Here is a 57,671-nt window from a genome sequence, read left to right as displayed (position 1 = left end):
ATTCTGCGTTGGCCGGTAGTTTGGCTACAATGGATGTGTTGGTTCGCACTATGGTAAAGAAAGCGAATATTCCTTTGGAAGATGCCGTGCGTATGGCTTCTGAAACTCCTGCCCGTTTAATTGGAGTGAGTGATCGTAAAGGGGCGTTAGCAAAGGGTAAGGATGCCGATATTGTGATTCTTGACAAAGAACTGAATGTACGTTGCGTATGGTCAATGGGAAAGATCGTTCCGGGAACTGATAATCTGTTGCATAAATAACCATTGAAAGGGAAGATGCCGTCCGGAGACTTCCTAAAAGAAAAATGCCCTTTACTAAGAACTAAACTGAATCCCAAAAGTTGGATACAAAATTTTAGGAGTTCAGTTTAGTTCTAGTAAGGGGCATTTTATAAGATCAAGGCTTTTCAGCCTCTTATTATAACAGCAAATGTTCTGTATTATATCAAAAGCTCGGTAGTTTATCAGTCTATCGTCATAAGGAACTTTCCGGACTTTCGATATTTTTCTATTCTGAAAGTAAACTGGTTTCTATTAATTCTTTCAATTGGGCTTTATTCATAGTGCCTAATTTCATTGCCGGTTTGCCGTTCAACGGGCAAAGTAACAGATTGGGAATGGTACGAATCTTAAATGCGCTTTCCAGTTCCGGTTCCTGATCGACGTCCACTTTATAAATATCTAATTTACCTTCGTATTCTTTTGCCAATTGGTCTAATATAGGCGATAATGCTTTGCAATAGACACACCAGGGTGCATGAAAATCGACCAGGCAAGGTTTATTCCCTTTGAAGTTCCAACTGTCAGGATAAGACTGATAATCTGCTACTTTTTCTACAAAACTATCTTTGGTTAAATTTATTATTTTCATATATCCTATTTTTTAATGATTCGTTTTATTTTCTCTCCTGCAAAGATAGGGGAGTTGGAATGAAAGAAGGCTGGCCATTTTTCCTGTTGTATTTACAATTCTTCCTTTATGGCTCTTTTCTAATCAAATTCTAATCTGATATGAGAGGCTTATAATCGTTTTTTTCCGTCTCTCCGGTTGCAGAATTGTAATTTTGCTGCGACAACTACGATAAGGTAATAAAGATAAATATAGTAATGAACAGAGTATTTCTAATTTCTTTTTTTCTTCTGCTGACAGGAGGAATATGTGCGCAACAGGCTACCACAGGAACATTAACGCTGAAAGAGGCGGAACAACGTTTCTTGGAACGTAACTTATCGCTGATAGCCGAACGGTATAACATCGATATGGCACAGGCACAAGTGCTGCAAGCCAGGTTATTTGAGAATCCGGTCATCTCGCTGGAACAGAATGTCTATAACCGCTTGAACGGAAAATATTTTGATTTTGGTAAGGAGGGTGAAACGGTTGTGGAGGTTGAACAGGTCATTCGCCTTGCCGGACAGCGAAATAAGCAGATAAAGCTGGAAAAAATCAATAAGGAAATAGCGGAATATCAGTTTGAAGAGGTGATGAGAACACTCCGTCAGGAGTTGAATGAGAAGTTTGTGCAAATCTATTTTCTTTCGAAATCTATATCCATCTACGAGAAAGAAGTGAACTCTCTGCAAGAACTGCTTGCCGGAATGAAGCTGCAACAGGAGAAAGGGAATATCTCATTGATGGAAATGTCTCGTTTGGAATCGATGTTATTTTCTTTGAAGAAAGAGAAGAACGAACGGGAAAATGAGTTGCTGACTCTTAGAGGAGAACTGAATGTCTTGTTAAATCTTCCGGGAGATACTGCGGTTAAGTTATCACTGGACGAAGAGGTGTTGAAGCAATTGGATTTGTCTCAATTATCGTTTGCTGATTTGAAAGCGATGGTGAATGAACGTCCCGACTTGAAGATTGCCAGGAGTACGGTAAGCGCTTCTCGTGCCAATCTGAAATTGCAGAAATCAATGGCATTTCCGGAGTTCTCGGTGAAAGGGAACTATGACCGTGCCGGAAACTTTATCAATAACTATTTTGCGGTAGGAGTGAGCTTGTCAGTACCTATTTTCAATCGCAATCAGGGAAATATAAAGGCGGCCCGTTTTAGTATTCAACAGGCAGGAGCGGAACAGGAAAATGCTGCTAATCGTGCAGATATGGAACTTTATACCGCTTATGCTTCACTGGAAAAAGCAGTTCAGCTTTACCAATCTACCAATATGGATTTGGAACGTAACTTTGAGAAACTGATAACAGGAGTGAATGAAAACTTTACCAAGCGGAATATCAGCTTGCTGGAGTTTATCGATTACTATGACAGTTATAAGGAAACCTGTATTCAGTTGCATGAAATAAAGAAAGATGTTTTCCTCGCGATGGAAAACCTGAATACAACTATCGGGCAAAATATATTGAACTACTAATATTCATAAATTATCAAAGACTATGAACTGGAATAAATTCCTTCCTTGCATATTGCTTACTACCGTATTGGGAGCATGCTCCGGTAAAGGAGAACAACCGAATGTTGAACCGACTGCTTTATGCCTGACAGATAGCTTGTTGAGAATTGTATCTGTCGATACGGTTCACGTTCAAGAAGTGATTGATGAACTGACATTGAACGGACGGGTCACTTTTAATGAAAATCAGGTAGCACATGTATATCCGATGTTTGGAGGCACGGTGACGGAACTGAAAGCAGAAATAGGAGATTATGTTCGTAAAGGAGATGTACTGGCAGTCATCCGCAGTGGAGAAGTGGCGGACTATGAAAAACAATTGAAAGAAGCGGAACAACAATTATTGCTCGCCCGTAGAAATATGGATGCTACGCAGGATATGTATAACTCCGGCATGGCTTCGGATAAAGATGTGCTTCAGGCAAAGCAGGAGTTGACGAGTGCCGAAGCCGAAGAAAGAAGGATAAAGGAAGTCTTTTCCATTTATAATTTCTCCGGAAATGCTTATTATCAGTTGAAATCACCTGTTTCGGGCTTTATTGTGGAGAAACAAATCAGCAGGGATATGCAGTTGCGTCCTGATCAGAGTGAAGAGTTGTTCACGATTTCGGGGTTGTCGGACGTATGGGTGATGGCAGATGTGTATGAAAGCGATATCAGTAAAGTTTCTGAAGGTGCTTCTGTACGCATTTCTACATTGGCCTATCCGGATAAGATGTTTGCCGGCACTATTGATAAGGTATATCATTTGCTGAATAGCGAAAGTAAAACAATGAATGTCCGTATCAAATTAAAGAATGAAGAGTATCTGTTGAAGCCGGGGATGTTTACGAATGTAAGTGTGAAGTGCAAGGCAGATGGAACCTCCATGCCTCGTATCGATTCTCATGCGTTGGTGTTTGAAGGAGGTAAAAATTATGTTGTTGTAGTAGAGCCGGATCAGCGTTTGCAGGTGAAAGAGGTAGATGTATACAAACAGTTGAGCAAGGAGTGCTATATCCGTTCCGGGCTTTCCGAGGGGGATAGGGTGCTGAATAATAATGTATTGTTGGTATATAATGCGTTGAATGCAGATTAAAAACAGAAAATAGTATGCACAAATTCATAGATAATATAGTGGCTTTCTCGCTGAAGAATAAGTTCTTTATTTTCTTCTGTACAGCGATTGCCGTTATAGCCGGAGCTGTTTCTTTTAAACATACTCCGATAGATGCTTTCCCGGATGTGACGAATACGAAAGTCACAATTATCACGCAATGGCCGGGACGTAGTGCGGAAGAGGTAGAGAAGTTTATCACCATTCCTGTTGAGATTGCCATGAATCCTGTTCAGAAGAAAACGGATATTCGTTCTACCACTCTTTTCGGACTTTCTGTAATCAATGTGATGTTCGAAGATCGTGTGGATGATTTCACCGCCCGTCAACAGGTATATAATTTATTGAATGACGCCGATCTTCCTGACGGGGTTACTCCGGAGGTGCAACCGTTATATGGCCCGACGGGAGAAATATTCCGTTATACACTCCGTAGTGATAAACGTAGTGTGCGGGAGCTGAAAACAATCCAGGATTGGGTGATCGAGCGTAACCTTCGTTCGGTATCCGGCGTAGCGGATATTGTGAGCTTCGGCGGAGAGGTGAAAACATTTGAGGTAAGCGTGAATCCTCACCAGTTGATTAACTATGGAATTACTTCTTTGGAACTTTATGACGCGATAGCCAAAAGTAACATCAATGTAGGAGGAGATGTCATAACCAAGAGTTCGCAAGCTTATGTTGTTCGTGGAATTGGTCTGATTAACGACTTGGAAGAATTGAGAAACATCGTAGTGAAAAACATCAACGGTACTCCGATTTTGGTGAAGAATCTTGCCGATGTACACGAATCCTGTTTGCCCCGTCTCGGCCAGGTAGGACGAATGGATGAAGATGATGTGGTACAAGGCATTGTAGTCATGCGGAAAGGGGAGAATCCGGGCGAGGTGATTGCAAACCTGAAAGATAAAATAGAAGACTTGAATCAGAATATACTTCCGAAAGATGTGAAAATCGTGTCATTCTATGACCGGGAGGATTTGGTGAATCTGGCGGTAAAGACGGTGACACATAATCTGATCGAAGGAATTTTATTGGTTACGTTTATTGTATTGATTTTTATGGCAGATTGGCGGACTACCGTGATTGTTGCTGTCGTTATCCCATTAGCCCTTCTATTCGCTTTTATCTGTTTACGGGCGATGGGAATGTCCGCCAATCTGCTTTCTATGGGAGCCATTGACTTCGGTATCATTATTGATGGGGCAGTGGTGATGGTGGAAGGAGTGTTTGTGGCTTTGGACAAGAAAGCAAGGCAAGTAGGAATGCCGGCATTTAATGTCATGTCCAAAATGGGATTGATCCGTAACACCGCAAAAGATAAGGCGAAAGCAGTTTTCTTCTCCAAATTGATTATCATAACCGCGTTGATTCCTATCTTCTCTTTCCAGAAGGTAGAAGGAAAGATGTTCTCTCCTTTAGCCTATACGCTGGGTTTTGCACTATTGGGAGCTTTGATCTTTACGCTGACCCTGGTGCCGGTAATGTCTTCTATGCTGTTGAAGAAGAATGTTCGTGAGAAGAATAATCGTTTTGTCCGTTTTGTCAATAGAAAATGTACGGCTTTTTTTGATTTATTCTATGCGCACAGAAAACTGACTATTGGACTGGCAACGGTCATAGCAGGTGTCGGATTATGGCTTTTCTCTTTCTTGGGTACGGAGTTTCTTCCACAGTTGAATGAGGGGTCTATCTATATTCGTGCCACCTTGCCACAAAGCATTTCGCTGGATGAATCGGTGACGCTTGCCAATAAAATGAGAAGGAAGCTATTAACGTTTTCGGAAGTACGTCAAGTCCTGTCACAGACCGGACGACCGAATGACGGAACAGATGCTACCGGATTCTATAATATCGAGTTTCACGTTGATATATACCCTGAAAAGGAATGGGAGAGTAAACTGACTAAAATGGAACTGATCGATAAAATGCAGGAGGATTTATCCATTTACCCCGGCATTGACTTCAATTTCTCACAGCCGATTACCGATAATGTGGAGGAAGCCGCTTCCGGCGTGAAAGGATCTATTGCGGTGAAGGTGTTTGGTAAAGACTTGTATGAGTCGGAGAAATATGCGGTGCAGATTGAGAAAATCCTGGGCACGGTTCAAGGAATTGAAGACTTGGGTGTGATTCGGAATATCGGTCAGCCGGAACTTCGTATAGAGTTGAATGAAGGTCAGTTGGCGCGTTATGGCGTTGCTAAAGAAGATGTGCAATCGATTATCGAGATGGCGATTGGCGGAAAATCGGCTTCATTATTGTATGAGGACGAACGGAAATTCAATATCATGGTAAGGTATAGCGAACAATTCCGCCAGAATGAAGAAGAAATAGGTAAGATACTGGTTCCGGCAATGGATGGCACAATGATGCCTATCAAGGAACTGGCGGATATAACGACCATTACGGGACCATTACTTATTTTCCGTGATAATCATGCACGATTCTGTGCAGTGAAATTCTCGGTGAGAGGCCGTGACATGGGTACGGCAGTTGCCGAGGCACAGAAAAAGGTAAATGCATCCGTACATCTGCCGGCAGGATATTCGCTGAAATGGACAGGTGATTTCGAGAACCAGCAACGTGCCACGAAACGCTTGGCACAAGTGGTTCCCATCAGTATTGCTATCATCTTTATCATCCTGTTTATTCTGTTCTCTAATGCGCGGGATGCCGGACTGGTATTGCTGAATGTGCCATTTGCCGCTGTGGGGGGTATTGTAGCCCTTCTGATAACACGATTCAACTTCTCCATTTCTGCAGGTATCGGTTTCATAGCCTTGTTCGGTATTTGTATTCAGAACGGCGTGATTATGATTTCCGACATCAAAGCGAATCTGAAACTGGGTTCTCCTTTGGAAGAGGCTACGAAAGAAGGAGTACGCTCACGCATTCGCCCTGTGATTATGACGGCGGCAATGGCGGCCATCGGTTTGTTGCCTGCTGCCATGAGTCATGGAATTGGTTCGGAATCACAGCGTCCGTTGGCGATTGTTATTATCGGCGGATTGATAGGAGCGACTTTCTTTGCCTTGTTTGTCTTTCCTCTCATCGTAGAAGTGGTATATGAACGAATGTTATATGATAAAAACGGAAAGTTATTGCAAAGACGTATTTAGTTCATTTCTATTCTGTGGAAAAAACGTTCATAGATTAAATTTGTAGTTTTCAGTAGGTAGAGTGAGAAAGGGATAAAAGAAGGGTGAATTAAAAAATCACCCGTACTTTTGTTCCTTTTTCTATTTCTGAAGATATATCTAGCTTTCCATGATAAGCAGAAATGATTTTCAAAGTCAGACTAAGTCCGATACCTTGTCCGGCATAATCCCGGGTGTTACTACCTCGATAGAAAGACTGGAAAATATGCTCTATTTCTTCTTGCGGAATACCGATTCCCTGATCTTCCACCTCAAGAATGACTTGTTGCTGTTCCCGATAGAGAGCCACATTTACTTCCTTATCGGAGTATTTACATGCGTTATCAATTATATTTTTCAATGCTATCTTTAACAGATAAGGATTAGCCTTAACAACAGCTTGTTGTTCTGTTGCTTCCAAGTGGAGACGGATTCTTTCATTAGAACCGGTCAACCCTTTCAATATATCAGATAGAATGATCTCTTCCACATTATTTTTCAGGAGTTCTTCTTCCTGTCGCGAAAGAAAAAGAAGGTGGCGGATCAGACTGGACAACCGTTTGCTTTCCGAAGAAATTCGTTGCAGGGATTCAATGTATTCTCCGGTACTTCTTTCTTTGAGCAGACTGATTTCACATTCTCCCTGAATAGCAGTAATCGGATTGTTCAACTCGTGCGAAGCATGGCTTACAAAGGATTTCTCTGCCTTGAAAGCACTATCCAGGCGATCGAGCATATTATTTAGTGTTTTTATCATGTCCTCCAGCTCGTCATTATTTCCGGTAGTCTTTAACCTACGATTCAGACTGTTGGCCCGTATTCTTTTCAACTCCTTTAATATGTGTTGCAGCGGAACCAAAATACGACCGGAATATATTTTCCCGATGAAAAAGATCAGGATGGAACTGGCTAAAACAAGGAAAATGGAAAGTAACAACAGATGTTCCTTGATTTCTGTTCCGTAGGCATTCCGGGACATGACAAGTACGATGAAATTCCCTTCATTATCCGGATAATAAAGGGCGGCTCCCAACTGATCCTTATATTTAAAAGAAAAAGGAATACTGTCTTTCCCTGCCAGTAGAAGTGTTTGCTGGTGTTGCGTGAGATACTTATTCAACGTATCACGCACTTCAGAAAGACTATCCATGTTGAGAAGAATCTCATGAGCTTCGGGCAGAAGTTCATCATATTTGCGTTGGATAATCTGGTAACTCTGTTCGTCTACTTCATCCTTTTCCCAGTGCTTCTGTGCAGTCAGGTAGGCTTTCTCACGCAGGTAGGAAGCATAGAGCTTATTGATATACTGTGTACTGAAAATATAAAATACAGCAATGATAATGACAGTCGTCAACACGCTGATTAACGTATAGAAAAGAGCTATTTTGGAACCTATTTTCATAGCCGGGATAGTTGGTGAGTTTAAGTATTCATGATATATCCTAATCCTACGACTGTGTGAATCAGCTTTTTATCAAAGTCACGGTCTATCTTTACCCGGAGATAGTTTACATAAACATCTACGATATTGGTATTGGTATCAAAATTCTTGTCCCACACATCTTTGAGTAGGGTGATACGTGAGAGCGCAACCCCTTGATGAGTCATGAAATATTCGAGCAGACGATATTCCTTGACAGTAAGATCAATATCTATATTGCCTCTTTTAGCTCTTCGGGTATTGCAATCCAATATCAGATTATCACAAGTCAGCAGATTGGAGGTTACTTCTTTATTGCGTCTTAACAAGGCTTTGATGCGTGCCTCCAGTTCTTGGAAACTGAAAGGCTTGACGAGATAATCATCTGCTCCCGCATCCAGTCCTTTGACGATATCTTCCGTTGTACCCAAGGCTGTCAGCATGATCACAGGAGACTGGTACCCAAACGTCTGCCGATAAAGCTGGCAAAGTTCCAAACCGTTTATTTTCGGCATGATAATGTCCAGTATCAAAAGGTCGAAAGGTTCGTCCTGAAGGATTTTCCAACCAGCGTTTCCGTCATGACAGACGGTTACCGTATGTCCGAACTCTTTTAACCCCCGTTCAATGAAAGAGGCGATGTTTATTTCATCTTCAACTAATAATATCTTTGCCATCATTCAGATTGTTTATGCGCAAAGATACTTTTTTCCTGGCATCTGAAGAAAGAAATTCGCCCTACATTTAAGTGTTTCTCCTTTTTGAGTTGTACTGTTTTTCTGAAATAGCAAGGATACTTATCGCGCTATCCGGGATAATTATCCCTTTGCTTCCTGATACATAAAGCGTTTGATTGACTTTTTCGCAGTCTTTTCAAATTCCTCGAAATGGATCTTTATCTTGCTTATTTGAGAATAGTTAGGAAGCTGTTGATTCAACTCGATACGGTTTTGTTCCATCACTTTCTGAATATCCGTCTGCTGCAATCCATGAGCGAAAGCGTCATCGAAATCCGGATAAATCATTGCTACCAGCTTTTCATGCTGTAAGACAATCAGTGATTCCGCAACATACGGCATATTATTCAGCTTGCTTTCAATTTCTTCCGGATAGATGTTCTGTCCGCTAGAGGTGAGAAGCAGGTTTTTGCTACGTCCGCGAACTGTTACGTAACCTTCTTCATCCAACGTGCCGAGGTCACCGGTATGCAGCCAGCCGTTAGCATCAATAATTTGCGCGGTAGCTTCCGGATTTTTGTAATATCCCAGCATCATGTTCATTCCTCTACATACGATTTCTCCGGCATGCGTTTCCGGGTCCGGCGAGTCAATACGAACTTCCATTCGGCTGGTTGCCTTTCCGCAAGAAGCAAGTTTCAGCGTTTCCCAACGACTGGAGCAAATGATAGGACCACATTCAGTCATACCGTAAGCGATTGTATAGGGGAATCCTATCTTTTTAAGGAAGGCCTCAACTTCAGCATTGAAAGGAGCGCCTCCGATAATAATCTCGTCAAAGTTTCCACCGAAGATTTCCATGGCGGCCTGCCGTGCCAGCGATTTGATTTTATCATTCACGATAGGCACTTTAAGCAATAACTTACCGATTGTGCTGTCTACTTTAGGAAGAATATCTTTTTTAATAATCTTTTCCACAATCAATGGCACACAAGAGATCACTCTTGGCTTGATTTCAGAGAAAGATTGAGAAATAATTTTCGGAGACGGCATGCGCGTCAGGAAATAGATGTGCGCACCTGCAGAAAATCCGTAAAGGAAATCATATACCATACCGAACACATGCCCCATAGGCAGCATGGAAACGATATGATCGCCCGGTTTAACAGGAAGCATCTCGAAGCAGTAAGCCACATTCGACCAAAGACTGCGATAGGGGAGCATCACTCCTTTAGAGTAACCTGTGGTGCCGGAAGTATAATTGATAATAGCCAGTTCTTCAGGATGATCCTTTCGGTAGCAAATATGTTCCGGGCGGAAGTTCTTGGGATATTGTCGACCATATATTGCATTCCGGTGTTCAAAAGCATAAGTGAGTTTCTCGTTGCGTGATACTAATGGTGAGAAATCTGTTAGTAAAGCAATACCCTCTAATAAAGGCATGGCGTCCTCATTCAAATTTTCCCAGGCTTGGTCACCGACAAAAAGTAATTTGGCTTCGGAATGGTTGACGATATTATGAATATTATCTGCCTTGAATTCATGCAAAATAGGAACAATAACGGCTCCATAAGTAATCGTTGCCAGGAAAGTAACCGCCCAATGAGCACTGTTACGTCCGCAAACGGCAATTTTATCTCCCGGCTGGATGCCGGCACTTTCCAAGACAATGTGAAATTTAGCGATTTTACGCGCTACATCCTTATATTGAAGGGTAATTCCTTTATAGTCAGTTAAGGCATCCTTGTCCCAGTTTTTGATGATGCTTTGCTCAATATAATCAATGAACTGATGTTCTTGTTCCATTCGATTTTTGCACATTTAGTTTAAAACTGCGCAAAATTAATACTTCGCTGATGTAAACCGAATTTTAAATTCAAGTTTTACGGTTAATTAACGGAGGGGAATGAACAATTTTTACGGCTTGCTAAGGCGTTTTCGTGTTTCTTCCTTAAAACTAGTCTGTTGGCCTATTTAAAACATTTCGTCTCCACGCATGAATAAGAAACGAGTGTCTTGTAGGGACAAGAGGCTTCATGCGTGGAGACGAATCAGTTATAGTGATAGAATCAATCTTTTCGGATGTTAGTCAGAATCAGTCTCTTCTTCTTTGGATTTTTCGGAGATGAGCAGCAGTTTATCTCCTTCATGCAGTTTCAGTGTTCCGTTGGGAATCAGGAACTCATCTCCGCGCTTCACAATCATTACCAGCGTGCCTTTCGGGAGATTCATATCTTTCAATGTATCTGCTTCTTCCAGCATACTTTTAGTAATAGTCATATCACTAAGATCAGAGTCTATTTCTTCCGGGAGTTCCACTCCGAAATCATTTCCTGTTTTTTCCAGTGGTTTGGAAAGATTCAAGATCCGGGCTACGAAAGAAATCGTTGTTCCCTGTACCACCAATGACACGATGGTAATAAAGAAAACAATGTTGAAGATGAGGTTCGAACCCTCTACGCCCGCCACTACCGGATAGGTGGCAAAGATAATAGGAACTGCACCGCGCAATCCTACCCAAGAGACGAAAATACGTGATTTCATCGTAATTTTCCGGAATGGAAGCAAACAAAGGAATACGCTTAACGGTCGGCCGATAATAATCATAAAGACACCAATCAACAATGCCACAGCAGCTACTTCCAACATCTCGTGCGGATTGACAAGCAATCCCAGGCAAAGGAACATGATGATTTGAAACAACCAGGTCAGTCCGTCCATAAAGGTGTAGATATCCTTACGGTGCATGATTTTATTGTTTCCCACCATGATACCAGCGATATATACGGCAAGGTATCCGTTACCTTTCAGTAAGTCGGTGATGGAGAAAGTGAAAAATACAAATGCAAGTAATAAGATAGGATATAAGGCCTGATTGTCAATATTGAGCTTATTCAACATTCGGATTGCGAGCTTTCCGAGTACATATCCGGCAGCCGCACCGACGATAAACTGGATGGCAAAAGAGCCTACGATAGCTCCGACTCCCATACCAGACGATTGAATAAACTGTATCAGGACAATGGTAAGCATATAGGCCATCGGGTCATTACTTCCGCTCTCCAGTTCCAGCATGGGACGGAGGTTGTGCTTTAAATTCATCTTCTGTGAACGGAGAATGGCGAACACCGAAGCCGAGTCCGTAGACGACATGGTAGAGGCCAAAAGCAGGGAAGTGGTGATAGGTAAATAAATATTAGACCAGCTCATACCTGATATCCACCAGATAAAGAGCCCGGTGAAAAGAGCTGTGAGCAGTACTCCGACAGTGGAAAGCACGATACCGGGACCTAAAATAGGTTTGATTTCTCTGAATTTCGTATCCATACCTCCCGAGAAAAGGATAATGCTAAGAGCGACCATACCGATAAACTGCGCGTCTTTCGCGTCGTGGAATTGCAGGCCGAGGCCGTCACTTCCAAACAACATTCCTACTACGAGGAACAATAATAAGGTAGGTACTCCAAAGCGATATCCGGTTTTTCCAACAACAATGCTGACGAAAAGTAAGATAGAACCGATAAGTAGGGTGTTTTCTGCTGTAAATATCATAGGCAATATATTATAAAGTTATAAAATTGTCGTTTTAATTCTCACCGTGCGAAGTTACACATTATTAACAACAAATAAAACCCCTTTTTAGATGTATTTTTGTGAAAAAAGGGAGTTAAATTGTCTAAAAAGACTAATTTTGCAGAGATTAATCTACATTATACTTATGGATTCAAATAATCTTACACCTTTGAGGAAAGGGGTGGTGGGGGTACAATTCTTGTTTGTGGCTTTCGGAGCTACGGTACTCGTGCCGTTATTGGTAGGGCTCGATCCTTCGACAGCTCTGTTTACAGCAGGTATTGGTACGCTTATCTTTCATGCCGTTACGCGTGGAAAGGTTCCTATCTTTTTGGGGAGTAGTTTCGCATTTATTGCGCCTATCATTAAAGCGACAGAACTTTATGGGCTGCCCGGCGCTTTATCCGGCATGGTTGGAGTTGCATTAGTTTACTTTGTGATGAGTGCGCTTGTCAAATGGCAGGGAGTGCGGGTGATTGAACGGTTGTTTCCTCCTGTTGTCATAGGACCTGTCATTATTCTGATAGGTTTATCATTGGCGGGAACAGGAGTGAATATGGCAAAAGAGAACTGGGTGCTGGCTCTCCTTTCATTGGTGACTGCGGTTGTTGTTTCGATGAAAGCTAAAGGACTTTTGAAGCTGATACCTATTTTCTGTGGAATTGTAGTGGGGTATCTGGCTGCATGGCTCTTCTATGGTTTGGATTTGTCCGGTGTCAGAGATGCCGCTTGGATTGGATTGCCGCAGTTTGTCTTTCCTAAATTCTCATGGGAGCCGGTGTTATTTATGATTCCGGTAGCTATTGCTCCGGTGATAGAGCATATTGGTGATGTCTATGTGGTGAATACGGTTACGGGAAAAGATTTCGTGAAAGACCCGGGATTGCACCGCACCTTATTGGGGGATGGTCTGGCTTGTTTCTGTGCCGGATTGCTGGGTGGGCCTCCTGTGACTACCTATTCGGAAGTGACAGGAGCCATGTCATTGACAAAGATTACCAATCCGCAAGTGATCCGAATAGCTGCCATCTCTGCTATCTTATTCTCCGTTATTGGTAAAATCAGCGCATTACTAAGATCCATACCTAGTGCGGTACTGGGTGGCATTATGCTGTTGCTTTTCGGGACGATTGCCTGTGCGGGTATTGGTAATCTTGTGAATAACTGTATTGATTTGAGCCGTACAAGAAATATCGTTATCGTGTCTTTGACACTGACTGTCGGGATTGGTGGCGCTGCTTTTAGCTGGGGTGATTTTTCTTTGTCCGGTATCGGATTGGCAGCTTTGGTAGGAGTAGTTCTCAATTTGATATTGCCCAAAGAAGATTAAAAAAGGAAGCCGGTATTCGAGAAGAAAGAATAAACGCTGGATTCCCGATTATATATAAAAAAGATAGTGACGGTATATGATGGAAATAGTGACGGTATCATTACCGTATAGCGTCACTATCCTTATCATATACCGTCACTATCTTTTAGAAGGAAATTTGCCTGTAAAATACCCTTCTGTTCCCTTATCATTTATGATAGAAACTTCACAATATCTTCATCCACTGTACTGATACCTCCGATCCCAAATTGCTCGATCAATACGTTCTTTACATTCGGTGAAAGGAAAGCGGGAAGAGTAGGTCCTAAATGAATATGTTTCACTCCTAAAGCCAGCAATGCCAATAAAACAATGACCGCCTTTTGTTCGTACCATGCAATGTTGTATACGATAGGTAACTGATTCACATCGTCCAACCCGAAGATTTCTTTCAGTTTTAGAGCGATTACAGCCAGTGAGTAACTGTCGTTACATTGTCCCGCATCCAATACTCTCGGAATACCGTTGATATCACCTAAAGCTAATTTATTGTATCTGTACTTGGCGCAACCTGCCGTAAGAATCACTGTATCACCGGGTAGCTTTTGAGCAAATTCCGTATAATATTCACGGCTCTTCATACGTCCGTCGCATCCTGCCATTACAAAGAACTTACGGATGGCTCCACTTTTCACGGCATCCACCACTTTATCCGCTAAAGCCGTCACCTGTGCATGAGCGAATCCACCGATGAGTGTTCCGTTTTCGATGGCTACGGGTGGCTGGCATTGTTTAGCATGAGCAATCAGGGCAGAAAAATCTTTCGGTTTTCCATCTTTGCGTTCGGGGATATAATGCGCGCCTTCCAGACCGCAGGCTCCTGTGATGTAAATGCGGTCTTTGTAGCTGGCATTCGCACGTGGCGGAACAATACAGTTACTTGTAAACAGGATCGGACCGTTGAAACTTTCAAATTCCTCTTTTTGTTTCCACCAGGCATTTCCGTAGTTTCCTGCCAGATGCTTATACTTCTTTAGTTGAGGATAATAGTGCGCAGGCAGCATTTCACTGTGCGTATATACATCTATCCCTGTACCTTCCGTTTGCTCCAGCAACTCTTCGAGGTCTTTTAAATCATGTCCGCTTATCAATATACCCGGATGATTACGGACACCAAGATTCACTTGTGAGATTTCCGGATTACCGTAACTGCTCGTATTTGCCTTGTCTAGCTGTGCCATTGCTGATACTCCATGTTTTCCTGTTTCTAGCGTTAATTGAACCAATTCTTCCACAGTAATATCATTGCGGGTCAATTCGGACAATGCGTGCTGCATGAAAGCAAATATCTCCGGTGACTGATAGCCCAGGTTATGCGCATGCTCTACATAGGCAGCCATTCCTTTCAGACCATAGTGTACGAGTTCTTTTAGTGAGCGTATATCCTCGTTGGGCGTGCGAAGCACACCGACCGTTTTTGATTTTTCTTCAAACTCCTCTTCATTTCCATCCCAAAGACATTCGTCAGGAGCATTCTCGATCTTTACCTTACCGGCAAGTTCCTTTTTCAGTTTCAGTCCTTCTTTGATTTTTTCGGTGATCGCTACTTTATCAAAATTGGCGTTAGTGATGGTGATGAACAAAGCATCATAGATAAATTTGTCTGCTTGTTCGGAAGACTGTCCCTCTTTACGCAGATGTTCGTTGTAGACAGCAATTCCACGTACTACAAAAAGCAGCAGGTCTTGCAGGTTAGCCACTTCGGAAGTTTTACCGCATACACCTTTTAAGGTACAACCCGTACCCATTGCGGTTTCTTGACATTGATAACAGAACATACTCATAACTTTTACGTTTTTAATTAGTCCAACAGTTTATTTATTGAACGCAAAAGTAGAGGAAAGGTTTCAGGTGATTCTGTAACCAATGTTACAACAATGAATATTTTATCTCAAATACTCACAATTAGATAAATGATTTTTAAATCGGAGCATTATTGGATGAGCCGGACCAGTTCTTCTTTCTGTAAGATAGTGATATGTTTACGATCCGCTATCAATAGTCCGTCTTCCTGCATGTGTGCCAGTTCGCGGGCGAGGGAAGGGCGGGACACTCCGAAGTAATCACTCAACTCCTGTTGCGAACGGTCGAGGGTGATATGTGTCTGTTGTTGCTGTTTGTACAGGCGGAGCAGGTAGGAGGCAAGTTTCTGACGAATGGTCTTGAATGACATGAAGAAAAGTTTATCTGATAAAGTCCGTGCATAATTGGCGGAGAGATTCATATAGTTTTCCAAAAACTGCTCGTTCTTGCGGAACAAACTCAAAACACTTGGTTTAGGAAGCTCGATCACCTCTGTCGGTTCATTGGCAGTTACCTCCACCGGATAGCGGTTCTGCTCACCAAACAGGAACAGGGGGGGCAATCGCTTTGGGAGCAGTTATATCTTCCACCTTGATAAGACGTCCCGAATAGTCAATCATTTCCCCACGCACACTTCCTTTGGTCAGGATGACAAGACGGTTGCACACATCTCCCTGTCGCGCCAGGATTTCTCCTTTCTTATAAGAACGTGTATGAAAACTGATCTCTTCCAGATCGGCAAGAAGTCTTTCCGGAGTGATTCCACGGAATAGCGGATTATTGACTAGTGTAGGTATCATATATCAATCGTTATTTGAATTTTAAAATAAACGTTGTCTCTTTCTCTCGTAGTAACGTAAGGCTTCCTCCTGAAAGGCGCATGATTTGGCGGGAGATACTAAGTCCGATTCCGCTACCGCCTTCTTTGGTCGTAAAGAAAGGAATGAAGATATGTTCTGCTATTTCCGCTGGGATTTCGGGACCATTGTTTTTTATCTCAATCCATATTTCTTCCATGTCATTGCAGGACGCCTTCAACTCAATTCTCCCATCCGGCTGATTGCCGATTGCTTGAATTGCGTTCTTTAAAAGATTGATAACTACCTGTGAAATAAGATTCTCATCTGCATATACGATTAAGTCCGTAGGAGTAATCTCTGTGTGGAAACGGATATGCTCACATGGATGCTGATGACAGGCAAGTTCAACCATTCTTTCTATGAATGCTTTCACATAGAACAAGGAGGGTTCCGGTGTCGGTATGCGTGTGAATTGCCGGTATGATTCTACAAAGGCAAGCAACCCTTTTCCCGTCGTACTGATTGTTTGTAATCCGTGATTCATCTCTTCGTCTTTATCCGCTGATATTGAAAGAAGCGTATCGCAAAGGGAAGTGATGGGAGTCACAGAGTTCATGATCTCATGTGTCAGTACCCGTGTCAGCCGGATCCATGAATCTATTTCTTTTTCATCCAGTTCGGTATTGATATCATTCAGGGCAAGGATGCGCAGATGCTCTTTGCGTACATTGATTTCCGACACACGGATGGATAAGTTAATCGTTCCCCGTTCATTGTGAAATATGACTTGTAGTTTGTCCCCCGGGCGACAGTTCTCTATTTTCTCCATAAGCTGCGCATCCACTTGACTTAACTGGCGGATATGTGTAAACACATTCAGCCCTAAAATACGGAGTGCTTCTTTGTTCTTCTGATAAACGGCTCCATTGTCATTGAGCACTACTAATCCTGTACTGACAAAGTCGAGAATCAGTTCGTAGTATTTCTCTTGCTGGGCTGTTTCAGCTTTCACGCTATATAAGATATGTCCCACGCGGTTGAGCGCCCGGTTTATTTCTTTGCTCTCGGGAGTACCGTTTTCTTCGGTAAAATGAAATGTATTATCATTATTCTCGAGCGCATCAATCATAAAAAGCACCTGTTTGGTGTGGAGGCGATAAAGGCGGATTTGCCAAAGTATGCTAAGAACCAATAGACAAAGACTGCCCCCTAACCAACCGTATGATTGATGTATACCGAACCACACGGACGATATACAGAAAAGTGCCGTCAGCAAGACTCTGAACCAATATTGAACACCTACTTGTTGAAGCTGCACTGTCATAATCCGAACTTTTTCATCTTGTTATAAAGAGTCTGCCTGGTTATTCCCAGTTGGGCGGCTACTGCCGATAAGTTTCCTGCACAAGTGTCGAGCGCTTTCCGTATCATCTGCATTTCCATCTCTTCCAGCGTAGAAATACTTTTCTCCTGACTCTCCGTCCGTGGAATGGATAATTGGAATAATTCGGCAGGAACGAGCGGACTGTCATTGATGATAACGGCCTTTTCAATCACGTGTTCCAGTTCACGGATATTACCATACCAAAGGTGTGCTTTCAATTTATCTTTAGCGTCGGGAGTGAACTTCATCAATGTCTTGTCATATTGTTTGCAAAAGCGTACCATGAACCTTTCGGCCAATGGAATAATATCTTCTTTCCGTTCCCGCAAAGGAGGAATCTCTACATGAATGGTATTGATGCGATAGAGCAAATCTTCCCGGAATTCACCTTTCACTACCATCTCTTGCAGATTCCGGTTGGTTGCGCATATCAGTCGGATATGAATGGGAATCGGCGTGTTGCTTCCCACTCTCACAATGCTTCGTCGTTGGAGGACGGTCAGTAGCTTTGCTTGCAGGTGGTAAGGCAGGTTGCCTATTTCATCGAGAAACAGCGTACTATTATCGGCAGCCTCAAATTTGCCGGTCCGGTCGGTGTGTGCGTCGGTGAAAGAACCTTTAACGTGTCCGAAAAGCTCACTTTCAAATAAAGACTCTGTGATAGTCCCCATATCCACTGCAATCATTTCTTTGTATTTGCGGTTGGAAAGGAGATGAATCTCCCGTGCCAGCATTTCTTTCCCCGTTCCGTTTTCGCCTGTTATCAGGATATTGGCGTCGGTGATGGCTACCTTTTCAATTAATGTGCGGAGTTGTTGCATCACTTTGCTTTCTCCCCAGTACATAGGTGAGTGGGTGGTTTCTTCTTTGCTGCCCGTTTTCTTGTCGTTGTGCGTAGAAGCTGCTGCGGTTTGCAGGGTTTCCACTAGTTTTTGGTTATCCCAAGGCTTGACGATAAAGTCGGTTGCTCCTTCTTTAATCCCCCGGATAGCCAGTTCGATGTCGGCATAAGCCGTAAAAAGTACGACCGGAAGTTCTGGACGTACTTTCTTTATTTCATGCAACCAGAATAAACCCTCATTGCCGGTGTTGATGCCTGATGTGAAATTCATATCCAGCAGAATTACTTCCGGTGTTTCTTCCCTTATGACACTGGACAGGGTGACAGGAGAGGAGAGTGTGACAATCTTGGAAAAATAATTTTTCAGAAGGATTTGTACGGCAGTCAATACTCCTTTATTATCGTCTACAATGATGATTGTTCCTGATTTACTCATTTTCGTTTAAGTTTGTAAAGCGCAAACTTACGAAAAAGTGAGTTATAAATCATAATTCATAAATCATAAATTCTTTTATAACCACTGGAACTTCAATCCGAATGATAAACTAAGATAATCACGGGGACGGAGATAGCTATTGTTTACTGCACTGATAACATACAGGTCGCACGTACTTATTTCATAGAAAAAAGTCACCGACTTGGCTAAAAATCTACGTTGCGGATCAATATCGTATGTCAACCGTTGTCCCATGAAAACATGAAAACGTACTTTGCTGGAGAAACCATAGTAACCTTTCGGATAACGTTCCGGCTCATTCACCCAAAACTGGTCGCCAAACACGGTATTCACATAAAGCCCGCAGGTAAGAGGTTCCGTAGAGAAGCCCTTTCCGATATTAATGCTCCAGGGCATATAGTTCTGCTTGAGCGTCATGGTTACTTTGGCCTTCTTTGACGAATATTTCGGTATAAATCCGAGCAATATATCCGTTTCCCACTGATTATGTTTCCCGTAATCCCATCCCGTACCGAAAGAAAGCAATCCCATGTTTCCGGCATACTGTATTTTGGAGTGCGTCGGGATAATCCGTTCCCAGTGACTGCGGAAACGGTGAATCCGGTTATCGTAACGACTGTGTTTCACCTGCTTCGGTGTAACCGGCAATACAGAGTCCGCTCTGATGATCGTAAATATAGAATCTCCTGTGCGAAAAGTGATAATTGAATCATCTTTGATAATGAAACGGAGTGAATCATCCTTGTACGAGTTGATGATTGTATCTGCTTTACAAGTAGCTGAAATCAGACCGGGAAGTAACAGAAGTACGGATAATACTCCTGCGCGCAAGATATAGTTAGTATTTAACCAGTTCATATTCATATTTTTCCGGGGTTATTGTAAATACCAGATAAGTACGGAGATCCATGCAATCACTGGTAACATAATGTATTCCATCATCAAAAATCACGTCATCCTGAAAGTGATGTGTGTGGGCAGCTGTACAAAACTGTATTCCCGGGTATTGTTTGACATAATGTTGGAATACTTTTGCCACATTATCATTGAATACATCTGTGTAGGGGCGTGCGTGCATACTAATGACCGTTTTTTTGAATTCATCCTGTCTGTTCGTTAACTCTTGTTCCATAAAGGTGAAGTTTGGCACCGGTTCAGAGTAGTCATACTCCAATGCATTGGTGTTCAGGCAGACAAATTTCACATTACCTGCGATGAAAGAAAAGTTGGTGGGACCGAATACCGCCTTGTATGTTTCTGCTCCCGTCCCCAAACAATCATGGTTGCCGATAAGGACTACATAAGGCACGTTAAGTCCGTTCATGATATCCCTTTGCCAGAGAAACTCTTTGGTTAGTCCGAAGTCACTCATATCCCCTCCGTGAATAACGAAGTCGATATCATTCCGTTTATTAATCTCTTTCACGAAATCTTCCGTTTCATCGTACCATCGTTGTGAGTCGCCCATAGTCACAAAGCGTATGGTCGTTTTACCTTGGCAGTTTGCCTCTATTCTTTCGATATTATGTGCGTTGACCTCTGTTTCGCCGCTGATACGGACGTCGTATGGATGGTAATCTATCATGCCGCATCCGGAAAGTAAAAAGCACGATAAGAATACATATACACTCTTTCTCATCATAATTATTTTGTTTATAGTCTAGAAAACTAAATACAAAGATAAAGTTTTCTATTTGGATGGACAATCGGCTAACAGGCAAATAGGACTCTTTGAACAATAAATGGGAGATATGGAACAGTATCGATTTGTCTAATAATTAGACGGTCCTGTCTAATTATTAGACAATGCTTGGGAAACTAGGAAAAGATAAATGATTGAAAATGAATAGCCATTCTTGTTTGGCATACTTTCTGCATGACTAAAAACGTCAATAGTAAAACTGGAAATAAATCTATGTAGAACAACATCATAAATAAACAAGATGATACAGATTGAAAATATTAGTAAAGTATTCCGTACTACCGAAGTGGAGACGGTCGCATTAAATCATGTAAACCTTGAAGTAAAAGAAGGAGAATTTGTTGCTATCATGGGACCGTCTGGTTGTGGGAAATCCACCTTATTAAACATCCTCGGCCTATTAGATAACCCCACTGAAGGCTCTTATCTGTTGATGGGAGAAGAAGTAGCCGGTCTGAAAGAAAAGGAGCGTACCCGTGTCCGTAAAGGTAAACTGGGCTTTGTATTCCAGAGCTTTAATCTGATAGACGAATTGAACGTCTATGAGAATGTGGAACTTCCGCTCACTTATTTAGGTCTTAAATCTTCCGAACGCCGCCGAATGGTGGAAGACATTCTAAAAAGAATGAATATCAACCACCGTGCTAAACATTTTCCTCAACAGCTTTCCGGCGGACAACAACAACGGGTGGCGATAGCCCGCGCGGTTGTTACCAATCCTCAACTCATCCTTGCCGATGAGCCTACAGGTAACCTTGACTCAAAGAACGGAGCGGAAGTGATGAATCTGTTGACGGAACTGAATAGAGAGGGGACAACCATTATCATGGTGACCCACTCACAGCACGATGCCAGTTTTGCACATCGTACCGTACATTTATTCGATGGAAGTATTGTAGCAAGTGTAAAGGCATAAACAGAGAACCAACCATGAGACAAATCTATTATACTATACGTACCTTATTGCGTGAACGCGGATCGAATATCATACGAATCATTTCCCTTTCCTTAGGGCTTACTATCGGTGTTCTGCTTTTCTCGCAGATAGCTTTCGAACTAAGCTATGAGAAATGCTATCCGGAGGCGGAACGCCTGGCACTTGTACGTTGTCAGATGACTAATCTTAGTACAGGCGAAACCGCAGGTGATGATGGAGAGACCAGTTACGACTATACTGTTTTCGATGTGGTGGCACCTACTTTGGCAGAAGAGATGCCGAAAGAAATAGAAGTAGCCAGTAGTGTCCTTTCGATGGGAAGTGCCAATATTTATTATGAAGATAAACTGTTGCCCGATGCAGATTACATCTTTGCGGATACTTGTTTTTTTCAGACTTTCGGCATACCGGTGTTGGAAGGCAATCCCAAGGATATGATTATGCCCGGAAGCGTTTTTGTTTCGGAGCATTTTGCCCGTGAGACGTTTGGAGATGAAAGCCCTGTTGGTAAAGTGCTTTCTGTTGAAAAACAAAACACACTGACCATACGTGGGATCTACAAAGATGTACCGGAAAATACGATGCTCACCCATGATTTCGTGATATCTGTTCATCAGAATGGAGGGTATCATGCAGGAGCCGGCTGGAGAGGAAATGATGTCTTTTACGCTTTCCTTCGTTTGCGCCATGCTTCGGACATTGACAAAGTGAATGCTGACATTCAGCGGGTGATCGGGAAATATACAGATTTAGAGTATGATGGCTGGAAAATTGAATTTAGCGTCCTTCCATTGGTGAAACGTCATCTGGCTTCTCCCGATGTACAAAAGCGTTTGGTCATTTACGGATTTTTGGGTTTTGCTATCTTCTTTGTGGCTATCATGAACTATATGCTGATATCCATTGCTACTTTAAGCCGTCGTGCAAAAGGAGTGGGAGTACATAAGTGCAATGGAGCCAGTTCCACCCATATTTTCAGAATGTTTATGGCAGAGACAGGAATCCTTGTCATTCTTTCCGTATTGCTTAGTTTCTTACTGATAATCAATGCGCGTGATTTGATTGAAGATTTACTTTCCGTCCGTCTTTCCTCACTTTTCACTTGGGAAACGTTGTGGGTACCGTTGCTCACTATCCTTGTTCTCTTCATACTGGCAGGTGGCATACCGGGACGATTATTCTCCCGTATCCCTGTCACGCAGGTATTCCGCCGGTATACAGATGGGAAGAAAGGGTGGAAGCGTTCGTTGTTGTTTGTGCAGTTTACAGGAGTTTCTTTCGTTTTGGGCTTGTTGCTGGTCACTCTGTTGCAGTACAGTCATCTGATGAGCCGTGATATGGGTATCGTCGTGCCCGGATTAGCTCAAGCGCAGACATGGTTGCCTAAAGAATCGGTGGAGCATATCAAAGACGATTTGAACCGCCAACCGATGGTAGAAGGAGTGACCGTTGCCGTGAATGGGGTGTTGGGCGAGTACTGGACACGCGGACTGATGGGAAATGACGGTAAGCGGATTGCTACCCTTAATTTTAACTCCTGTCATTACAACTATCCTGAAGTTATGGGTATTAAGATTATAGAAGGCACTACGCTGAAAAAGCAGAACGACTTATTGGTAAACGAAGAACTGGTGCGTCTGATGAAATGGACTGACGGAGCAGTAGGTAAAACTTTGAATGACATTCAAGGAACAATTGTAGGTGTATTCCGTGATATTCGCAATAAAAGTTTTTACGTGTCGCAATCTCCTATTGTCCTGATTGGAGATGAAAATGCCAACCACGCATTTGATGTCCGCTTGAAAGAACCATATAACGAGAATCTGAAACGTCTGAATGAGTTTGTAGAAAACACCTATCCGAATATATCCTTGCGTTTTATTCTGGTGGATTATATGGTGAAGGACATCTATAAAGACGTATACCGCTTCCGCAATTCCGTCTGGATCACTTCCGCCTTTATCCTGCTGATCGTTATCATGGGATTGATTGGCTATGTGAACGATGAAACCCAGCGCCGGAGCAAAGAGATAGCTATCCGGAAAGTGAATGGAGCCGAAGCATCTCATATCCTCGGATTACTGACACGTGACATTTTATACGTTTCAGTGATTTCTATCCTAGTAGGCACTACCGTTTCTTATTTTGCAGGACAGGCATGGCTCGACCAATTTGCCGAGCAGATTGATTTGAATCCATTGCTTTTTGCTGCTACGGCCTTGTTCGTCCAATTACTGATTGTAATCTGTGTTGTTCTGAAAGCATGGCATATCGCGAACGAGAATCCGGTCAATAGCATTAAAGCAGAATAAGCCGAATAGAATAAATGGCAGAATAGGGTAGACACCGCCTTATTCTGCTACTACCGGATGCTGTTTGGAAACCTTCTTGATATAAATCATCAGACTGATAACGGCCGTAATAAACGCCAGCGCATCCGATACCGGCATACTGATCCAGATACCTTCCAATCCCCACCAGTTAGGGAACAGTAATAAGCAAGGCAAAAGATAAAGCAACTGACGCGTCAGCGAAAGGAAAATACTGACTTTTGCCTTGCCGATACTTTGGAAAAAGTTACCGATTACAATTTGTGCCCCTACAAACGGGAACATCAACACAGTCAGCCGGATACCGCCTACCGCCAAATCAATCAACTCATCGCTATCGGTGAAGAGAGCCGATACGGCATGAGGGAAAAACTCACAAATCACGAACCCGCTGCTCGTAATCACTACCCCGGAGATAATCCCCAGTCGCAGCGTTTGTTTCACCCGGTCTATCTTTTGTGCGCCGAAGTTGTAGCCCACGATTGGCTGCATTCCCATAGTCAGCCCCAAAACAATCATTACATAAAGCGTCAGCAACCGATTGATGATGCCATACGCGCCGATAGCCATATCGCCCCCATAGTTTTGCAGACTGTTATTGATGATAATCACGATGGCACACGCACACACATTCATCAGGAATGGAGACATACCGATGGCGAAGATACTTTCTACAATCCTTGGTTTCATTTTCCAGATATTCCCTTCAAAATGCACCGTACTGTCTTTCTTGGTGAAGTGGCTCACCACCCACACCATACCAATCAACTGCGAGATAACCGTTGCCGTAGCCGCACCCCTCATTCCCCATTCGAAGTGGAAGATAAAGATAGGAGCGAGGATGATGTTAGCCACCACCGTTACCATTGAAGTAAGCATAGCCTTTTTGGGGTATCCGGTAGCGCGCATCACGTTGTTCAGCCCGATCATTGTGTAAGTGATGGGAGTTCCCAGCAAAATCACCTGCATAAAGCTGCGTGCATATGGAAGGGTGTCGGCGCTGGCTCCGAAAAAAGTCAGTATATCATCCAGGAAGATAAAAGACAGAATACCGAAGAAAAGAGAATTTGTGATACAAAGCATCAGCGTATGTGACAAAATTTCCGTAGCTCCTTTCATATCCTTCTGTCCCAAACGGATAGAGGCGAGGGTAGACCCACCAGCCGAAACCAGTGTACAGAAAGCGACAACAAGATTCATCAGCGGGAAGCTGATAGCCAGTCCGGCAATAGCCATCGGTCCTACGCCATGTCCGATGAAGATACTATCAATGATGTTATAGATAGAAGTAATCGTCATTCCGATAATCGCAGGAATGGAATATTGTAACAGCAATTTGCCGATACGTTCTTTGCCTAAAATGTGCGGGTCGTTCTTGCTCATGCGCCAGTAGATTTTGTTGGATAAAAACGTATGTTACGTTTTTTTTAGCTTTGCAAAGGTACGAATTATTTGCCTGATTCGATGATTATTCGGAACTTTGCGGCGATAGATACACAAGGTTTAACGTTTTAGGTAAAAAGACAGTTTAATATGAATACAACGAAAACAATTGCAGCACTCTTCGACTTTGACGGTGTCATCATGGATACAGAAACGCAGTACACTGTTTTTTGGGACGAGCAAGGACGGAAATATCTGAATGAAGAAGATTTCGGACGCCGTATCAAGGGACAGACGCTATTACAAATCTATGAAAAGTATTTTGCGGACAAACCCGAAGCACAGCTCGAAATAAGCGCTGAACTCAATGTTTACGAGAAAAAGATGTCCTACGAATACATCCCCGGAGTAGAAGCTTTCATAACCGATCTTCGTCGGAACGGTGCAAAGATAGCCGTAGTCACCAGCTCCAACGAAGAGAAGATGGCCAACGTCTACAATGCCCATCCCGAATTTAAAGGAATGGTAGACCGCATCCTGACAGGAGAAATGTTTGCCCGTTCAAAACCCGCTCCCGACTGTTTCCTGCTGGGAATGGAAATCTTTGAAGCCACCCCCGAAAACTCCTACGTCTTTGAGGATTCTTTCCACGGCCTACAAGCCGGCATGACTTCCGGGGCAACCGTGATCGGACTTGCCACCACCAACTCACGCGAAGCCATCACCGGAAAAGCCCATTATATAATAGACGACTTCACCGGCATGACATACGAAAAAATGATCTCTTTCCATAAATAACGGCATTATTTTTAAATAGTTACCTCACTTATATTATATTAATAAATGAAATAAGAAAAACAACCGAGATAAATAAAAATAGTGAGACCCACCCATCCTTTCAAATGCCTTCCAACTATCCAAGCGAAGCATTTGAAAGGATTTTTTGCTTTTCTTTCCCAGTTATGAATTAAATGTTATAACTTTGCCGCAATTTTTGAAAGCGTCCAAATGCGCAGACATCAATGACATAAATCATAATTCATAAATCATAAATTAAAAAGACATGGCTGGTTATATATCAGATGACACAAGAAAGGTGACTACTCATCGCTTGGTTGAAATGAAACAGAGAGGCGAAAAAATATCTATGCTGACTGCGTATGATTACACAATGGCACAGATTGTAGACGGTGCGGGAATGGACGTAATCCTGGTAGGCGACTCCGCTTCTAACGTAATGGCAGGTAACGTGACTACATTACCTATCACGCTCGACCAAATGATTTATCATGCCAAATCCGTAGTACGTGGTGTAAAGCGGGCGATGGTGGTAGTTGATATGCCTTTCGGATCTTACCAGGGCAATGAGATGGAGGGCCTTGCTTCCGCTATCCGCATCATGAAAGAAAGTCACGCTGACGCATTGAAGCTCGAAGGCGGTGAAGAAATCATCGACACGGTGAAACGTATCGTATGCGCCGGTATCCCTGTGATGGGACATTTGGGACTCATGCCTCAATCCATTAACAAATACGGAACCTATACCGTACGTGCCAAAGACGAAGCCGAAGCCGACAAACTGATTCGCGACGCCCATTTATTGGAAGAAGCAGGCTGTTTTGCCATTGTACTCGAAAAAATCCCCGCTACCCTTGCAGAGCGTGTAGCTTCCGAACTCACTATTCCTATCATCGGAATCGGTGCCGGCGGCCACGTAGACGGTCAGGTATTGGTTATTCAGGACATGCTTGGCATGAACAACGGATTCCGTCCGCGTTTCTTACGTCGTTATGCTGACTTGTACACAGTGATGACCGACGCCATCAGCCGTTACGTTTCCGACGTGAAGAATTGCTACTTCCCCAACGAGAAGGAACAATATTAAGATAGTATATGGCAGTTAAATTGTGGACAGTTCATTTTATGCGGATATGTGTAGCTAATTTGCTGTTGTTTATATCCTTGTATGTGTTATTTCCGGTACTTTCCGTAGAGATGGCCGACCGTCTCGGAGTGCCGGCCGCACAGACAGGAGTAATCTTTCTTTTTTTCACCTTGGGGATGTTCCTTATCGGTCCTTTCCATGCCTACCTGGTAGATGCCTACAAACGTAAATACGTATGTATGTTTGCCGCTGCCCTGATGGTAGTGGCGACGATTGGGTACGCCTTTGTGACGAACTTCACAGAACTAATCCTGTTGAGTACCGTGCAAGGACTGGCCTTTGGCATAGGCACTACTGCCGGTATCACCTTGGCTATCGACATCACCAACTCCACACTGCGGAGCGCGGGAAATGTCAGCTTCTCGTGGACGGCACGTCTGGGAATGCTTTTGGGGATTATCCTCGGAGTGTGGCTCTATCAAAGCCACTCATTCCAAAACCTGCTCACTGTATCTGTCATAACCGGAGCTGTAGGAATTCTCATGCTATCGGGGGTATATGTACCTTTCCGTGCGCCGATTGTCACTAAACTCTATTCCTTCGACCGCTTCTTATTGCTTCGTGGATGGGTTCCCGCTATCAACCTGATTCTGATAACATTTGTTCCGGGCTTACTGATTCCAATGGTACACCCTTTCTTAAACGATTTCGTACTCGGAAACGTGGGAATCCCCGTACCGTTCTTTGTCGGCACAACCCTCGGATACATTATCTCCCTGTTCATCGCGCGCCTGTTCTTTTTTAAAGAGAAGACACTGCGCTTGGTCATTATAGGAATCGGGTTGGAAATGGTAGCCATGTCCTTATTGAACACAGACCTTTCGATAGGCATCTCTTCCGTACTCTTGGGATTGGGTTTAGGTTTAACCATGCCGGAATTCCTGATGATATTTGTGAAACTATCCCATCATTGCCAACGCGGAACAGCCAACACTACCCATTTGTTGGCAAGCGAAGTTGGTATCTCCCTGGGTATCGCTACTGCGTGCTACATGGAATTGGATACAGACAAGATGCTCCATACCGGACAGATGGTAGCTTCTATCGCTTTGCTGTTCTTCGTATTGGTCACTTATCCTTATTATATAAAGAAGAAGGTAAGATAAAATAGACAGAAGAACAAAAGAACATATTTCAGGAGTGATGATTGTTTTTTGATTTTCATCATACGTATCCAAAAATATGTTCTTTTGTTCTTCTGTCTTAACTTTAATTCCTGCTCACCTGTTTTACTCCCTTCACCGTCCGTAATTTCTTGATAAGAGCCTCCAAACGCCCCGTATCACCCACCATTACCGTCAGTGTGCCAGAGAATAACCCATCGTTCGAATCAATACCGATAGAACGTAGCGTGATACCATTCTCTTTCGAGATGATCGAAGTAATATTTGTTACGATACCAATATCATCATGTCCTACAACGCGCAGCGTGATCGGATATTGCGTACCTTCCGACTTGCCCGCCCAGCGAGCCTTCACAATCCGGTAGCCGAAACGTTCGCGCATCTGGTTCGCGTTCGGACAATCCGACCGGTGTATCTTGATACCGCCGCTCACCGTTACGAACCCGAACACATCATCGCCATAAATCGGGTTACAACATTTAGCCAGTTTAAACTCCAGTCCTTTCAGATTCTGGTCAATCACCAGTACATCCTCTTTAGATGTCGTTTCCTCCTGCGCGGTTTGCAAATTATACCCTTCGGCACTCCGATAAACAATTTCATCGTGCGTATCGCTGTCCCGTTTTTGCTGCTCAATGTATTTATCCAGAATCTCGTTCACATCCAGTCCGCCATCGGCAATCCGTTGATAAAACTCCGTCACGTTCTTGAATCCCAAACGCTTGATGAGGCGCATCATGGTCGCTTCATCATACTCCAGTTTGCGGTTCTTGAATTTTCGTTCCAGCGTCTCTTTGGCAAACGCATGTTGGCGTGCCACCATCTCTTTGAGCGCCTGGCGTATCTTGGTGCGTGCTTTGGAAGTCGTCACGATGTTCAGCCAGTCCTGTTTCGGAGTCTGGGTATTTGAAGTCATGATCTCCACCTGGTCGCCGCTGTTCAACTTCTGCTTCAACTGCACATTCTTGCCGTTCACTTTCGCGCCGATACACTTGCATCCCAACTTACTATGTATATGGAAAGCAAAATCGAGCACCGTAGCCCCTTTAGCCAGCTTGAACAAATCCCCCTTGGGCGTAAAGACAAACACTTCATCCTCGTAGAGATCCATCTTAAACTGATCCATCACCTTCATCGAGTCGTTGTCCGCGTTCTCCAATGCCTCCCGCACGGAAGTCAGCCACTCGTCCAAGCCCGTTTCTCCTTTGATACCTTTATATCTCCAGTGCGCAGCCAGTCCGCGTTCCGCGATCTCGTCCATCCGTCGGGTACGTATCTGCACTTCCACCCATTTCCCTTCCGGGCCCATCACGGTGATGTGCAACGACTCGTAACCATTACTCTTCGGTATTGAAAGCCAGTCGCGCAGACGCTTCGGGTTCGGCTGGTACATATCCGTCACAATCGAATACACCTGCCAGCACTCCTGCTTCTCCTTCGCCGGATCCGGTTCCGAATCCAGGATGATACGGATGGCGAACAAGTCATAAATCCCCTCAAAAGGAGTCTTTTGCTTCTGAATCTTGTTCCATATCGAATGAATCGACTTCGTGCGTCCCTTGATGTCGAACTTCAGTCCCGCTTCCGCCACCTTCTTTTGGATCGGTTCGATAAAAGCGGCGATATACTTGTCGCGGGAAGCCTTCGTTTCGTTCAGCTTATCCTTGATGAAATAATATGTCTCTTTCTGCGTATATTTGAGAGACAAATCCTCCAGTTCCGATTTTAGCTTATACAATCCCAGCTTGTGGGCCAGCGGAGCATACAGATACGCTGCTTCGTTTGCCACCTTGATCCGGTCCTCCTCGTTGCCTGTATCCTTTATTTTGCGCATCACGTTCACGCGGTCGGCAATCATAATCAGGATTACGCGCATATCCTCCGCAAACGACAGCAGCAGATTACGGAAATTCTCCGACTCGATGGCAGGGCTTTTGGCATACAGCTCGTTCGTCTTCACCAATCCCTTGATGATGCTTGCCACGTCTTCACCATATTCGGCGTTCACCTCGTCGATAGATAATACATGACCTTTCACGATTTCGTGCAACATGATCCCGATCAGGCACGAACCTTTCATACCGATTTCCTCGGCAACGATCACTGCTGTTTGTAAATCTCTGATAACGGGATTCATCCCGAAGTTATTGCGTTGCAGACCGTTACATTGGGCCGCCTTGATAAGATGTTTCTTTAACTTTTGGCAATCTCTCCAGAAAATACTGTCTCCGGCAGACTGCAATAAATGTCGATAGAGTGAAAAAAGCTCCTTTTTTTCCTCCAATGTAAAAAAGTCGTCCATATTCAATCTTGTTAATTCGATGTAAAAGTAGTTTTTTTTCCGGTTATTCGGCAAGAAGTAAATAACATTTTGTATTTTTGGGCATCAATTAATAAAATTAGATATTATGATAACGACACAGGACAAAGAGTTGCTTGCCAAGAAAGGCATCACGGAAGAGCAAATTGCAGAACAATTAGCATGCTTCCAGACGGGATTTCCCTTTTTAAAACTGGATGCGGCAGCTTCCATCGAAAAGGGCATATTAGCTCCCGACGCAGAAGAACAGAAGGCTTATCTGGCCGCCTGGGATGCATATACAAACACAGATAAGACTGTTGTGAAGTTCGTGCCTGCCTCCGGTGCTGCAAGTCGTATGTTTAAGAATCTATTCGAGTTTCTGTCCGCCGATTATGACCAGCCGACTACCAAGTTCGAGCAGGCCTTCTTTGACGGAATCAAGAATTTTGCTTTCTATGACGATCTGAATGTGGCCTGTCAGCGAATCTCCGGAAAAGACATTCCCGGACTGATGGAAGAAGGCAACTATAAAGCAGTGGTGTCCGCCCTGCTGGAGACTGCAGGACTGAACTATGGCGCACTACCGAAAGGTCTGCTCAAATTCCATAAATATCCCGAAGGCTCCCGCACTCCGATGGAGGAACATCTTGCCGAAGGCGCTCTGTATGCAGCCGGCAAGAGCGGCAAAGTGAACGTACACTTCACCGTGTCTACCGAACACCGCGAACTTTTCAAGAAGCTCGTGACGGAAAAAGTGGACGACTTCGCCAAACGTTACGGCGTAGACTATTACATCACCTTCTCCGAGCAGAAGCCAAGTACCGACACCATTGCTGCCGATATGGACAACCAACCGTTCCGCGACAACGGCAAACTGCTGTTCCGTCCCGGTGGTCATGGCGCGCTGATTGAGAACCTGAACGACTTGGACGCAGACATCATCTTCATCAAGAACATCGACAACGTAGTGCCCGACCGTTTGAAAGCCGACACCGTTACGTATAAGAAACTGATTGCCGGAGTGCTCGTGACCCTGCAAAAACAAGTATTCGAATACCTCACGCTGCTCGACAGCGGCAAGTATACGCACGACCAGATGATGGAAATGCTTCAATTCCTGCAAAAGAAACTCTTCTGCAAGAATCCGGAAACAAAAGACCTCGAAGACTCCGTATTGGCTATCTACCTTAAAAACAAGTTCAACCGTCCGATGCGTGTCTGCGGAATGGTGAAGAACGTAGGCGAACCCGGCGGCGGTCCGTTCCTTGCTTACAATAGCGACGGAACCATCTCCCTGCAAATCCTCGAAAGCTCGCAGATCGACATGGACGATCCGGAGAAGAAAGAAATGTTCGAGAAGGGTACGCACTTCAATCCGGTAGACCTCGTATGCGCTGTGCGTGATTATAAAGGACATAAATTCGACCTGGTGAAATATGTAGATAAAGCCACCGGCTTCATCTCCTACAAATCGAAGAACGGTAAAGACCTGAAAGCCCTCGAACTTCCCGGTTTGTGGAATGGTGCGATGAGCGACTGGAATACCGTCTTTGTAGAAGTTCCTCTTTCTACCTTTAACCCGGTGAAGACAGTGAATGACTTGTTGCGTGAGCAACATCAGTAATTGTATATCTATGTTCACCACAGATTACACGGATTAACACAGATTCTTAATTACCGATAATGGTTGAGATATAAAAAGAAAAAAGGATGCATCCGAATTCAATCTGTGTTAATCCGTGTAATCTGTGGTGAAACTTAAAAAAGAGTGTTTAGAATGAATCAGATAGAGAAGAACATCGATATTGCTACTTGGAAGAGAAGAGAACATTACGAACATTTCAGTGCTTTTGACGATCCTTTTTTTGGAGTGACGGTCAACGTAGATTGTACGCGCGCGTATCAGGAAGCCAAAGACAAAGGCGTTTCCTTTTCCCTGCTCGTCCTTCACCGCATCGTGACTGCCGCGGCTGCCGTGGAAGAGTTCCGCTACCGCATCGAAGGCAATCGAGTGGTGTGTTATGACAGTCTTCTGCCCGAAGCCACTGTGGGGCGTGCCGACCACACCTTTTCTTTTGCCGCTTTTGAATACGATCCGGACGAACTCGTCTTTATTCGTCGGGCAAAAGCCGAGATGGAACGCCTGCAAGCCACTACGGGACTCAACAAAGGAGGTACGTTTCATCCCAACGCCATTCATTATTCGGCTGTGCCGTGGCTCTCTTTCACCGATATGAAGCATCCCACCAATATGCGTTCGGGCGACAGCGTTCCCAAAATCTCCACCGGTAAATACTTCCGCGAAGGAGAAAGGCTGATGATGCCCGTTTCCGTCACTTGCCATCATGGATTGATGGATGGCTATCATGTAGCGCAGTTTATCGAGAAGCTCCATTTATAAACTTCGTTCTGAAAAAGACTAACCAGACTATGATATGAGAGTAAAGATACCCAGACGGGAAATCATCCTATTCTGTTCCGCCTTGCTTTTCCCCGTTGCTTCGCTGTGCGCACAAGAAGTGGGGCAGGAGGTGAAAGAGGTCAGGCAAGACGTGGAGCAACTCCAGCAGGACGTCCGCGAACTTCGTGAAGAAGTGCGTCGATTGCAGGACGAACTTCATGGATTCCGGCGCAACAGTTTCCCGCAATGTGGCATGGACACGGTAGCTCCTTACGTTCCCCATCGGTTCATTCACCGGTTGGGGATAGAAGCCCGGCCGCAATATGTGTTCCCCACCAATCCTTTCCTGCAAGGAGAGAACGAACGGTGGAAGCCCATCCAAAGTTCCTTTGCTGCTCATCTGAAATATTCCTTCAAGTTTCGTCCCAACACCTGTGCCGACCGTATCTACGGCGGAGCCTACCAAGGCTTCGGCTTGGCCGTCACCACCTTTGGCGACCGTAAGCAACTCGGTGATCCGGTGACGTTCTACGTCTTTCAGGGCGCACGCATCGCCCGTTTCAATCCCCATCTTTCGCTCAATTACGAGTGGAATTTCGGCCTTTCTGCCGGATGGAAACCATACGATAACGATTACAACTCCTACAACGGAGCGGTAGGCTCACGGGTGAACGCGTATCTCAATGCAGGTATCTACCTCAATTGGTCGCTTTCCCGTTATTTCGATTTTATCATCGGCGGAGATTTTACGCATTTCTCCAACGGCAACACTAAATTCCCCAACGCAGGAGTGAACACCACCGGAGCGAAAATCGGTCTGGTGTACAACTTCAACCGTGAAGAATCCGACCTGACCAAGTCCTTGGTCAAGCCGTATATTCCCCGTTTTCCCCGTCATATCAGTTACGACCTTGTGTTGTTCGGCTCGTGGAGACGGAAAGGTGTGTACGTAGAAAGCGGGAAGCAGATAGCTTCGCCGGGCAGTTACCCCGTGGCGGGATTCAACTTTGCCCCGATGTACAACCTCAACTATAAGCTGCGATTCGGCGTCTCGCTGGACGGTGTTTATGACGGTAGTGCCAATGTGTACACCGAAGACCGGATTGTGGAGTACGATTACGATGGAGGCAGCGGCACTTCCGGACGCAGGTTTCTTGTGCCGGGCATTCAGCATCAGCTTGCTCTCGGACTTTCGGGACGGGCGGAGTATGTAATGCCGTTTTTCACCATCGGTGTCGGTTTGGGAACGAATGTGCTGGGACGTGGCGATTTGCGGGGGCTATATCAGGTCTTTGCGTTGAAGATAGACATGACACGTAGCTCTTTCCTTCACATCGGTTACAATCTCCAAAACTTTCAGACACCTAATTATCTGATGCTCGGCTTGGGATTCCGTTTCAATAATAAGTATCCTAAGGTGCGTCATTAGAAATGTCCGTCCGGTGGTCTGTCGAATCAAGTAAGGAATCTCAAAATGGAAAACATTATTCAAAAAATCAGAGAAATCTATCCGGTATCCGATGAAGCGCTTCAGGCGCTTCAGGCGAATATGGAACTGCGATATTATCCTAAAGATACCTATATCGTCCAGTCGGGGGTAACAGACCGCCTGGTTTATTTCATTGAAGAGGGCATTGCCCGTTCCGTATTCCATCACAACGGACAGGACACTACTACGTGGTTCACGCTGGAAGGCGACATTACGTTCGGCATGGATTCGCTCTACTATCAGCAACCGTCGGTGGAGAGCATTGAAACGCTTTCCGATTGCAAAATCTACGTCATCCATATCGACAAGCCGAATATGCTCTACGAAACCTATATCGACATAGCCAACTGGGGGCGCATCTTGCATCAGAATGTCAACAAAGAGCTTAGCCACATGTTTGTGGAACGGCTCCAGCTTTCGCCTAAAGAGCGGTACGAACAGTTTAACCGTCGCTATCCCGGACTGATAAACCGGGTGAAGCTGAAGTATGTGGCTGCCTTTTTGGGCATTTCCATCTACACGCTTAGTCGGGTACGTGCTAAAAAATAGTTTTCGGCAGGGCTTTTTTGCTTTTAAGCAAAAGAACTTCGTTTCGCAAAGCGTATCTTTGCCATCTGAAAATACTAACTAATAGAAAAACAGATGTCGAACATTTCTTCTTCAGCCTTTGCAGACACCAAAGCACATTATGATCTTCTTGACGGACTTCGCGGTGTAGCGGCTCTTATGGTGATATGGTATCATGTATTCGAGGGCTATGCTTTTGCCGGTGGTGGCAATATCGAGACTCTCAACCACGGTTATCTTGCCGTGGATTTCTTCTTTATCCTTTCGGGTTTCGTGATCGGTTACGCTTATGACGACCGTTGGGGCAAGAGTCTCACCATGAAAGATTTCTTTAAACGCCGTTTGATACGTCTTTATCCGATGGTCGTTATGGGTGCCGTATTGGGGGCTATCACATTCTGTATTCAGGGTTGTGTGCAATGGGATGGAACGCATGTAGCCATCTCCATGATTATGTTGTCTCTTCTTTGCACGATATTCTTCATTCCTGCCATGCCGGGGGTGGGATATGAAGTTCGTGGCAATGGTGAGATGTTTCCGTTGAACGGCCCTTGCTGGTCGTTATTTTTCGAGTATATCGGTAATATCCTGTATGCGTTGTTCATCCGCCGCTTGTCCAACAAGGCGCTGACGGTATTTGTGGTGTTGCTGGGGGTAGCATTGGCAGCGTTTGCCGTCTTCAATGTCTCCACTTATGGAAACATAGGAGTGGGCTGGACGCTGGACGGGGTTAACTTCCTGGGCGGCTCCCTACGTATGCTTTTCCCTTTTTCGCTGGGTATGCTGATGTCGCGTAACTTCAAGCCTATGAAGGTGAGAGGTGCTTTCTGGATCTGTACCGTTGCATTGATTGCCCTGTTCGCTGTTCCTTATCTCGAAGGAATGGAGCCGCTTTGCATGAATGGTGTTTATGAAGCGTTTTGTGTGATTGTGGCTTTCCCTATCATTCTTTGGATAGGAGCGTCGGGCACCACTACGGACGTGCAATCGACAAAGATATGCAAATTTCTGGGGGATATATCCTATCCGGTTTATGTGATCCATTATCCGTTGATGTATCTGTTCTATGCATGGCTGATTGAGAATAAGCTCTATACGTTGGGCGAGACTTGGCACGTAGCCGTGTGCGTCTTTGTCTTGAGTATCGTGCTTGCTTATCTGTGCCTGAAACTGTATGACGAACCGATACGTAAGTATTTGGCTAAACGCTTCTTGAGTAAAAAATGATAGTTTCATTGTTATGCATCTGAAAAACATTTCATAAAGCTAAAAAAAGAACTCCAACCAAGTGGCGGATAAAGTCGCATTGGTTGGAGTTTTTTATCAATAGAATAAGTTTCTCTTCGTCAGTAAATGAGACTGATTCTATGTCTTTGCATTTTAGATGTGAAACGATATAGATTAATAGAGTTGCTTGCTCATTTTATAATTGGTGAGACACATTTGATTAGCTTTCCGTTTTTGTTCTTCATCAACCTGAAAACCTTGTTTCTCGAAAAACGGTTTTGCTGTGATGCTAACCTCCGATGTTAATCTTTTCGTACCTCTTTCTCGTGCGTATGCTTCGAGATATTTATACAAAGATGTCGCAATGCCTTGATGCTGAAAGTCCTTATGGACAAACAGCGTGTGCATATATCCGTCATCGTTGACAGAGCCGAAGCCTACAATCACACCTTCTTCATTTTCTGCAACCACATAATGTTGCTCTTCGAAAAGCTCACCCCAATGTGATGTATCGTCTCCGCACGAAGCCCAGTCTGCTACTTCTTCGGCTGTATAATCTTTTCGGTTCACAGTCAGAACTGTATGCTGATATAGCTCTTGTAGTGCTGGAATATCAGACAGGTTTACTTGGCGGATTCTATTCATCTTATCTCTAAATTTCTTATTTAGTAAACTTCTACTTTCTCTGCAATTCTCTTAGCCTTGTCGCGCAACGTATCCAAATCAGTATCGAGCGGAGCGTAGCAAAGCACCACACCCATACGACGGTTGACGCGTGTAAACGGTTTGCCGAATATACGTAGATAGGTATCTTCTTCTTTGGTCACTTCTTCCAGTCCACGATATTGAGGGCGTTCCTGACTGGCAATCGGAGAGAGGATGACGGCACTTGCACCTATCCGTTCTTGCTTGATGCCCGGAATAGGCAGACCGAGCACGGCACGCAGGTGCAATTCAAATTCATTCAGATTTTGTGTTCCTGCCAAAGTCACCATGCCGGTATCGTGCGGACGTGGAGAAAGTTCGGAGAAATAGACTCCGTTTTCATGGCTTAGGAAGAACTCAACTCCCCAAAGTCCTGCGCCTGTCAGCGCGCGGGTTACTTTTTCTGCCATCTCTTCCGCTTCTTTCAAATGAGCAGGATCGATGTGTGCAGGCTGGAAACTTTCGCGATAGTCGCCACCTTTCTGCACGTGTCCGATAGGGGGGCAGAACAGGGTGGGGCCGTTCTTTTGAGTAACGGTGAGCAGGGTGATTTCGCTGTCGAATTTGATAAATTCTTCAATGATAAGTTCGCGGATATCGCCACGGCTTCCGCTGCATCCGTATTCCCAGGCGTGTTCAAGTTCGTCGGCACTCTTCACCAGCGACTGTCCTTTACCGGAGGATGACATCAACGGTTTAACGACACAAGGGAAACCGATTTTAGCGGCAGCTTCTTTCAGTTCGTCCAATGTTTTGGCGTAGAAGTATTTGGCTGTTTTCAGTCCGAGCTCTTTGGCGGCAAGGTCGCGGATAGCTTTACGATTCATCGTGAAGTTCACGGCACGGGCGCTGGGCACTACCTGTATGCCTTCTTTTTCGAAGTCATACAAACGTTCTGTGCGGATCGCTTCAATCTCCGGAACGATAATGTCCGGCTGGTGTTTCTTTACGACACGCTCCAGTTCTTCACCGTTCAGCATATCGAATACTTCAAATTCATCAGCCACTTGCATAGCAGGTGCTCCCGCGTATGAGTCGCAGGCAATGATGTGTTGACCTTTACGTTGAGCTGAAATTACAAATTCTTTTCCTAGTTCTCCGGAACCGAGTAACAGTATTTTCTTCATCATTTTGAGTGTTTTATATTAGTGGTGCAAAATTACAGCAAAAAAATGAGATAATAATTGTATAGGCGTTGATTATATTTCTCTTTTATATAAATAAGGAATAGTCTTCTATATAATATAAGGTGCAATGTAAATCCTGCATGAAAAACTTTCGTGCAGGATTTGGTGTTTTCTTTAGTTGAAAAGCGTATCCTTGAAAAAGACAACCAGAACCTCCTGAAAATTGCTGTGAATTTTAGTGCGGAGACGCGAAATATAGAGAAATGGATCGTAGAAAAATAGAAAATACGGCTTTAAACTTTCTTAAGGAAAACATGAAAAAACAGCGTTCGCTGTGTTCGAGCACAAAACTAGTTGTCTGTGCTACTATTTTGTATTACGGCTAAATCCTTGATTTAAAACAAAGAGAAAGGAAACTGGACGCGAAAATCCGGTTTATTGATATATTATTATCTCAAAATCTATTTTGCTATTGATTTGTAGTCTAAATTCGCCTAAATTGGTCAATCTGTAGCTATTATTAGTCTAATAAGTGTTATCGAACGACAAATTATAAAAAAGGAGTAACAATGATACAGAATTGTTTCTACATTTGTGCAGTTGTTTCTTTAACTATTTCTAGTGGTAGAAGTTTCTAGGATATAGAAAATAGTTGAACAAAAAATTAATTCAACTGTTTATTATAATATTGAAATTAGGTAAAACGCGAAAATGTTTATTCCTTATCATATTATAAGGTCAAAAAGGAGAGAAAAGAATAATATAAATAAAAGAGATTGCTTATGTCACAGATTATCGGACATATCTCGCAGGTCATCGGCCCTGTGGTCGATGTGTACTTTGAAGGTACGGATGCGGAACTGGTGCTGCCAAGCATCCACGACGCACTGGAGATAAAAAGGCCAAACGGCAAAATACTGGTTATAGAAGTTCAGCAACATATCGGCGAAAATACGGTGCGTACCGTAGCGATGGATAGTACCGACGGACTTCAGAGAGGCATGAAAGTGTATCCCACCGGAGGCCCGATCACTATGCCGATAGGCGAACAGATTAAAGGACGACTGATGAACGTAGTCGGTGATTCGATCGACGGTATGAAAGGGCTCAACCGCGACGGTGCGTATTCCATTCACCGAGATCCCCCTAAATTTGAGGATTTGACAACTGTGCAAGAGGTGCTCTTCACGGGTATCAAAGTGATCGACCTGCTCGAACCGTATGCCAAAGGTGGTAAAATCGGTTTGTTCGGCGGCGCCGGTGTGGGAAAAACCGTATTGATCCAGGAACTTATCAATAATATCGCCAAGAAACATAACGGATTCTCCGTATTTGCCGGAGTAGGTGAACGTACCCGTGAAGGTAACGACTTGCTGCGCGAAATGATCGAATCCGGCGTTATCCGCTACGGCGAAGCATTCAAGGAAAGCATGGAGAAAGGCCACTGGGATCTTTCGAAAGTAGATTATAACGAACTGGAGAAATCGCAAGTATCGCTGATTTTCGGTCAGATGAACGAACCTCCGGGCGCACGTGCTTCTGTGGCACTGTCCGGACTGACGGTAGCGGAATCTTTCCGCGACGCCGGTAAAGAAGGTGAGAAACGCGATATCCTGTTCTTTATCGATAATATCTTCCGTTTCACGCAAGCAGGTTCGGAAGTGTCCGCCCTTTTGGGACGTATGCCCTCCGCTGTTGGTTACCAGCCTACGCTGGCCACGGAAATGGGTGCGATGCAGGAACGTATCACGTCTACCCGCAAAGGTTCTATCACCTCCGTACAAGCGGTGTATGTGCCTGCCGATGACTTGACCGACCCGGCTCCTGCAACGACTTTCAGCCACTTGGACGCAACTACCGTACTCGACCGTAAGATCACCGAGCTGGGTATCTATCCGGCTGTCGACCCGTTGGCGTCTACGTCACGTATCCTCGACCCGCACATTGTAGGCCAGGAACATTACGACATAGCGCAGCGAGTGAAACAAATCTTGCAGCGTAACAAGGAATTGCAGGATATTATCTCTATCCTCGGTATGGAAGAACTCTCGGAAGAAGACAAGATGGTAGTGAACCGCGCCCGCCGTGTGCAGCGTTTCCTTTCGCAACCGTTTGCCGTAGCCGAACAGTTTACAGGCGTTCCGGGTGTGATGGTGGGTATTGAAGATACCATCAAGGGATTCAAGATGATTCTGGACGGAGAAGTGGATTATCTTCCCGAACAGGCTTTCCTGAATGTCGGCACGATTGAGGAAGCAATAGAGAAAGGTAAGAAATTGCTGGAACAGGCGAAAAAATAAAAATATAGAGTGATGAAAGAACTGCATTTGAGTATAGTATCGCCCGAAAAGAGCATATTCGACGGAGATGTGAAGATTGTCACATTGCCGGGCATGATCGGTTCGTTTTCTATTCTGCCGGGGCATGCGCCCATTGTATCGTCGCTGAAAGCGGGAACGTTGAGTTATACGACGATGGAGGGAGAAGAGCACACGATGGATATTCAGGGCGGTTTTGTTGAAATGAGTGACGGCACGGTTTCTGCCTGTGTTTCCTGACGGAAGCCTTCCGGCACAAAGACCAAGTATCTAAAGATTGAAAAAAACGAGATAATAACCTTACAGAAAAACACAGTAACATGATGAATATTAGTAAAACTAAACGGAACTTTATCTGTTGGCATACCTTATTTGCAGTGATTAGTGCGGCGCTCGGAGCTGTTATCCTACACTTCGCTCTGCCGGGGCATTATTTCGGAGGGTATCCGTTTATACCGGTTTATTTTTACTTCTTCGGGTTGGCCAGCATCTATATGTTCGACGCTTGCCGGCGGCACGCTCCGCAGAGATTGTTACTGTTGTATTTGGCAATGAAGATGATAAAGATGATTCTTTCGCTGATTCTGGTCTTGATTTATTGCCTTGCTGTACGCGAAGAAGCCAGAGCTTTTTTACTGACGTTTATCTCGTTCTATTTGATATATCTGATATTCGAAACCTGGTTTTTCTTCTCTTTTGAGATGAACCAGAAACGGAAAAAGAAAAATAAGAAGAAACATGAAACAGTTGCATAACATAGTAGCTCCGTTGATTCTGTTCTGTCTGATGGCAGCGGTCAGTTTGCCGGTTCTTGCGCAAGAGCAAGAGGGGGAAACGGTGGCGCAGCAGACGCAGGACGAAATTACTCCGAAGGAGGAACAGGAGAACACGGTTGATGTGAAAGAAATTGTGTTCGGTCATATCGGCGACTCCTACGAATGGCATATTACAACATGGGGTAACACGCATATTACTATACCGTTACCTATTATTGTTTATAGTAGCACTTCAGGTTGGCACACGTTCCTTTCTTCCCGTCTCGAAGAGAATGGAGGTACGTATGAAGGACTTTCCATCGCTCCCGCAGGAAGCAAATATGAAGGCAAACTGGTAGAGTATGACGCCGCAGGCGAACAGGTTCGCCCTTGGGATATTTCCATTACGAAAGTGACGTTTGCCTTGTTGTTCAACAGCGTATTGCTGCTCGTTATCGTGTTGTGTGTGGCACATTGGTACAGGAAACGTCCGCAAGGAGCCAAAGCACCGGGAGGATTTATCGGATTCATGGAGATGTTCATCATGATGGTGAACGACGATATCATCAAGAGTTGTGTCGGACCTAACTACCGGAAGTTCGCGCCATATCTGCTGACAGCGTTCTTTTTCATCTTTATCAATAACATGATGGGATTGATTCCGTTCTTCCCCGGAGGCGCGAATGTGACGGGAAATATCGCTATCACGATGGTGCTGGCGGTCTGCACGTTCCTTGCAGTCAATATCTTCGGTACGAAACATTACTGGAAAGATATTTTCTGGCCCGATGTACCTTGGTGGCTGAAAGTGCCTGTGCCGATGATGCCGTTCATCGAGTTCTTCGGAATCTTTACGAAACCGTTTGCTTTGATGATCCGTCTTTTTGCCAATATGCTGGCCGGACACATGGCGATGCTGGTGCTCACCTGCCTGATCTTTATCTCGGCAAGCATGGGGCCTGCGCTGAACGGCACGCTCACGGTGGCTTCCGTATTGTTCAACATCTTTATGAATGCGCTTGAACTGCTGGTGGCTTTCATCCAGGCTTACGTATTTACGATGTTGTCGGCAGTGTTTATCGGACTGGCACAGGAAGGAGCCAGAGTGAAAACAGAAGAATAATCAATGAAACGCGGTGAAAACGTGACTGAACGAATACGGAATAAACGCGCGGAATGAGGAATTAAATAATAAAAACAAGAGAAAATATAAACCATTTTAAAACTGAAAATTATGTTACTATCAGTATTGTTACAAGCCACTGCAGCAGCAGTAGGAGTTAGTAAATTAGGTGCAGCTATCGGTGCAGGTCTTGCAGTAATCGGAGCTGGTTTGGGTATTGGTAAGATTGGTGGTTCGGCAATGGAAGCTATCGCACGCCAGCCGGAAGCATCGGGAGACATTCGTATGAACATGATTATCGCCGCCGCCTTGATTGAAGGTGTGGCCCTGTTGGCGGTAGTAGTTTGTCTGTTGGTGTTCTTCCTCTAATCAGGTATATAACAAGCGGATTTCGCAGGCGTAAAACCCTGTTTCTAAATGGGGGAGATCCTCATGCAATGGGCAGCCGCGAAATCGTAAATTGTAAATCGTAAAATCGTAAATAAAGATTATGTCATTACTATTACCTGATAGTGGCCTGCTGTTCTGGATGTTTCTCTCATTCGGGATTGTGTTCGTGATATTGGCGAAATACGGCTTCCCCGTCATCATCAAGATGGTGGAAGGCCGTAAGACCTATATCGACCAGTCTTTGGAGGTGGCGAGGGAAGCTAATGCCCAGTTGTCTAAACTGAAACAAGAAGGCGACGCATTGGTGGCAGCCGCCAACAAAGAGCAAGGACGCATCTTGAGGGAAGCAATGGAAGAACGTGACAAGATTGTTCACGAGGCCCGTAAACAAGCCGAAATTGCCGCACAAAAAGAACTTGATGCGGTGAAACAACAAATCCAGATGGAGAAAGACGAAGCAATCCGCGACATCCGTCGCCAGGTGGCCGTGCTTTCTGTTGACATCGCCGAGAAAGTGCTCCGCAAGAGTCTTGAGGACAAGGATGCACAGATGGGCATGATCGACCGCATGCTGGATGAAGTACTAACCCCGAATAAGAACTAAGGAAGATGGAAGTCGGAATACTCTCAATGCGTTATGCAAAAGCTATCATTGAATACGCACAGGAAAAAGGTCTGGAAGACAGGTTGTATCAGGAGTTTCTGACCCTGTCGCACAGCTTTTGTGAACAGCCCGGTCTGCGCGAAGCGCTTGATAATCCCGTCATCACGACCAAGGAAAAGTTGGCGTTAGTCTGCACAGCTGCCGATGGTGACGGTAAATCGACCAGAGAGTTTGTCCAATTTATCACTTTGGTACTGCGAAACAGGCGTGAAGGCTATCTGCAATTTATCAGCCTGATGTATCTGGATCTCTACCGGAAGTTGAAACATATTGGCGTAGGAAAGCTGATTACAGCCGTTCCTGTCAATAAGGAAACAGAAGACCGGATCCGGTCGGCTGCCGCACATATCCTGCATGCTCAGATGGAGCTGGAAACGGTGATAGATCCTTCTATCGAAGGTGGGTTTATCTTTGATATCAACGACTATCGGTTGGATGCAAGCGTTGCCACGCAGTTGAAGCGAGTGAAACAACAATTTATTGATAAGAATAGGAGAATTGTATAATGTCTGAAAATATAAGAGTAAGCGAAGTATCCGATATATTGCGCAAGCAGCTCGAAGGAATCAATGCCAATGTGCAACTTGACGAAATCGGTACGGTGCTCCAGGTGAGTGACGGCGTAGTGCGTATCTATGGACTACGGAACGCCGAGGCCAATGAATTGCTGGAGTTTGATAATGGTATCAAAGCAATCGTGATGAACCTCGAAGAGGACAACGTGGGTGCTGTACTGTTGGGCCCGACGGACAAAATCAAAGAAGGATTCGTCGTGAAGCGTACCAAACGTATCGCCTCCATCCGTGTAGGAGAGGGCATGCTGGGACGTGTGATTGACCCGCTGGGCGAACCGCTCGACGGCAAAGGATTGATTGGCGGCGAACTGTATGATATGCCTTTGGAACGTAAAGCTCCGGGAGTAATCTATCGTCAGCCTGTGAACCAGCCGTTGCAGACCGGATTGAAGGCTGTGGACGCCATGATTCCTATCGGTCGCGGACAGCGTGAGTTGATTATCGGCGACCGCCAGACAGGAAAGACTGCCATTGCGATTGATACGATTATCAACCAGCGCACTAACTTCCTGGCAGGCGACCCTGTATATTGTATCTATGTAGCTATCGGTCAGAAGGGTTCTACTGTTGCTTCTATCGTTAATACGCTTCGTGAGTACGGAGCACTGGACTACACGGTGGTTGTAGCTGCCACGGCTGGTGACCCGGCTGCGTTGCAGTATTACGCTCCGTTTGCAGGTGCTGCCATCGGCGAGTATTTCCGTGATACCGGGCGTCATGCGTTAGTGGTTTATGATGACCTTTCCAAACAGGCGGTGGCTTATCGTGAGGTTTCGCTGATTCTTCGCCGTCCGTCCGGTCGTGAGGCTTATCCGGGTGATATCTTCTATCTGCACTCCCGTCTGTTGGAACGTGCTGCCAAGATTATCAGTCAGGAAGAAGTGGCACGCGAAATGAACGATCTCCCAGAAAGTCTAAAGGGGATTGTGAAAGGTGGCGGCTCGCTCACAGCATTGCCTATCATCGAAACGCAAGCAGGTGACGTATCGGCTTATATCCCGACGAACGTGATTTCTATCACCGACGGACAGATATTCCTTGAGACTGACTTGTTCAACCAGGGTACGCGTCCGGCTATCAACGTCGGTATCTCCGTATCCCGTGTAGGTGGTAACGCGCAGATTAAGGCTATGAAGAAGGTGGCCGGAACATTGAAGATTGACCAGGCGCAATATCGCGAGTTGGAAGCCTTCTCTAAGTTCAGCAGCGACATGGACCCGATTACTGCCCTGACTATTGATAAAGGACGTAAGAACGGACAATTATTGATTCAACCGCAATACAGCCCGATGCCCGTAGAGCAGCAGATTGCTATCCTCTACTGTGGTACGCACGGACTTCTACATGATGTCCCATTGGATAAGGTGCAAGACTTTGAACGCAGTTTCATCGAATCTCTGCAACTGAATCATCAGGAGGATGTATTGGACATACTGAAAACGGGCGTGATCGACGATAACGTGATTAAAGCTATCGAAGAGACTGCCGCTATGGTGGCGAAACAGTACTTATAATAGTGATTAGTTGGTTAGTGATAAGTGATTAGCTTACTGTCACCAACCACTAACCGCCAACTATTAATCACTATCACCAACTATTAATAATTAACCACTAACCAATAAAAAAATGGCTTCACTGAAAGAAGTAAAAACCAGAATAAATTCGGTAAAAAGTACCCGAAAAATCACTTCAGCAATGAAGATGGTGGCTTCTGCCAAATTACACAAGGCACAAGGAGCCATTGAGAATATGCTGCCTTATCAGAAGAAGTTGAACAAGATTCTGACTAACTTCCTAAGCGCGGACCTGCCCATCGAATCTCCTTATGTGCAGGAGCGTGAAGTGAAGCGTGTAGCAATCGTCGTCTTTTCTTCAAACACTTCTCTTTGTGGTGCTTTCAACGCCAACGTCATCAAAATGATGATGCAAACGATCGGGGAGTTCCGCACCCTGGGACAGGATAATATCTTGATATTCCCAATTGGCAAGAAGGTGGATGAAGCGGTCAAACGAATGGGATTCAAACCGCAGGAGACTTCTCCGACGCTCTCCGACAAACCGACGTATCAGGAGGCTGCCGAATTGGCTCACCGACTGATGGATATGTATGTGGCAGGAGAAGTGGACCGCGTGGAAATAATCTATCATCACTTCAAATCAATGGGGGTACAGATTCTTCTCCGGGAGACGTATCTCCCCATTGATATGACGAATGTGGTAAGTGAAGAGGACAGAATGAATAAGGAGGAGGTAGAGGAGCATGAAATTGCCAATGATTATATCATCGAACCGAACGCGGAAGAATTGATCGCCAGCTTAATACCAACAGTATTGAGCCAGAAGATTTTTACCGCTGCCGTTGACTCTAATGCATCGGAACATGCTGCACGTACCCTGGCTATGCAAGTGGCTACGGACAATGCAAATGAACTGATTCAGGATTTGACGAAGCAGTATAATAAGAGTCGCCAGCAGGCGATTACAAATGAGTTGCTGGATATTGTAGGGGGGACAATGAAATAGATTCCAAGGATTAATAACAATATTTTTTGATTCGGTATCCCATTTTTAAGATAAGCCTTAAAAATGGGATATTTGTATATATATTTGTGGCATAATTAGGCTTGATTATGGGTTTATGCCTAGACAAAACAAACTTAAAAATATATATAGATTATGAGAATTAAGCATTTATTGAACTTTTTCGTTGCAACGGTATTTATCGGTGTGGCAGTAGGATGTGCAGAAAAGGATTTGTATGATCCTAATTATGGGAAAGAACCTGTAAAAGGTCCTGAAGAATATTTTGGATTCGAAACACGTGGAGATGTGTCGCTTGATGTGAATTATGCATTACCCGGATTTGCGGCTCTTATTGAAGTCTATGACATTGATCCGATGGAAATTGTGGATAATACACCTGTAAAAAAACAAGGAGTGGAAGCTTTATTCAAGATTTACACAGATGAAAGCGGAAAGTTTAATGGAAAGATGAATATTCCTACTTCTGTAAAATCGATATACCTATATACGGAAAGTTGGGGATTACCAAGGTGTATGCCATTGGAAATAAAGGATGGTATGGTTAGTTTTGATATGTCAAATATAGGAGCTTCTACTGTAAAAGCAAAAAATAATACACGGTCTTATGGTTTTCAAGGGACGGTTCCTTATGTCTTGAATGGAAATAATAAACTGTATTCCTTATGTAAATGGGGAGAGGGAGGAAGTCTTGACAGTAAATATATGTCATTTGAAGAGAACGTTGGTGATGAAACGGTTGGAAGTTTGACGCAACGTTTGAAGAATTTCTTTAATCCTGATGGAATAGCGAATGTTGATAATATGAATTTAGTCACCCAATCCAGAACTACAAATATTACGGTAACACAAGATGGGACTGCATTGGATGTTATTTTCCTGAATCGGGATGCCATGTATAATAATTCGTTCGGGTATTATTATTATAAAACATCTAAGGAACCTGATATGCGCGGAATGTCAGATATGAAGAAGTATATCATATTTCCAAATGTTTCTTTCTCTGTATATGGAGGTCAGTTGCCTATTTTGAAATGTGGCAGTAAAGTACGTTTGCTCTATTTTGATGAACAAGGTAATGCTAAAGAGGAATTTCCAGCCGGTTATACGGTAGGATGGTTTATGTATGCTGATGGATATAATCAGAGTGAGAATGAAATTGATATAACAAAACAAGTTGCATCAGGTTTCTCTAATTTATTAGCTTCTAATCAGGTGTTGGGACAGCAGCGACAGAATTTTGTATCTGTAAAGGACGAGACAAGCGGCAAGGTTATTATCGGAGTAGAAGATGGGGCAAATAATAGTTATTGTGATCTTTTATTCTATGTAAATGCATCAAAAACTATTGAGGAACCCAATGACAGACCTGTTATAACTCCGGATGATGGAAATGAACCAGAAAAACCGGATGTAACTGAAACGAAGACCGGTACATTAGCTTTTGAAGATATATGGCCTGGCGGTGGAGATTATGATATGAATGACGTAATCGTAGAATATAATCGTGCCGTATCTTTTGATAAAAAGAACCAGGTAACTAAAATTGTAGATACATTTACTCCTGTACATGATGGTGCAGTGTTTGCGAATGCTTTTGCTTATCAGGTAGATAAGGGACAATTCGGTAAAATGACTTTTTCCGCTACTACGGAAGGGATACATACGGAATCTGCAACATCTTCTATTATTGTTTGTCCGAATGTGAAGCAAGCTATTCAAAAGGTATATACTATAACCCGTGAATTTACAGGCGGTTCTTTCAATAAGAAAGATTTAAAGTCATATAATCCTTATATCATAGTGAAGTATGCCGAAGGGCAAAAAGGTCGTACAGAAGTGCATCTGCCTAAGCATGAGGCAACATCTCTTGCGGACTTGTCTTTAGCAGGTACTCAAAAGGATGCTTATTACATAGATAAAGAAGGAGCTTATCCGTTTGCTATTGATATTCCTATCTTGAACTTTATTTCAGTAACTGAAAAAAAGAGTATTGATACCGAATATCCTAACTTTAAAGCTTGGGCAGATTCTAAAGGAGAAAAATATACGGATTGGTATAACAATCATGTAAATTAACTCTCAAAGCATATAACACAACATTTGGTGTTTTTATTGTTCTCTCGTCCCGGTCGTTATTTAATGAAAACGACCGGGACTTTCTTTTATCCGATTGCTTCTCATCTCTACCAGAAAAAGTTTGCTACTTTTATTTCAATCTCTATATAGTTTTCTGTACCTTTGCACAAAACAATATAACTTTCATGGAAAATAACCCGGAACTGCAGCTAGCTTGGCAGTTCATAGAAAATACAGGCACACATTTATTTCTTACCGGAAAAGCCGGAACCGGAAAAACGACATTTCTTAGACGATTGAAAGAACATACGCCCAAACGCATGGTCGTATTGGCTCCGACAGGGATTGCAGCTATCAATGCGGGAGGAGTAACGATTCATTCTTTCTTTCAGTTGTCTTTTGCCCCTTTCGTGCCGGAAACTACCTTTAATTCTTCCCAAACGCATTACCGTTACAGTAAAGAAAAGCGGAACATAATTCGTAGTATGGATTTGCTCGTTATTGATGAGATCAGTATGGTGCGTGCCGATTTGTTGGATGCGGTGGATGCAACTTTGCGGCGGTATCGCGATAGAGAGAAACCATTTGGCGGGGTGCAGCTGTTGATGATTGGAGATTTGCAGCAATTGGCTCCCGTCGTGAAAGATAATGAGTGGGAACTGTTGAGGAAGCATTACGAAACCCCTTATTTCTTTGCGAGCCATGCGTTGAAAGAAACGGTATATATGACCATTGAGCTTAAAAAAGTCTACCGGCAGAGTGACACATTCTTCCTGTCTTTATTAAATAAAATCCGGGAAAATAAGGCTGATGATGAAGTGTTGAATGAACTGAACCGTCGTTATCAGCCTGGTTTCCAGCCACAAAAAGAAGAAGGATATATTCGGCTGACGACACATAATTATCAGGCACAGAAAGTAAATGACCGTGAACTGGCATCTTTATCCGGCAAGGCGTATCATTTTCGTGCCGAGATAGAAGGAGACTTCCCCGAATATTCGTACCCTGCGGATGAACTCCTGACAATAAAGGAAGGGGCACAAATTATGTTCCTGAAGAATGATCCATCGTCCGAGAAACGATATTATAACGGTATGATTGGTGAGGTGGTCACTGTTAATGATGCAGGCATTATCGTGCGGGGGAAGGGGAATAAATCAGAATTTCAGTTGTTGCCGGAAGAGTGGGGAAATTATAAGTACGTGCTGAATGAGGAAACAAAGGAAATCACGGAAGTGATAGAAGGAACGTTCCGTCAATATCCTATCCGTCTGGCATGGGCTATTACGATACATAAAAGTCAGGGGTTGACGTTTGAGCGTGCCATTATTGATGCGCGTAACTCTTTTGCGCACGGACAGACTTATGTAGCGTTGAGCCGTTGCAAGACTTTGGAAGGGATGGTGTTGGAGTCTCCTTTGCGGAGGGAAGCCATTATTAGTGATGCTACGGTGGATAATTTCACCAAAGCGGTAGAGCAGAATAAGCCGGGCAGTCAGCAGTTGAACGATATGCAAAAGGCGTATTTCTTTGATTTGTTGAGTGATTTGTTTAATTTCTATTCGATCGATCAGGCTTATAAACGATTGCTTCGTTTGATAGATGAAGATTTGTATAAGCTCTTTCCGAAGCAGTTGGCAGAATATAAGGCATTGGAACCTCGCATCAAAGAGAAAATAGTGGAAGTGTCCCAGCGTTTTCGTAACCAGTATACCCGGTTGATACATGAGAGTGAAGACTATGCGACGAATCAGGAGTTACAGGAGCGGATTCGTTCCGGGGCCAGATATTTTCATAAAGAGTTGGCGCCGGTTCGGGCTTTGTATAATAAGACTAATATGCCTCTTGATAATAAAGAGTTGAGAAAGCTGTTGGCGGAACGTATGCAGGCGTTGGATGATGCGTTGTGGATTAAAGAGTCTTTGTTGGAGGCTGTGTCTGCAAGAGAGAGATTCGCTATTACGGATTATTTGAAGTTGAAGGCTAAAGTAATGTTGAGTCTTGAGGATGATTCTTCTTCTTCCGGTTCTTCGAAAGCGTTGAAAGAAAAGAAAGAGCGGAAGGAACGGAAAGAGCGTACACGTAGCGGTGCTGAAAAGGTGAAAGTGGAAGTGCCTACGGATATTTTGCATCCGGAGCTTTATCGCGCCCTGTCTGAATGGAGGACAGCCAAAACACGTGAGGTGAATCTTCCTGCGTATGTTATTATGCAGCAGAAAGCGTTGATGGGAATTGTGAATCTGCTACCGGATAATCCAAGAGCTCTGGAAGCGATACCCTATTTCGGAGCAAAAGGGGTGGAAAGGTATGGACTTGAAATATTAGGCATTGTCCGTAAGTATATGGCGGAAAATCAATTGGAAAGACCGGAAATAATGGATATGCTCATCTCTGATAATAGGGAAGCCGCAAGCCGACGGGAAGAGCTGAAGCAACGGAAAGAAGAACAGAAGCAACGGAAAGAGGAAGAAAAACAGAAGAAGGAAGCAGAGAAACAGAAAAAAGAAGCGGAGAAGGAGAAGAAAAAAGATACAAAATTAGTCAGCTATGAAATGTTCTGCCAGGGAATGAGCATAGATGAAATAGCCAAAGCTCGCGAATTGGTATCGGGAACCATTGCCGGTCATTTGGAATATTATGTCCGTTTAGGAAAGATTAAAGTGGAGAAAGTAGTGAAAGCTGAAAATCTGGCGAAGATTCGTAAGCATCTGGAAGAACATGAATACATGGGAATATTTGCCATTAAGGCAGCATTAGGAGACGATGTCTCCTATGCTGATATAAAGTTTGTATTGGCTGTTTCCGGGCATTAACTAATTATCTCTGGACCTAGCCCCAAACATAAAAATATCTCTGTCTTTCGTTCACAATGCTCATTCTTGCTCTTGTCAAACCATCGCAAGCAATATCAGAGATTACAGAAAAATGAAACGAAAACAGGAACACTGATATCAATCAGAATACCGTGTAAGATAGCGATGGGAATCATTTCTTTTCCCGAATATCTGCTGATGGAGGGCAGGAGTACATCCATCGAATTGACTCCTGCCGCTGAAATAGGAGCCAGTTTCCCGAAATACTTCTTGATGATTGGAGTACCGAGAAGTGCCATCATCTCACGGAAAATATTAGTCAACAGTGCGATAGTTCCTAATTCCGTAGCCAGTTGCAGCCCGATAGAAGGCTCTTTGAACTGGGTGATAAGGATAGAAGAGAGCGAATAGTATGCGAATCCGCTTCCCACTGCCATACAGTCGAACACGCTCCACTGGCGCAATAGCAGGCTTGCTAAAGCAGAAAACAGCAACGTACCGATAATCGTTCCCAACGGAATCAACAGCATTTTAGGATGCAAATGTGAAACAATCGCTTTCAGGTTCTTATTAGAACCGATACTGATTCCCACTTGCAGCATTAACGCATAAAGTATATACATTGAAACTGTGTGCGTATCAAACTGGAACTTGTTGAAAGCTCCCATGACACAACCTACACAAAAGAATAATATAACGATCAAACTTCCTTTCATTGTTCACCTCCTTCTTGAATAAACGCGTCTTTTTTCCTCTTAAAAGAAATCAGACTCCTTTTTTTATTATTCGCCTCCTTTTCTAAAAAACAATTGCAGTACCAAACGGGCAGCGATCAGGCTTCCCAATACACCGGACACGGCAAGAACAATTGCCTGCCATCCGAATTTACCGAGATTGTTTACAATCAGGCTATTAGAACCGATAGACACACCGAGAATGAAGAGCAACAAGAATATTGTAAGAGAAATTGTCTTTTCTGTCTTTTGCAAGATACTCCAGTTACGCAATACATAACCGATGCCGATTCCTAAAAACATAGTAGATATAATAGAGAACATAATGTATATATTTTTGGTTAGGTTAAACTGATTATTGACAACGCACAAGAGAATTTTCAAAGAAGATGATACATCTGCTTGAAAATCGGAAAGGAATACTGCTGTGAATAGTGAAACAAGTCAGCAGATAGTTCCTGTTAAGAAATAATAGGGTAATTTAGATGAATCCACTGAACCAATGTACATGCACGCAGCAAGACTTACAGAAAGTCGGTATTCCTGCAAGAAAAAGATTAGCGTTATGTAGTTGTAATGTTTGATTCATCATTGGTCTTTTTTGATTTTGGTGCAAAGATAATAACTTATTGCATATTTTCAAAATAAATATGCAATAAATGAAGCGAAAGAATTATTCGGAATGAAATAGATTGTTGTAAAAAGTAGTATTGTTTCCAATTCTACCACTGTCTTCAATTTGGGCACTATCCCGTATTTTGTGTAAATAGCCACTGTTCATCATTTGGAGACTCTCTTAATTATATAAATAGAAACCACAGAATTCCTCTTGTAGTTTTCTGTTTACGTAAAATGATGGATAGTCCTTGAAATTGCTATCTGTCTCTTCCTTATAAATGTTCCCAGTTCGCAAGAACCTCTTTTAGCTTCTGTGGCTTGTATCCAAGCATTGTTCGTGCTTTATCGATACTCATTCCGCTAAAACGGGGACGGGGAGTGGTTTCATTCATTTCCTCTGTCGTGACAGGATGGATAAGAGAGTGATCCAGTCCCATATAATCTGCTACCTGATAAGCAATCTCCGCAATGCTCATGCACTCAACGCCACAAATGTGAAAGATACCGTTCGTTGGATGTGCTATCAAACGCTGTACACCATCCGATACGTCTCCAACATAAGTCGGTGTCCGCCATTGATCGGATACGACACGGATTTCTTGTCCGGCTTTCAAACGGTTCATTACCAACTGGACGATATTACCGTGTTGTCCCGGCAGCGCTCTGCCATAAACGATTGCTACACGGACAATAGCATAACTGCTGCAAGTTTCTGCCACTTTCTCTTCTCCTTTCCACTTGGTATATCCGTAATAGTTGACGGGAGCGGGGATGTCTTCTTCTGTGTACAACGGTCCGGCATCTTCATTTATCTTTTCATCGAAAACAAACATCTTTCCATCGAAAACAAAGTCCGTCGATAGATGAATGAACCGGCTTTTATATTCTTCGCAAAAAACAGCCAGTTGGCTCACTGCGGTCACATTGGTAAGATAAGCCTCTTCATGATGCGTCTCGCAATAATCCGGCACGGACAGGGCGGAACAATTAATGACCACATCAGGCTGAACCTCCTCAAAAAGACACTTAATGTCCGCTTCATTCCGTATATCTGTTTCAATGAAACGATATTTCCCTACATCATTCGGAGAAATATCCGGATGCAGAGAGCACCCCGTTACCTTATATTGTGCATGAACAGACAAATCATTCAATATTTGGCGTCCGGTGAATCCATTGGCGCCGATAATCAATATCTTCTTCATTAGGTTCTATTTATATATAGTGTTATAGATATCAAGGCGCCATATCCGGACTTTTTGATGATACAATCATTGCGGAGACACGACTTTTTTGCACATATTTCTACAAAAATAGAAAATAATATCCATTGCGCAAATAGATTTCGTACTTCCCATCTTACTTTGCTCCCGATAACGAGATTTATATGAATGGATAAAAGAAAAGAAGTATGGAAAAAGTAATTATGGGAACACGTTTGCCCGCTAAGCTTTGGTTGAATGAAGTAGAAGACTCTTGTATGTCGCAGATTATGGATTTAACTTCACTTCCTTTTGCGTTTAAACATATTGCCATCATGCCTGATGCCCATGCGGGAAAAGGAATGCCAATTGGCGGTGTGTTGGCTACGAAGGGTGTGATTGTTCCCAATGCTGTGGGAGTGGATATCGGTTGTGGAATGTGTGCGATTAAGACCAATCGAAAAGCGGAAGATTTTAGTTATACGGATTTGACTTCCATCATGTCGAAGATTCGTGCGGCCATTCCCTTGGGATTCGATCATCATACTAAAAAGCAAGATCAGGAGTTACTTCCACAAGGATTCGACCTTGAGGAGATGCCTATATTGAAGAATCAGTACGAGGCTTGTTTGAAGCAGATAGGAACCTTGGGAGGAGGAAACCACTTTATTGAGATTCAGAAAGATACCGAAACGTCTGATGTGTGGGTGATGATTCACTCCGGAAGCCGTAACATTGGTTTGAAGGTTGCCAATCACTATAATAAGATTGCGCAATATTGGAATGAGAAATGGTATTCTGAAATGGTATCGGGACTGGCTTACCTGCCAATGGAGACGCAGATGGCAAAGGATTATTTCCGTGAAATGAACTACTGTGTGGCCTTTGCCTTTGCTAACCGTCAGTTGATGATGACCCGTATTTGTGAAGCCATCCAGGCTGTGAAACCTGAAACGGACTTTGAGCCTATGATTAATATTGCCCACAACTATGCAGCCTGGGAGAACCATTTCGATCAGGATGTGATTGTGCACCGAAAAGGAGCTACGCGTGCCTATGAAGGTGAGATTGGTATTATCCCCGGATCTATGGGTACTAAATCCTATATCGTTGAAGGACTGGGTAATCCGGAGAGCTTCAAAAGCTGTTCGCATGGTGCCGGCCGATTGATGGGACGAAAGGATGCCTGTCGCCGTTTGTCACTGGATGAAGAGAAAGAGCGAATGAACCAGCAAGGAATCATTCACGGACTCCGTTCGCAGGATGAACTGGATGAAGCGTCGGGAGCTTATAAAGATATTGCGCAAGTGATAGCGAATGAGCGGGATTTGGTGAAGCCGTTGGTGGAACTTGCTCCAATGGCAGTTATTAAAGGGTGATTGACAGATGTACCAAGAAGAGGAAAGCAAAGGCAATTTGGAGTATAGGCATAAAAAAAGGAGCAACGCCTTGCTCCAACCTTTGTTAACCTTAAATCTAATACTATGAAAAACACATTGCAAAGATACGGACTATTGCGAAACTAGCAAATAATCCAAGAAAAAAAGTATGTTTTATAACATTGATTAAGAATTTGTATTCTCGAATCTATTTTTATTAAGAGATTTGACTGATCACAGACAAGAGTAAAGCCTCCATTATCGTACTATTTCTTTTAGTAGCCTTAATGAGTGGCAACATACCACGCTGTTTCGTTCTTTTTCAAAGCAGCTGCACTAGTGCTTGGATCAGAAATAGTGATACCGGAGAAAGTATTGATTTTTTTTCGTTCTCCATAATAGGAGGATATTGCTGTAAAATAATACTCCGTATTCCTTTTATATGGAACTGTGCGTTTCAGTTGTTCGTTGAATTGCTCCAATAAATCAGGATCGGAGCATAGCTTTGCAACATAATCACCACAATCAAAGAATATGGAAGGTTTATATCCGTCTAAACTCTGCAAAGAAGAAATTAATTCTTCGTTAAACGTATAACGTTGATTTATTTCTTTCATAATGGCCGCCAGATTATCTATTTCCGAGCAATCTGTGACACTGATTGTTCCGCAGGGAGTGACATAATTTGAATAAAAAGAATAGAAACCATCACAAATCTTTTCATAATCTATGTTTCCGATTAAGTACTGGCCAATCTTGTCGTATGGCATGCCATAAGCCATGATTTCACTTGTGGATGCTATCAAGTGACTTGTTACGTTTTTGAGATCATAAGCAACCTCTACTGTCGACATATAGCAGTCGTCGAAAAGGATATACTCCATCTTCAATCCTGCGCTCGATATTCCTTCGGCAAGTGTAGTAATATCCGTCTGATACTTGGATTCTCTGCCTCCGAAGAGACGTGTCATAGGTGCATTTCCATATTCCCAATGTTTTTTGACTGTTTGCAGGCTACTACGTGATTGCGTTTTTGATACGGGGATCCATCCCATCCCGTGGCATCCGATAATCATTGCATATCGTTTGGCGGGAGAGTAGGTCTGTACATCATTCAGGATAGAAGTGATACCCTCGGCCGTTGTATAGCTGGGAGTCGGATAATTATAGCTTTTTAAAGCCTTCTGCACAGCTGCGCCTTTTTCGTAAGAAAGCTCATAGAGAGTGGCTTTTGTAGCCGTTGTGCACATAAATACGAGAACCCGTTCGTTTTTCAATATGTTCTGTCCGATAATACTTTTCAGATCAGCAATATTCTGATAGAAAAAGGAAGTCAGGTCAGTCGACCAGGGCAGATACATAAATACAGTTTGTTCATTATCCGAACGAACCACCGGGTCGGTAGGATCAGGATCTGTCGGATCAGTGTTGTCCGTCTGCCTTGTGCCCGGAGATGTAGAAACCGGATCTTCTTTCTCACACGAAATCATGCCGAAAGAAAGAAATAATACGAAGAGGATTGATTTCATCAGACGATAATATTGTTGCATTGTTTCCATTATTCTACTTAGGATTAAATTTTCTTTTTATATATAACGTAAAAAGAGAACTTTTTGATTTGCTTTACCGGGACATAATTGATACATCTCTCTTTGCAAAGTTACTGAAAAATAGCGTAATTCCAACACCGTCATTCATAAGAAAGAACAACTGTCCGGGAAATGGTATCTTAGGAAGTTAAAGAGGAAAGCTTACGTATGGACATAAAAAAAGGAGCAACGCTTTGCTCCAACCTTTGTTAACCTTAAATCTAATACTATGAAAAACACATTGCAAAGATACGGACTATTGGGAAATTAGCAAATAATCCAAGCAAAAAAGTATGTTTCATAACATAGATTAAGAATTGGATATTTCAATTCAAATTTTATTAAGACTTTTTTGTTGCTTTATCGTTCTTCAATCCTTTTAGATTTCATTTCTAGTTAGGTACTCTGAAATCATTCGGAGAGCAACCGGTAACTTTCTTGAATAGTCGGCTGAAATACTGCGGATTCTGGAAACCCAGTTCTTGTGTTATCTGATTAACTGTTTTATCAGTATTCAGCAACCAGTCTTTGGCAATCTCGAAACGTTTGAACTCGATGTATTCTTTAAAAGATTTCCCCGTTTCGTGCTTCAGCAAGTCGTTGAAATATTCAGGAGATAAATGAAGCATGTTAGCGCAATACTCATTTGAAAGCACATCGACAGCCGGTACCAGCTTCGTT

46 protein-coding genes and 1 pseudogene (2 of these 47 cut by a window edge) are annotated in these 57,671 nt (G+C 43.7%); 27 read left to right on the top strand and 20 right to left on the bottom strand.

Translation table 11 applies throughout. The features are described 5' to 3' along the window. Positions 1 to 260: the 3' portion of an N-acetylglucosamine-6-phosphate deacetylase gene (gene nagA, locus LPH68_RS01490; RefSeq protein ID WP_009039517.1), read on the top strand. It extends 913 nt beyond the left edge of the window; only the last 260 of its 1,173 coding nucleotides appear in the window; the start codon falls outside the window, past its left edge; its stop codon occupies positions 258 to 260. A gap of 247 nt (positions 261 to 507) precedes the next feature. On the opposite strand, the gene LPH68_RS01485 is transcribed toward nagA, so the two are convergent. Continuing rightward, the gene (locus tag LPH68_RS01485) at positions 508 to 870 is read right to left on the bottom strand and encodes a co-chaperone YbbN (protein ID WP_117683488.1); all 363 of its coding nucleotides are present in this window, start codon (positions 868 to 870) and stop codon (positions 508 to 510) included. A gap of 236 nt (positions 871 to 1,106) precedes the next feature. On the opposite strand from LPH68_RS01485, the gene LPH68_RS01480 reads away from it, so the two are divergent. Genes LPH68_RS01480 through LPH68_RS01470 form a run of 3 tightly spaced genes read left to right on the top strand, consistent with a single transcriptional unit; the run spans position 1,107 to position 6,629 of the window. Further along, positions 1,107 to 2,372: a TolC family protein gene (locus tag LPH68_RS01480; protein ID WP_120145117.1), complete on the top strand. Its 1,266-nt coding sequence runs from the start codon at positions 1,107 to 1,109 to the stop codon at positions 2,370 to 2,372. A gap of 22 nt (positions 2,373 to 2,394) precedes the next feature. Beyond that, positions 2,395 to 3,489 carry an efflux RND transporter periplasmic adaptor subunit gene (locus LPH68_RS01475; RefSeq protein ID WP_151923349.1) on the top strand — a complete coding sequence of 365 codons (1,095 nt, stop codon included), beginning with the start codon at positions 2,395 to 2,397 and terminating at the stop codon, positions 3,487 to 3,489. A gap of 14 nt (positions 3,490 to 3,503) precedes the next feature. After that, positions 3,504 to 6,629 (top strand): efflux RND transporter permease subunit, encoded by a 3,126-nt coding sequence (locus LPH68_RS01470; RefSeq protein WP_151923350.1) that lies wholly within the window; start codon positions 3,504 to 3,506, stop codon positions 6,627 to 6,629. A gap of 88 nt (positions 6,630 to 6,717) precedes the next feature. On the opposite strand, the gene LPH68_RS01465 is transcribed toward LPH68_RS01470, so the two are convergent. The 4 genes from LPH68_RS01465 to LPH68_RS01450 form a co-directional block, all read right to left on the bottom strand. Next, positions 6,718 to 8,049: a HAMP domain-containing sensor histidine kinase gene (locus tag LPH68_RS01465; protein ID WP_151923351.1), complete on the bottom strand. Its 1,332-nt coding sequence runs from the start codon at positions 8,047 to 8,049 to the stop codon at positions 6,718 to 6,720. 20 nt (positions 8,050 to 8,069) lie between these two features. Continuing rightward, positions 8,070 to 8,744: a response regulator transcription factor gene (locus LPH68_RS01460; RefSeq protein WP_151923352.1), complete on the bottom strand. Its 675-nt coding sequence runs from the start codon at positions 8,742 to 8,744 to the stop codon at positions 8,070 to 8,072. Between the two features lie 141 nt (positions 8,745 to 8,885). After that, a complete protein-coding gene (locus LPH68_RS01455) occupies positions 8,886 to 10,550 on the bottom strand; it encodes a long-chain fatty acid--CoA ligase (protein WP_004316977.1) in 1,665 nt (554 codons plus the stop codon). Between the two features lie 279 nt (positions 10,551 to 10,829). Beyond that, complete coding sequence (locus LPH68_RS01450; protein ID WP_049702674.1) at positions 10,830 to 12,296, bottom strand: potassium/proton antiporter; 1,467 nt, start codon at positions 12,294 to 12,296, stop codon at positions 10,830 to 10,832. 166 nt (positions 12,297 to 12,462) lie between these two features. On the opposite strand from LPH68_RS01450, the gene LPH68_RS01445 reads away from it, so the two are divergent. After that, a complete protein-coding gene (locus LPH68_RS01445) occupies positions 12,463 to 13,647 on the top strand; it encodes a uracil-xanthine permease family protein (protein ID WP_117809602.1) in 1,185 nt (394 codons plus the stop codon). Positions 13,648 to 13,838: 191 nt separating this feature from the next. Here the strand turns inward: LPH68_RS01445 and hcp are convergent, their stop codons facing one another. The 6 genes and pseudogenes from hcp to LPH68_RS01415 all read right to left on the bottom strand — a co-directional run bounded on the left by hcp (position 13,839) and on the right by LPH68_RS01415 (position 20,613). Continuing rightward, positions 13,839 to 15,470 (bottom strand): hydroxylamine reductase, encoded by a 1,632-nt coding sequence (gene hcp, locus LPH68_RS01440; RefSeq protein WP_162613001.1) that lies wholly within the window; start codon positions 15,468 to 15,470, stop codon positions 13,839 to 13,841. Positions 15,471 to 15,619: 149 nt separating this feature from the next. Then, positions 15,620 to 16,289: pseudogene (locus tag LPH68_RS01435) on the bottom strand (Crp/Fnr family transcriptional regulator). A 10-nt stretch (positions 16,290 to 16,299) separates the two neighbouring features. Beyond that, positions 16,300 to 17,613, bottom strand: a complete 1,314-nt coding sequence (locus tag LPH68_RS01430) for a PAS domain-containing sensor histidine kinase (RefSeq protein WP_151923353.1) — start codon at positions 17,611 to 17,613, stop codon at positions 16,300 to 16,302. After that, on the bottom strand, positions 17,610 to 18,950 hold the full coding sequence (locus LPH68_RS01425; protein ID WP_151923354.1) for a sigma-54 dependent transcriptional regulator: 1,341 nt from the start codon (positions 18,948 to 18,950) through the stop codon (positions 17,610 to 17,612). The genes LPH68_RS01430 and LPH68_RS01425 overlap by 4 nt, the downstream gene beginning before the upstream one ends. Before the next feature lie 75 nt (positions 18,951 to 19,025). Then, positions 19,026 to 19,829, bottom strand: a complete 804-nt coding sequence (locus LPH68_RS01420; protein ID WP_008017978.1) for a hypothetical protein — start codon at positions 19,827 to 19,829, stop codon at positions 19,026 to 19,028. After that, positions 19,810 to 20,613, bottom strand: a complete 804-nt coding sequence (locus LPH68_RS01415; protein WP_008022631.1) for a metallophosphoesterase — start codon at positions 20,611 to 20,613, stop codon at positions 19,810 to 19,812. The genes LPH68_RS01420 and LPH68_RS01415 overlap by 20 nt, the downstream gene beginning before the upstream one ends. A gap of 301 nt (positions 20,614 to 20,914) precedes the next feature. Here LPH68_RS01415 and LPH68_RS01410 point away from each other — a divergent pair, with 301 nt between their 5' ends. Beyond that, a complete protein-coding gene (locus LPH68_RS01410) occupies positions 20,915 to 21,589 on the top strand; it encodes an ABC transporter ATP-binding protein (protein ID WP_004316968.1) in 675 nt (224 codons plus the stop codon). 14 nt (positions 21,590 to 21,603) lie between these two features. Next, positions 21,604 to 23,922 carry an ABC transporter permease gene (locus tag LPH68_RS01405; RefSeq protein WP_008022630.1) on the top strand — a complete coding sequence of 773 codons (2,319 nt, stop codon included), beginning with the start codon at positions 21,604 to 21,606 and terminating at the stop codon, positions 23,920 to 23,922. 39 nt (positions 23,923 to 23,961) lie between these two features. Here LPH68_RS01405 and LPH68_RS01400 read toward each other — a convergent pair whose 3' ends face one another. Next, a complete protein-coding gene (locus LPH68_RS01400) occupies positions 23,962 to 25,323 on the bottom strand; it encodes an MATE family efflux transporter (protein WP_049702677.1) in 1,362 nt (453 codons plus the stop codon). Positions 25,324 to 25,473: 150 nt separating this feature from the next. Between LPH68_RS01400 and LPH68_RS01395 the strand changes: the two genes are divergently transcribed. The 3 genes from LPH68_RS01395 (at position 25,474) to LPH68_RS01385 (ending at position 28,374) form a co-directional block, all read left to right on the top strand. Continuing rightward, positions 25,474 to 26,121: an HAD family phosphatase gene (locus tag LPH68_RS01395; protein WP_008639975.1), complete on the top strand. Its 648-nt coding sequence runs from the start codon at positions 25,474 to 25,476 to the stop codon at positions 26,119 to 26,121. A gap of 265 nt (positions 26,122 to 26,386) precedes the next feature. After that, complete coding sequence (gene panB / locus LPH68_RS01390; RefSeq protein ID WP_004316964.1) at positions 26,387 to 27,208, top strand: 3-methyl-2-oxobutanoate hydroxymethyltransferase; 822 nt, start codon at positions 26,387 to 26,389, stop codon at positions 27,206 to 27,208. 8 nt (positions 27,209 to 27,216) lie between these two features. Further along, the gene (locus tag LPH68_RS01385; protein WP_004316963.1) at positions 27,217 to 28,374 is read left to right on the top strand and encodes an MFS transporter; all 1,158 of its coding nucleotides are present in this window, start codon (positions 27,217 to 27,219) and stop codon (positions 28,372 to 28,374) included. Positions 28,375 to 28,477: 103 nt separating this feature from the next. Here the strand turns inward: LPH68_RS01385 and LPH68_RS01380 are convergent, their stop codons facing one another. Next, complete coding sequence (locus LPH68_RS01380) at positions 28,478 to 30,694, bottom strand: bifunctional (p)ppGpp synthetase/guanosine-3',5'-bis(diphosphate) 3'-pyrophosphohydrolase (RefSeq protein ID WP_004316962.1); 2,217 nt, start codon at positions 30,692 to 30,694, stop codon at positions 28,478 to 28,480. A 106-nt stretch (positions 30,695 to 30,800) separates the two neighbouring features. Here LPH68_RS01380 and LPH68_RS01375 point away from each other — a divergent pair, with 106 nt between their 5' ends. The 5 genes from LPH68_RS01375 to LPH68_RS01355 all read left to right on the top strand — a co-directional run bounded on the left by LPH68_RS01375 (position 30,801) and on the right by LPH68_RS01355 (position 36,378). Then, a complete protein-coding gene (locus tag LPH68_RS01375) occupies positions 30,801 to 32,318 on the top strand; it encodes a DUF4301 family protein (protein WP_015531024.1) in 1,518 nt (505 codons plus the stop codon). Between the two features lie 153 nt (positions 32,319 to 32,471). After that, entirely contained in the window at positions 32,472 to 33,095 is a 624-nt protein-coding gene (locus LPH68_RS01370) for a chloramphenicol acetyltransferase (protein ID WP_151923355.1), read from the top strand. A gap of 34 nt (positions 33,096 to 33,129) precedes the next feature. Further along, a complete protein-coding gene (locus LPH68_RS01365; protein ID WP_151923356.1) occupies positions 33,130 to 34,524 on the top strand; it encodes an acyloxyacyl hydrolase in 1,395 nt (464 codons plus the stop codon). A gap of 45 nt (positions 34,525 to 34,569) precedes the next feature. Continuing rightward, positions 34,570 to 35,133, top strand: coding sequence for a Crp/Fnr family transcriptional regulator (locus tag LPH68_RS01360; RefSeq protein ID WP_230296837.1), 564 nt, complete (start codon positions 34,570 to 34,572; stop codon positions 35,131 to 35,133). Between the two features lie 93 nt (positions 35,134 to 35,226). Beyond that, positions 35,227 to 36,378: an acyltransferase gene (locus tag LPH68_RS01355; RefSeq protein WP_055234624.1), complete on the top strand. Its 1,152-nt coding sequence runs from the start codon at positions 35,227 to 35,229 to the stop codon at positions 36,376 to 36,378. Between the two features lie 174 nt (positions 36,379 to 36,552). Here the strand turns inward: LPH68_RS01355 and LPH68_RS01350 are convergent, their stop codons facing one another. Both LPH68_RS01350 and purT read right to left on the bottom strand, forming a co-directional pair. Beyond that, a complete protein-coding gene (locus tag LPH68_RS01350; protein WP_055234622.1) occupies positions 36,553 to 37,023 on the bottom strand; it encodes a GNAT family N-acetyltransferase in 471 nt (156 codons plus the stop codon). A 20-nt stretch (positions 37,024 to 37,043) separates the two neighbouring features. Continuing rightward, positions 37,044 to 38,210, bottom strand: a complete 1,167-nt coding sequence (gene purT / locus LPH68_RS01345; protein WP_055234794.1) for a formate-dependent phosphoribosylglycinamide formyltransferase — start codon at positions 38,208 to 38,210, stop codon at positions 37,044 to 37,046. Positions 38,211 to 38,992: 782 nt separating this feature from the next. Here purT and atpD point away from each other — a divergent pair. The 11 genes from atpD (at position 38,993) to LPH68_RS01290 (ending at position 51,468) form a co-directional block, all read left to right on the top strand. Then, complete coding sequence (atpD, locus tag LPH68_RS01340; protein ID WP_008022611.1) at positions 38,993 to 40,510, top strand: F0F1 ATP synthase subunit beta; 1,518 nt, start codon at positions 38,993 to 38,995, stop codon at positions 40,508 to 40,510. A gap of 12 nt (positions 40,511 to 40,522) precedes the next feature. Next, complete coding sequence (gene atpC / locus LPH68_RS01335; RefSeq protein ID WP_004315304.1) at positions 40,523 to 40,768, top strand: ATP synthase F1 subunit epsilon; 246 nt, start codon at positions 40,523 to 40,525, stop codon at positions 40,766 to 40,768. A gap of 80 nt (positions 40,769 to 40,848) precedes the next feature. Then, on the top strand, positions 40,849 to 41,283 hold the full coding sequence (locus tag LPH68_RS01330; protein WP_008022610.1) for a hypothetical protein: 435 nt from the start codon (positions 40,849 to 40,851) through the stop codon (positions 41,281 to 41,283). Continuing rightward, complete coding sequence (gene atpB, locus LPH68_RS01325) at positions 41,267 to 42,406, top strand: F0F1 ATP synthase subunit A (RefSeq protein WP_008022608.1); 1,140 nt, start codon at positions 41,267 to 41,269, stop codon at positions 42,404 to 42,406. The genes LPH68_RS01330 and atpB overlap by 17 nt, the downstream gene beginning before the upstream one ends. Positions 42,407 to 42,517: 111 nt before the next feature. Continuing rightward, the gene (gene atpE, locus LPH68_RS01320; RefSeq protein WP_004295758.1) at positions 42,518 to 42,775 is read left to right on the top strand and encodes an ATP synthase F0 subunit C; all 258 of its coding nucleotides are present in this window, start codon (positions 42,518 to 42,520) and stop codon (positions 42,773 to 42,775) included. Positions 42,776 to 42,896: 121 nt separating this feature from the next. After that, the gene (gene atpF, locus LPH68_RS01315) at positions 42,897 to 43,400 is read left to right on the top strand and encodes a F0F1 ATP synthase subunit B (protein ID WP_004315301.1); all 504 of its coding nucleotides are present in this window, start codon (positions 42,897 to 42,899) and stop codon (positions 43,398 to 43,400) included. Positions 43,401 to 43,405: 5 nt separating this feature from the next. Beyond that, positions 43,406 to 43,966: a F0F1 ATP synthase subunit delta gene (locus LPH68_RS01310; protein WP_008022606.1), complete on the top strand. Its 561-nt coding sequence runs from the start codon at positions 43,406 to 43,408 to the stop codon at positions 43,964 to 43,966. Next, positions 43,966 to 45,549, top strand: coding sequence for a F0F1 ATP synthase subunit alpha (gene atpA / locus LPH68_RS01305; RefSeq protein ID WP_004315299.1), 1,584 nt, complete (start codon positions 43,966 to 43,968; stop codon positions 45,547 to 45,549). Before LPH68_RS01310 ends, atpA begins: the two co-directional genes overlap by 1 nt. 112 nt (positions 45,550 to 45,661) lie before the next feature. Beyond that, positions 45,662 to 46,558, top strand: a complete 897-nt coding sequence (locus LPH68_RS01300) for a F0F1 ATP synthase subunit gamma (protein WP_008022604.1) — start codon at positions 45,662 to 45,664, stop codon at positions 46,556 to 46,558. 153 nt (positions 46,559 to 46,711) lie between these two features. Beyond that, a complete protein-coding gene (locus LPH68_RS01295; RefSeq protein WP_008639992.1) occupies positions 46,712 to 48,655 on the top strand; it encodes an LruC domain-containing protein in 1,944 nt (647 codons plus the stop codon). A 185-nt stretch (positions 48,656 to 48,840) separates the two neighbouring features. Beyond that, a complete protein-coding gene (locus LPH68_RS01290; RefSeq protein WP_008639993.1) occupies positions 48,841 to 51,468 on the top strand; it encodes a helix-turn-helix domain-containing protein in 2,628 nt (875 codons plus the stop codon). Between the two features lie 95 nt (positions 51,469 to 51,563). On the opposite strand, the gene LPH68_RS01285 is transcribed toward LPH68_RS01290, so the two are convergent. The 3 genes from LPH68_RS01285 to LPH68_RS01275 all read right to left on the bottom strand — a co-directional run bounded on the left by LPH68_RS01285 (position 51,564) and on the right by LPH68_RS01275 (position 54,025). Further along, a complete protein-coding gene (locus LPH68_RS01285) occupies positions 51,564 to 52,184 on the bottom strand; it encodes a lysine exporter LysO family protein (protein WP_004315295.1) in 621 nt (206 codons plus the stop codon). A 66-nt stretch (positions 52,185 to 52,250) separates the two neighbouring features. Then, a complete protein-coding gene (locus LPH68_RS01280; protein WP_004315294.1) occupies positions 52,251 to 52,526 on the bottom strand; it encodes a LysO family transporter in 276 nt (91 codons plus the stop codon). Positions 52,527 to 53,092: 566 nt separating this feature from the next. Then, on the bottom strand, positions 53,093 to 54,025 hold the full coding sequence (locus LPH68_RS01275) for an SDR family oxidoreductase (RefSeq protein WP_009039529.1): 933 nt from the start codon (positions 54,023 to 54,025) through the stop codon (positions 53,093 to 53,095). Positions 54,026 to 54,231: 206 nt separating this feature from the next. Between LPH68_RS01275 and LPH68_RS01270 the strand changes: the two genes are divergently transcribed. After that, positions 54,232 to 55,401 (top strand): RtcB family protein, encoded by a 1,170-nt coding sequence (locus tag LPH68_RS01270; RefSeq protein WP_151923357.1) that lies wholly within the window; start codon positions 54,232 to 54,234, stop codon positions 55,399 to 55,401. Between the two features lie 284 nt (positions 55,402 to 55,685). Here the strand turns inward: LPH68_RS01270 and LPH68_RS01265 are convergent, their stop codons facing one another. Then, complete coding sequence (locus LPH68_RS01265; RefSeq protein WP_151923359.1) at positions 55,686 to 56,960, bottom strand: clostripain-related cysteine peptidase; 1,275 nt, start codon at positions 56,958 to 56,960, stop codon at positions 55,686 to 55,688. A gap of 422 nt (positions 56,961 to 57,382) precedes the next feature. Then, positions 57,383 to 57,671, bottom strand: partial view of an AraC family transcriptional regulator gene (locus tag LPH68_RS01260; protein ID WP_151923360.1) — the final stretch only. Its footprint extends 611 nt past the window's final position; only the last 289 of its 900 coding nucleotides appear in the window; the start codon falls outside the window, past its right edge — the gene reads right to left on this strand; it ends in the stop codon at positions 57,383 to 57,385.

It is taken from the genome of Bacteroides sp. 1_1_30 (genome assembly GCF_020982715.1).
Lineage (GTDB): Bacteria > Bacteroidota > Bacteroidia > Bacteroidales > Bacteroidaceae > Bacteroides > Bacteroides xylanisolvens.
The sequence above is the reverse complement of the archived record's forward strand: the minus strand, read 5'-3'. Positions and strand labels throughout refer to the sequence as shown.

What these genes read in the sequence shown, in the direction of transcription:
- LPH68_RS01280 (WP_004315294.1), bottom strand. Translation starts at nt 52,526, where the DNA reads ATGTTCTCTATTATATCTACTATGTTTTTAGGAATCGGCATCGGTTAT.
- LPH68_RS01415 (WP_008022631.1), bottom strand. Translation starts at nt 20,613, where the DNA reads ATGATGAGAAAGAGTGTATATGTATTCTTATCGTGCTTTTTACTTTCC.
- LPH68_RS01445 (WP_117809602.1), top strand. Translation starts at nt 12,463, where the DNA reads ATGGATTCAAATAATCTTACACCTTTGAGGAAAGGGGTGGTGGGGGTA.
- LPH68_RS01310 (WP_008022606.1), top strand. Translation starts at nt 43,406, where the DNA reads ATGGAAGTCGGAATACTCTCAATGCGTTATGCAAAAGCTATCATTGAA.
- purT (WP_055234794.1), bottom strand. Translation starts at nt 38,210, where the DNA reads ATGAAGAAAATACTGTTACTCGGTTCCGGAGAACTAGGAAAAGAATTT.
- atpB (WP_008022608.1), top strand. Translation starts at nt 41,267, where the DNA reads ATGAAACAGTTGCATAACATAGTAGCTCCGTTGATTCTGTTCTGTCTG.
- LPH68_RS01285 (WP_004315295.1), bottom strand. Translation starts at nt 52,184, where the DNA reads ATGAAAGGAAGTTTGATCGTTATATTATTCTTTTGTGTAGGTTGTGTC.
- LPH68_RS01350 (WP_055234622.1), bottom strand. Translation starts at nt 37,023, where the DNA reads ATGAATAGAATCCGCCAAGTAAACCTGTCTGATATTCCAGCACTACAA.
- LPH68_RS01275 (WP_009039529.1), bottom strand. Translation starts at nt 54,025, where the DNA reads ATGAAGAAGATATTGATTATCGGCGCCAATGGATTCACCGGACGCCAA.
- LPH68_RS01300 (WP_008022604.1), top strand. Translation starts at nt 45,662, where the DNA reads ATGGCTTCACTGAAAGAAGTAAAAACCAGAATAAATTCGGTAAAAAGT.
- LPH68_RS01385 (WP_004316963.1), top strand. Translation starts at nt 27,217, where the DNA reads ATGGCAGTTAAATTGTGGACAGTTCATTTTATGCGGATATGTGTAGCT.
- atpF (WP_004315301.1), top strand. Translation starts at nt 42,897, where the DNA reads ATGTCATTACTATTACCTGATAGTGGCCTGCTGTTCTGGATGTTTCTC.
- LPH68_RS01330 (WP_008022610.1), top strand. Translation starts at nt 40,849, where the DNA reads ATGATGAATATTAGTAAAACTAAACGGAACTTTATCTGTTGGCATACC.
- LPH68_RS01365 (WP_151923356.1), top strand. Translation starts at nt 33,130, where the DNA reads ATGAGAGTAAAGATACCCAGACGGGAAATCATCCTATTCTGTTCCGCC.
- LPH68_RS01460 (WP_151923352.1), bottom strand. Translation starts at nt 8,744, where the DNA reads ATGGCAAAGATATTATTAGTTGAAGATGAAATAAACATCGCCTCTTTC.
- LPH68_RS01470 (WP_151923350.1), top strand. Translation starts at nt 3,504, where the DNA reads ATGCACAAATTCATAGATAATATAGTGGCTTTCTCGCTGAAGAATAAG.
- LPH68_RS01380 (WP_004316962.1), bottom strand. Translation starts at nt 30,694, where the DNA reads ATGGACGACTTTTTTACATTGGAGGAAAAAAAGGAGCTTTTTTCACTC.
- atpC (WP_004315304.1), top strand. Translation starts at nt 40,523, where the DNA reads ATGAAAGAACTGCATTTGAGTATAGTATCGCCCGAAAAGAGCATATTC.
- atpA (WP_004315299.1), top strand. Translation starts at nt 43,966, where the DNA reads ATGTCTGAAAATATAAGAGTAAGCGAAGTATCCGATATATTGCGCAAG.
- atpD (WP_008022611.1), top strand. Translation starts at nt 38,993, where the DNA reads ATGTCACAGATTATCGGACATATCTCGCAGGTCATCGGCCCTGTGGTC.
- LPH68_RS01485 (WP_117683488.1), bottom strand. Translation starts at nt 870, where the DNA reads ATGAAAATAATAAATTTAACCAAAGATAGTTTTGTAGAAAAAGTAGCA.
- LPH68_RS01270 (WP_151923357.1), top strand. Translation starts at nt 54,232, where the DNA reads ATGGAAAAAGTAATTATGGGAACACGTTTGCCCGCTAAGCTTTGGTTG.
- LPH68_RS01375 (WP_015531024.1), top strand. Translation starts at nt 30,801, where the DNA reads ATGATAACGACACAGGACAAAGAGTTGCTTGCCAAGAAAGGCATCACG.
- LPH68_RS01455 (WP_004316977.1), bottom strand. Translation starts at nt 10,550, where the DNA reads ATGGAACAAGAACATCAGTTCATTGATTATATTGAGCAAAGCATCATC.
- LPH68_RS01450 (WP_049702674.1), bottom strand. Translation starts at nt 12,296, where the DNA reads ATGATATTTACAGCAGAAAACACCCTACTTATCGGTTCTATCTTACTT.
- LPH68_RS01265 (WP_151923359.1), bottom strand. Translation starts at nt 56,960, where the DNA reads ATGGAAACAATGCAACAATATTATCGTCTGATGAAATCAATCCTCTTC.
- LPH68_RS01400 (WP_049702677.1), bottom strand. Translation starts at nt 25,323, where the DNA reads ATGAGCAAGAACGACCCGCACATTTTAGGCAAAGAACGTATCGGCAAA.
- LPH68_RS01295 (WP_008639992.1), top strand. Translation starts at nt 46,712, where the DNA reads ATGAGAATTAAGCATTTATTGAACTTTTTCGTTGCAACGGTATTTATC.
- hcp (WP_162613001.1), bottom strand. Translation starts at nt 15,470, where the DNA reads ATGAGTATGTTCTGTTATCAATGTCAAGAAACCGCAATGGGTACGGGT.
- atpE (WP_004295758.1), top strand. Translation starts at nt 42,518, where the DNA reads ATGTTACTATCAGTATTGTTACAAGCCACTGCAGCAGCAGTAGGAGTT.
- LPH68_RS01425 (WP_151923354.1), bottom strand. Translation starts at nt 18,950, where the DNA reads ATGAGTAAATCAGGAACAATCATCATTGTAGACGATAATAAAGGAGTA.
- LPH68_RS01405 (WP_008022630.1), top strand. Translation starts at nt 21,604, where the DNA reads ATGAGACAAATCTATTATACTATACGTACCTTATTGCGTGAACGCGGA.
- LPH68_RS01395 (WP_008639975.1), top strand. Translation starts at nt 25,474, where the DNA reads ATGAATACAACGAAAACAATTGCAGCACTCTTCGACTTTGACGGTGTC.
- LPH68_RS01370 (WP_151923355.1), top strand. Translation starts at nt 32,472, where the DNA reads ATGAATCAGATAGAGAAGAACATCGATATTGCTACTTGGAAGAGAAGA.
- LPH68_RS01430 (WP_151923353.1), bottom strand. Translation starts at nt 17,613, where the DNA reads ATGACAGTGCAGCTTCAACAAGTAGGTGTTCAATATTGGTTCAGAGTC.
- LPH68_RS01360 (WP_230296837.1), top strand. Translation starts at nt 34,570, where the DNA reads ATGGAAAACATTATTCAAAAAATCAGAGAAATCTATCCGGTATCCGAT.
- LPH68_RS01355 (WP_055234624.1), top strand. Translation starts at nt 35,227, where the DNA reads ATGTCGAACATTTCTTCTTCAGCCTTTGCAGACACCAAAGCACATTAT.
- LPH68_RS01465 (WP_151923351.1), bottom strand. Translation starts at nt 8,049, where the DNA reads ATGAAAATAGGTTCCAAAATAGCTCTTTTCTATACGTTAATCAGCGTG.
- LPH68_RS01475 (WP_151923349.1), top strand. Translation starts at nt 2,395, where the DNA reads ATGAACTGGAATAAATTCCTTCCTTGCATATTGCTTACTACCGTATTG.
- LPH68_RS01420 (WP_008017978.1), bottom strand. Translation starts at nt 19,829, where the DNA reads ATGAACTGGTTAAATACTAACTATATCTTGCGCGCAGGAGTATTATCC.
- LPH68_RS01410 (WP_004316968.1), top strand. Translation starts at nt 20,915, where the DNA reads ATGATACAGATTGAAAATATTAGTAAAGTATTCCGTACTACCGAAGTG.
- LPH68_RS01480 (WP_120145117.1), top strand. Translation starts at nt 1,107, where the DNA reads ATGAACAGAGTATTTCTAATTTCTTTTTTTCTTCTGCTGACAGGAGGA.
- panB (WP_004316964.1), top strand. Translation starts at nt 26,387, where the DNA reads ATGGCTGGTTATATATCAGATGACACAAGAAAGGTGACTACTCATCGC.
- LPH68_RS01290 (WP_008639993.1), top strand. Translation starts at nt 48,841, where the DNA reads ATGGAAAATAACCCGGAACTGCAGCTAGCTTGGCAGTTCATAGAAAAT.